The organism is Amycolatopsis bullii (assembly GCF_014654205.1).
GTDB classification, from domain to species: Bacteria; Actinomycetota; Actinomycetes; order Mycobacteriales; family Pseudonocardiaceae; genus Amycolatopsis; species Amycolatopsis plumensis.
In genome coordinates this window covers 1-55817 of record NZ_BNAW01000048.1, presented here as the reverse complement: position 1 = coordinate 55817, position 55817 = coordinate 1, and the positions used below count along the sequence as shown (strand labels likewise).

Below are 55817 nucleotides of genomic sequence, written 5' to 3'. Positions count from 1 at the left end.
GTCGACGGCGACCGCGATCTCCCACGGCCGGGTCGACCGGAACTCCCGCAGTCCCCACCGGTGGTCGGCGAGGCGTTCGCGGGGGAGCGCGGCGGGCACGACCGGCGGCGGCACGCGCTCGCGCAGCCGCCGCAGCGTCCGGCCGAAGACCTCGAGGGCGGCGCGCTGCCGCAGCCCGCGGCCGAAGTGCCCCGCGGTCGAGCACAGCACCAGCCCGGTAACACGTTCTGATTCGGCGCGCGCCACGAGCTGCGCGACGAGCCCGCCCATCGAGTACCCGGCGATCGCGAACCGGCCGACGCCGAGCGCGTCCGCGACGGCGGTGACGTCTTCCGCGCAGTCGGCGAGCCGGAACTCCGGCGAGCGGATGCCCCGGCCGTGCCAGCGCTGGTCGAACACGACGACGCGGTGGTGCCGCGCCAGCCGGGGAAGGGCGGGATACCAGGTCAGCAGGCCCGTGCAGGCCACCGAATGCAGCAGGAAGAGGGCGGGTGCGTCCCGCGGTCCGACGTCGGTGACCACGGTGCGGCCGCGGCCGGGCAGCTCCACCGGGACCGGCTCGGGCACGCCCGCGGTCGGCGGCACGGTGATCCGCCGCCGTGTCCCCGCCATTGCGCCACCCCCGGGGGTTGCCGTGCCCGCCCTTTCCGGTTAAGACTAGAACAGGTTTCAATATTGCGCCCGATCCGGAGGACAGGCGTGGACTTCGCCCTTGACGATACGCAGACCGAAATCGCCGCCCTCGCCGCGAAAGTACTGGGGTCGCAAGACGATCCCTGGCGCGCGCTCGCCTCGTCGGGCTTGCTCGCCCTGGCGCTGCCCCCGGAGCTGGAAGGCGACGGCCTGGGCGTCGCGGAGGTCGCGCAAATCCTGACCGAGGTCGGCCGGGCCGCCGCCCCGGCGCCTGCGTACGCCGCGCTCGCACTGGGCGTCCTGCCGATCGAGTCGCTCGGCACCCCCGCCCAGCGCGCGGAGCTGCTGCCGGCGGTCGCGGCCGGGGACGCGCTGCTCACCGCGGCCCTGCACGAGCCGTCCGCGCCGCTGGTCGCCGAGCCCGCCGTGACCGCGCGGGCCGGAGACGGGAAGTGGCTGATCAGCGGCGTGAAGACCGCTGTCCCGTACGCCGCCGAAGCCACCCGGATCCTCACGCCGGTGACCACCGCCCACGGCAGCGCCGTCTACCTCGTCGACCCGCGGGCCGACGGCGTCACGCTCGTCCCGACGCCCACCTCGGCCGGGACCCCCGAGTACACCGTCCGGCTCGACGACGTCGCCGTCGCGGAAACGGACCTCCTGTTCGACCGCGGCGCGGTCGCGGCGCTGCACCGGTTCGCGCTGGCCGGCGCCCTCGCGTTCGGCGACGGCCTCCTGGCCGGCGCGCTGGCGCTGACCGTCAAGCACGTCGGCGAGCGGACCCAGTTCGGCCGGCCTCTCTCCGCCTTCCAGGCCGTGGCGGGCCAGATCGCCGACGTCTACGTGGCCGCGCGGACCGTGCACCTCGCCGCGACCTCCGCGGTGTGGCGGCTGGCTTCGGGCCTCGACGCGGACGCCGAACTGGACGTCGCCGCCTACTGGTTCGCCGCGCAGGCACCGGTCGCGCTGGCGACCTGCCACCACCTGCACGGCGGGATCGGCGTCGACGAAACCTACCCGCTGCACCGGTATTCGTCGGCGGTCAAGGATCTCGGCCGGGCGCTCGGCGGGGCCGCGCACCGGCTCGGCAGGCTCGGCGAACGAGTGGCGGGGTGAGCGGGATGCACGTCGAACTGACCGCGGCGCAACGGCAGCTGCGCGCCGAACTGCGCGAATACTTCGCCGGGCTGATCAGCCCCGGGGAACGCCGGGCGATGCGGCGCGAGCGGCACGGGCCGGTGTTCCGCGAGATCGTCCGCCGGATGGGCCGCGACGGCCGGCTCGGCGTCGGCTGGCCGGTCGAATACGGCGGCCAGGGCTTCGGCGGGATCGAACAGCACCTGTTCGTCGACGAGGCCGCGCGGGCCGACGTCCAGTTGCCCTCGGTCACGCTGCAGACGGTCGGGCCGACGCTGCAGGAGTTCGGCACGGACGAGCAGAAGTCCTTCTTCCTGCCGAAGATCCTGGCGGGGGAGATCCACTTCGCGATCGGGTACAGCGAACCGGAAGCGGGCACCGACCTCGCGTCGCTGCGGACGACGGCGGTGCGCGACGGCGACTCCTACGTCGTCAACGGCCAGAAGATCTTCACCACCGGCGGCCACGACGCCGACTACGTCTGGCTGGCCGTGCGGACCGCGCCGGACGCGCCGAAGCACAAAGGCATCTCGATCCTCATCGTCGACACGAGCGACCCCGGCTACTCCTGGACACCGATCATCACCTGCGACGGCGCCCATCACGTCAACGCGACGTACTATTCGGACGTCCGCGTGCCGGCGAACCGCTTGGTGGGGCAGGAAAACGCGGGCTGGCGGCTGATCACGACCCAGCTCAACCACGAGCGCGTCATGCTCGGGCCCGCCGGCCGGATCGGCGGCCTGTACGACCGCGTTCGCGCCTGGGCGAGCGCGCACGGCCTGCTGGACCTGGCCGACGTGCGCGCCGTGCTTGCCGAGGCACTGGCCGTGACGCGGGTGAACGAACTGCTGAACTGGCAGGTCGCGGTGTCGTCGGCGAGCGCGCCGGTGGGCGTGGCCGACGCGTCGGCGACCAAGGTGTTCAGCTCCGAGGCCATCCAGCGGATCGGCCGGAACCTCGAAGAAGTTGTCGGGCGGCACGGTGACCTGTCCGATCCGGACACCGCCGAGCTCGCCGAATGGCTCGACCTCACCGCGAAACGCAACATCGTGCTGACGTTCGGCGGCGGCGTCAGCGAAATCCAACGGGAGCTGATCGCCTCGATCGGCCTGGGCCTGCCGAGGGTGCCACGATGAACATCGAAGAGGCCGCCGCGGCGATCGCGGCACGCGGGGAGTGCGCGCCGCGCCTGGCGCGCGATCCGGTCAACCAGGCCATGGTCAACAACTGGGTCGAGGCGATCGGGGACCGCAACCCCGTCTACACCGACCCCGAGTACGCCGCCACCAGCGTCCACAAGGGACTTGTCGCGCCGCCCGCGATGGCGCAGGTGTGGACGATGGGCGGCCTGAACGTCCCGCGCGGCTCCGACGACCCCCTGGGCCTGATGATGGAGCTCCTGGACGAAGCCGGGTTCACGTCCGTCGTCGCGACGAACTCCGAGCAGACCTACCACCGCTACCTGCGGCCGGGAGAACAGGTCGAGGCGCGGACGCGGCTGGAGAACGTCGTCGGGCCCAAGAAAACCGCCTTGGGCGAAGGCTGGTTCGTCACCACGCGGATGACCTGGTACGTCGGCGACGAGGCCGTCGCCGAAATGATGTTCCGGGTGCTCAAGTTCCGCCCGCCCGCCCCGAAGCCGCCGCCCGCGCCGGTGCTGCGGCCGGTGATCAGCCGGGACACGGAATTCTTCTGGGACGGCCTGCGCGAAGGCGAGCTGAGGATCCAGCGCTGGGGCGAGACGCTGCGGCACCCGCCCGGGCCGATGCCGCCCGACGGCTCGCTGGACACCAAACCCGACTACGTCGTCGCCAGTGGCCGCGGGACCGTGTACTCCTACGTCGTGCACCACCACCCGGCGGTGCCGGGCAAGCAGCTGCCGTTCGTGGTGGCCCTGGTGGAACTCGAAGAAGGGGTCCGCGTGATGGCCGAGCTCCTGGACGCCTCGCCGGAGGAAGTCCACATCGGACTGCCGGTGGTCGCGGCGTTCGTCGAGGTGGACGCCGAGCTGACCCTGCCCGCGTGGAAGGTGGCCCGATGACCGTCGCCGAAGGGACCGAACTGCCGCCGCTGACGATCGAGGCGACGCCGACGTTCGTGGTCAGCACGGCGCTGGCCACCCGGGACTTCCAGGACGTCCACCACGACCGCGACTCGGCGGTGGCCCGCGGCTCGAAGGACATCTTCCTCAACATCCTCACCGACACCGGCCTGGTCCAGCGGTTCGTCTCCGAGTGGGCCGGGCCCGAGGCGCTGATCCGGTCGATCAAGATCCGGCTCGGCGTGCCGTGCTACGCCTACGACACGCTGACGTTCACCGGCCGCGTGGTTTCCTGTTCCGGGCGGGACGTCGTGGTTTCGGTGTCCGGTGTGGACAGTCTCGGCGAGCACGTCGCCGGGACCGTGGAGGTGACCCTGCCGTGACGCTCTCGGGCAAGGCGGCGATCGCCGGGATCGGCGCGACGGAGTTCTCGAAGGACTCCGGGCGCAGTGAACTGCGGCTGGCGGCCGAATGCATCTCCCACGCACTCGCCGATGCCGGGCTTCGCCCGTCCGATGTGGACGGGCTCGTGTCGTTCACCATGGACGGCAACGCGGAGATCGCGGTCGCGCGCGAACTGGGCATCCCCGAGCTGAAGTTCTTCAGCCGGATCCACTACGGCGGCGGGGCCGCGGCGGCGACCGTGCAGCAGGCGGCGATGGCGGTGGCGACCGGCGTCGCGGACGTCGTCGTCGCGTACCGGGCGTTCAACGAGCGCTCCGGCCACCGCTTCGGCCAGGTGTCCTCCGCGGCGGCCGGTCAGGTCAACTCCTCGGGCGTGGACAACGCGTTCCACTACCCGATGGGCATCGCGACCCCGGCGGCGACGGTGGCCATGGTGGCGCAGCGTTACCTGCACGACTACGGGGCGACGAGCGAGGACTTCGGGCGCGTCGCGGTGGTCGACCGCAAGCACGCGGCGACCAACCCGAACGCGTGGTTCCACGGGCGGCCCATCACCCTGGCGGAGCACCAGGCGTCGCGCTGGGTGGCCGAACCGCTGCACCTGCTCGACTGCTGCCAGGAGAGCGACGGCGGAGTGGCGCTGGTCGTCACCAGCGCGGCGCGGGCGCGCGACCTGGCGCGGCCGCCGGCGGTGATCGCCGCGGCGGCGCAGGGGAGCGGGCCGGACCAGTACGTGATGACCAGCTACTACCGCGACGACCTGGCCGCGCTGCCGGAGATGGGCGTCGTGGGCAGGCAGCTGTGGGCGCAGTCCGGGCTCGGTCCGTCCGATGTGGACGTTGCCGTGCTGTACGACCACTTCACGCCGTATGTGCTGATGCAGCTGGAGGAACTGGGTTTCTGCGGGCGCGGCGAGGCGAAGGACTTCATCGCCGACGGGGCGCTGGAGCTCGACGGCGCGCTGCCGCTCAACCCGCACGGCGGCCAGCTCGGCGAGGCCTACATCCACGGCATGAACGGCATCGCGGAGGGCGTCCGCCAGATCCGTGGCACGGCGGCCAACCAGGTCGCGAGCGCGTCGCGGGTGCTGGTCACGGCGGGGACGGGCGTGCCGACCAGCGGACTCATCCTGACGGGTGACTGAGTGTCACCTCAATGACGGCTGGTGCCCGGCCGGCGTGGGTGTCACGGTGGAGACACCACCCACGACGGAGAGTGAGGCCGATGGCGGTCGACTGGGCTTTGACGGCGCTGTTCGCGGCGCTGGTGCTGCCCTGCGTGCTGCGCCTGGTCCGACTCGACTACGGGCGGCTGGGTGCTGGGGTGCGCCACGGCGACCTGGCGGAGCTGCTGCTGGTGGTGGCCATGGTGGCGATGGTGTCGCCGGTCGGCGGCCCGATCCCGGCGGCGGGCTGGCAGGCGGTGCTGGTCCTGACGACGGGCTGGTTCGCGGTGGCCTGGTGGCGCCGCCGGACGTGCGCGCACCACGCCCTCTCGGCGGCGGCGATGCTGTACATGGTGACGGCGATGCCGCACGGAGGGATGGACCACGGGCCATGGCTGACGATGCCGGGAATGGACGCCCGGCTGGCGTTGCCGCTGATCGCAGTGCTGGCGGCGGGCTATTTCGTGGCCGACGCGGCTTGGTCGGGGGTGCTGGTGGTGCGCGGCTCGGCGGGAGTGGGGGCGGACTCGGGCCACGCGTCGCGGGCGGTGTGCCGGGCGGCGATGGGGGCCGGGATGGGGTACATGCTGCTGGCCTCGGCTTTGTGAGCACGCAGACCTCAGCCCGTGACCCGCCGCACCTCGCCCAGCCCGCTTTCCCCGGGCTCAGGCAGCGAAGCCGCCGGGTTCTCCGCCGTCCACTGGGCCGCCGCCGCGATGTCCTTCTTGAGCGCCGTGATCAGATCCTCCGCCGAGGCGTACTTCTCCTGGTTGCGCAGGTGGGACCCCAGCCACACCACCAGCGTCTCGCCGTACAGGTCACCCGAGAAGTCCAGGACATGGGCCTCCAGCAGCCGGTAGCCGTCCGCGCCGTAGTACGTCGGGCGGCGGCCGACCGAAATCGCCGCCGGCAGGCGGGAACCGTCCGCCCGGCCGATCCAGCCCGCCCACACCCCGTCGCCCAGCGAGCCGGCCTGGTCGCTCAAGGCGATGTTCGCCGTGGGAAAGCCCAGCTCACGGCCGCGCTTGTCGCCTGGCTCGACCGTTCCCCGCACCACGAAGTATTCCGAAGTCACCCCTCCACGGTAGCGGGCGGAAGACCGGCGTTCAGGGAGTGGACACCAGCACCGTGTCCGCCAGCACCGGCGCGTCGTCCCGCTCGACCGCCGACGTGGTCACCAGGAGCTCGCTGCCGGACCGCCACACCCGGATCCGCAGCGTCTCGCCCGGGAACACCACGCCGGCGAACTTCGTCGCGAACGACGCCACCCGGGCCGGGTCGCCGTCCAGTAACTCGTTCACCAGCACCCGCGCGACGATCCCGTACGTGCACAGCCCGTGCAGGATCGGCCGGTCGAACCCCGCCGCCCGGGCGAACGCCGGGTCCGCGTGCAGCGGGTTCCGGTCGCCGCACAGCCGGTACAGCAGCGCCTGCTGCGGCAACGTCGGCGTCTCGAAGACGAAGTCCGGCTCCCGCGGAGGACAGGAAACCCGATCCGAAGGCCCGCGCGAGCCACCGAACCCGCCCTCGCCACGGGCGAAGATGCTCGACCGGGCCGTCCACAGTGGATCACCCGACGAGGACGTGACCGAGACCTCCTGGACGACCACCGCCGCCTTGCCCTTGTCGTACACGTCCGCGACCCGCGACCGCGCCACCGCCTTGCCGGACGTCGGGATCGGCTGGTGCAGCGTGATCTCCTGCTTGCCGTGCAGCACCTTCGCCAGGTCGATCTCCACCCCGGGGAACGACACCGCGGGCGGGTCGAAGACACGCAGGTTCGCCGCGACCGTCGCGAACGTCGGCAGCACCACGAGGTCCTGCTCGTAGGTGTACCGCAGCTCGTCCGGGCCCGCGCCGAGCGCGAGGTGGTACAGCAGCACGTCCGACGACGTCCAGGCGAAGGTCACTTCGCCGATCTCGGCACCGATGGCGACCGCGGGGTCGATGGGCACGGAAGCTCCCTATTCGTAGCTGATCGAGACCTCGTCGGTGACCGGCAGCGACTGGCAGGCCAGCACGATGCCGTCCGCCATGTCCTCGGCGTCGAGGACCTCGTTGTGCAGCATCTTCACCTCGCCGGACACCACCCGGCAAGCGCACGCGCTGCACTGCCCCTCCCGGCACGAATAGGGCGCGTCCATGCCCGCGCCCAGCAGGTGGTCGAGGAGCTTCCGCTGGCGCGGCCACCCCATCGACCGCGTCTCCCCGTCGAGGGTCACCGTCAGCGACGCCGGTGCTTCGTCCGAAGGCTCCTCGACGACCTCGACGGTCTCTTCGAACGGGTTCCCGGTCAGCGACGTGAACTTCTCGATGTGCACCCGCTCCCGCGGCACCCCGAGCTGCCCGAGCGCCTCCCGCACGGCCGCCATGAACGGCGCCGGCCCGCACAGGAAAGCCTCGTGCGAGGTGTACGCCGAAGCCAGCCCGCGCAGCTGCGAGACGTCCGGCAGCCCCTGCACGCTCTCCAGCCAGTGCACGACCACCAGCCGGTCGCCGTACCGCTTGGCCAGCGCCGACAGCTCGCCCGCGAAGATCACCGAGCGTTCGTCGCGGTTGGCGTAGACCAGCACGACCCGGCCGGAACCGGTCTCCAGTGCCGTCTTGAGGATCGCCATCACCGGCGTGATGCCACTGCCGCCGGCGAAGAGTAGGAAGTCCTCGTCCACCGAAGCCGGGCAGAACACCCCGGCCGGCGCCAGCACGTCGACCTGCATCCCCGGCCGCAACGACGAGCAGATCCAGCTCGACCCGTACCCGCCGTCGGTCCGCTTGACCGTCACCTGCACGCGGTTCTCGTGCGGCGCGCTCGACAGCGAGTAGCACCGTGCCACCGAGCCGGTCTGCTCGCTGGGGATCTTCAAGGTCAGGAACTGTCCCGCCGAATAAGCAAAAGCAGAGGCGTGCTCGGGCGGGATCTCGAAGACCACCGAGCGCGCGTCCGGCGTTTCGACGACGACGTCGGCGACGGTCAGCGTGTAGACCCGCTCAGCCATCGGCCACCGCCAGCGTGCCTTCGCGCACGGCGTCGGCGATGCTGTCGGACAGCTTCGGGCACGTGTCGAGCAACGCCGACGGGCCGTCGGCGTCCGCGAACACCGGGCAGGAGTCGGCGGGCCGGCTGGTCCACTGGATGCTCGTGTGCTGGATGCTGTTCTTCTTCACCAGCACGCACGTCCCGCAGCTGCGGCACTCGTGCGGCCGCAGGCCGCCCGAGAGGAACTCGGTCTGCTCGGCGGTGGTCACACTTCCGCCTCGGTCTTCTGCCGCGCCAGGTTCTCCGCGACCTCCGCCGCCCACGCCTCGTTCGCCTTCGAAGTGTCCACTTCGAACTCGAAGCGCCGGGTCATGTCCTCGGTGACGTCGGCGGCGTCGACGTAGAACTGCTGGTACCACCGGCGCAGCTGGTAGACCGGACCGTCCTCTTCGCACAGCAGCGGGTTGTCGATCTGGGTCTTGTGCTTCCAGATCTCGACGTCCTGCAGGAACCCCGCGCCGATCCCGCGGGCCAGCTTCGCGGCGATCTTGTCCGCGTGCTCGTCGGAGATGCCCGGCGGCTTCCGCACCTTCATGCCGTACTGCAGCACGAACGACGTCGGCGTGACGGGGTAGTGGCAGTTGATGAGCACGCTCTCGATTTCGTAGCCCTGGAACGAGTTCACCAGCTTGTTGATCATGTACGACGGCCCGAAGTACGACGCCTCCGACCGCAGCAGGTTCTCCTCGCCGCCGTAGTTCGACGCCATGCCCATGTCCGGGCGGCCCTTGGTGTTGAGGTACTGCGTGGCGATGTGGCCTTCGAACACGTTCTTGAAGTAAGTCGGGTAGGCGTAGTGGATGTAGAAGAAGTGGGCCATGTCCACGACGTTGTCGATGATCTCGCGGCAGTTGGAGCCGTCGATGAAGATCTCGTCCCAGGTCCAGTTGCTCCACTCGTCGCTGTAGGCGGCCTCGATCCGCGGGATCGCCAGCTCCGCGGGGGGCGGGTTGCCTTCCGGGTCGTGCCAGACGAGCAGCTGCCCGTTCTGCACCTCCGACGTCCACGACCGCGTCCGCGCGCGCAGCGGAACCCGCTTGGCGTAGGGGATCGACACGCACTTGCCCTTGCCGTTCCAGCGCCAGTCGTGGAACGGGCAGGCGACCTCGTCGCCCTTCACCGTGCCCTGGGTGAGGTCGCCGCCCATGTGCCGGCAGTAGCCGTCGAGCACGTGCAGCTCGCCCGCCGAGTCCGCCCACACCACGAGCTTCGTGCCGAACGCGGTGATCGCGTGCGGTTTCCCGTCGCGGAAGTTCTCCGCCAGGCCGAGGCAGTGCCAGCCGCGGGCGAACCGGGTCGGCGGCTCACCGGCGTAGATGGTGCGTACCGATTCCTGCGTCATCGCTGCCCTCCCGTGGTCCCCTGATCTTCGTTCGCCAGCCGCGTCGCCGCAAGGTAGCCGAACACCATGGCGGGTCCGATGGTCGCGCCGGGCCCGGCGTACGTCCGGCCCATGACGGCCGCGCTGGTGTTGCCCGCGGCGAACAGCCCCGGCACGGCCGAGCCGTCCTCGCGCAGGACTTGCGCGTGCTCGTCGGTGCGCAGCCCGCCCTTGGTACCCAGGTCGCCCGGCACGATCTTCACCGCGTAGAACGGCGCCTTGTCGAGCGGGCCGAGGCTCGGGTTCGGTTTGTTGCGCGGGTCGCCGTAGTAGTGGTCGTACTTGCTGACTCCGCGGTGGAAGTCCTCGTCGACGCCTCGCCGCGCGAAGCCGTTGAAGCGCTCCACCGTGGTTTCCAGCGCGGACGCCGGGACGTCGATCTTCGCCGCCAGCCCGGCCAGGGTCGACGACTTCGCCGCGATCCCGGCCTTGAACCAGCGGCCGGGCAGCGGCTGGCGCGGCCCGATGCCGGTGAACATGTACCGGTCCTTGTAGCGCTGGTCGAACACGAGCCAGGTCGGGATGTGCTGTCCCGGCCCGTCGCCGGGGCCGTACATCGCGTGCACGGCCTCGACGTACGGCGCCGACTCGTTGACGAACCGCTCGCCGCGCGCGTCGACCATGATGCTGCGCGGCCGCGACCGCTCGGCCAGCGCGAACCACGGCCCGCCGGTGAGCGGCAGCGACGGCCCCCACCAGGCGTCGTCCATCAGGTCGAGGGCCGCGCCGAGCTTGAGGCCGGCGGTGATGCCGTCGCCGGTGTTGGCCTCCGCGCCGACGGTCCAGTCGACGCCGATCGGCGCGCGCTGGTACTTCTCGCGCATCTCCAGGTTCCGCTCGAAGCCGCCGCTGCCGAGGATCACGCCCCGCCGGGCACCGATGACCCCCTGCGAAGTGACGACGCCGGTCACCCGGTCGTCGTCGACCTGGAGGTCGACCAGGGGCGTGTTCAGCCGGACCTCGACACCGGCCTGGGCGAGCCCGACCCGAAGGCCGGCCGCAAGCGCTTGCCCCATGCTCAGCAGCCGCTGCCCGCGGAGTCTGCCGACGAGCCACTGCCTGCCCAGCGACAGCAGGCGGACGGCCCCGCGCGGGTGCCTCGCGAGCAGGCTCAGCCAGCGGTAGTCGGCCTGGGTGATCGGCACGCCGAGCGGGGGAGCGCTGTACGGCGGTTCGAGGTGGGCCAGCTCGGCGCCGAGCAGCTTGCCGTCGAGGGCGACGGGCTCGACCGACCGGCCGCCGGGCCGCCCGCCGGGCGCTTCGGGGTGGTAGTCGCTGTAGTCGCGGACCCACCGGAACTTCAGTGGCGTGTGGTCGCAGACGAACTTCAGCACCTCGGGGCCGTGCGCGAGGAACGTGTCGCGCCGGACGGCCGGGACGACGTCGCCGACGATCGAGGCGAGGTACTCGCGCGCCCGTTCGGGGGGTTCGTCGATCCCGGCGGCCCGCAGCGCGTGGTTGCCCGGAATCCAGACGCCGCCGCCGGACCGCGCCGTCGAGCCGCCGAAGCAGGCCGCCTTCTCCAGGACGACGACGCTCAAGCCGTGGTGGGCCGCAGCCAGCGCGGCGGTCATCCCGGCGGCGCCGCTGCCGACCACGACGACGTCGAACTGCTCGCTCATACCACCTCACCTGTAACGTGTTCCATGACAGAAGTATCCAGTTGGGAGCGCCTTTCGGCCACGATAGGCGAGAACGTGTTTCAGTTCTAGGGTAGCCACCATGGACGCACTCGTCGCGGACGTGGTCATCGTGGGATTCGGGGCGGCCGGCGCCTGTGCCGCCCTCGAGGCGGCCGACGCGGGCGCCGACGTCGTGATCGTCGAGCGCTTCGCCGGCGGAGGGGCCAGCGCGGTCAGCGGTGGCGTCGTCTACGCCGGTGGCGGCACCGGCCAGCAGCTCGACGCGGGTGTCGACGATTCCGTCGACGCGATGTACGCCTACCTGCGGCTGGAAACCGGGGACGTCGTCTCGGAGCGGACGCTGCGGCGGTTCTGCGAGGGCAGCCGCGAGATGATCACCTGGCTGGAGGGCAACGGCGTGCCGTTCGAAGGCAGCCTCTGCCCCTACAAGACGTCGTACCCGAGCGACCGGCACTACCTCTACTACTCCGGCAGCGAGGCCGCCGGCGGGTTCCGTGACGCGGCGAAACCGGCGCCCCGCGGCCACCGTGTCAAAGGGCCCGGAACCTCGGGGAAGATGCTGATGGCGCGGCTCAAGGCGGCCGTGCGCGCCCGCGGCATCCGGGTGCTGACCCAGACGACCGCCCGGACGCTGATCCGCGACGGCGCGGGCCGCGTCACCGGGCTCGTCGCCGACACCCTGAGCGACGCGCCCGCGTCGGTGCGGGCGCGGCACCAGCGCCTCGCGCAGTACGCGGCGAAACCCGGGATCTACGTGCCGTCGCTGCGCAAGTCGCTGCACCGCCGGGTCGAGCGCTTCGAGCGGTCCCACGGTCGTGAGCTGCGGATTTCCGCCCGGCGCGGGGTGGTGCTCGCCGCCGGCGGCTTCATCGCCGACCGCGAGATGGTGCGCGAGCACGCCCCGGCCTACCGCGGCGGGCTCGCGCTCGGCACGTCCGCCGACAACGGGTCGGGCATCCGGATGGGGGTCGAGGCCGGCGGGGCGACCGGGGAACTGGGCCGGATCTCCGCGTGGCGGTTCGTCACCCCGCCGAGCGCGTTCCTCGGCGGGATCATCGTCGACGCCGCGGGCCGGCGGGTCATCGACGAATCCCGCTACGGCGCCGCGGTCGGCGAAAAGCTCATCGAGGACCACGGGAGCAAGGGCTGGCTGCTGGTCGACGCGCCGATCGTGGCCGAGGCGCGCCGGGACGGCCGCAAGCAGAGCCAGTGGTTCCAGTGGCTCCAGCTGCGGTACCTGCTGCGCCGGGGCCGGGTCGTGGGCCAGACGGTCGAAGAGGTGGCGCGCAAGGCCGGCGTCGACCCGCAGGGGCTGCGCGCGAGCGTCGAGGCCTACCACGGCGACCGGGATCCGGTGGGCAAGCCGACCGAGTTCGTGCGGCGGCTGGACAACCCGCCGTACTCGCTGATCGACATCTCGGTGCGGCCCAACCTCGGGTACCCCACGCCGATGCTGACCCTCGGCGGGCTGGTCGTCGACGAGGACACCGGCGCGGTGCGGAGCACGACCGGGCAGCCGATCCCGGGGCTGTACGCCGCCGGCCGCACCGCCGTGGGAATCTGTTCCAGGTCCTACGTGAGTGGCCTGTCCCTGGCCGACTGCGTGTTTTCCGGCCGCAGAGCAGGGATCAACAGTGCCCTGGCGCAGGGCGTTCTCGACAAAAACGAGAACGTGTTCTAGTCTTGGCTCAGTGAGACTAGAGAGGAACTGCGCATGAGCGAGCAGGTGATCGCCGGGGTCCGGGACCTCCTGCCGGTCCTGCGGGAACGGGCCCAGGACGCCGAGGACGCGCGCCGCGTCCCCGAGGAGTCCGTCAAGGCCCTGCAGGAGACCGGGTTCTTCAAGCTGCTGCAGCCGAAGCTCCACGGGGGCCTCGAAGCCGACCCGGTGAGCTTCTACACCGCGGTCAAGCTGATCGCGAGCGCGTGCGGGTCCACCGGCTGGGTCGCCTCCATCCTCGGTGTCCACCCGTGGCACGTGGCCCTGTTCGACGCCCAGGCGCAGCAGGAGGTCTGGGGCGAAGACCAGGACGTGCGGATCTCCTCGTCGTACGCGCCGATGGGCAAGGCCGAGGTCGTCGAGGGCGGCTACCGCCTCTCGGGCCGGTGGAGCTTCTCCTCCGGCAGCGACCACTGCACGTGGGTGCTGCTCGGGGGGCCCGCGTTCAAGGATGGCAAGCCGGTCGACTTCTGCACTTATCTGCTGCCGATCGCCGACTACACGGTCGTGGACGTCTGGGACACGATCGGCCTGCGCGGCACCGGCTCGAACGACATCGTCGTCGAGGACGTTTTCGTGCCGCAGCACCGGGCGCTGAGCTTCATCGCGACGTCGAAGTGCAAGGTGCCGGGCCAGGCCGTCAACCCCGGGCCGCTGTACCGGCTCCCGTACGGCTCGGTGCACCCGACCACGATCACCGCGCCGATCATCGGCATGGCGCAGGGTGCCTACGACGCGCACGTCGAGCACCAGCGCAAGCGCGTCCGGGCCGCGTACGCCGGTGAGCAGTCCAAAGAGGACCCGTTCGCCAAGGTGCGGATCGCCGAGGCGGCCAGCGAAATCGACGCCGCCTGGCTGCAGCTGACCCGCAACATCGAGGAGCTGTACGAACTGGCCAAGCGCGAGGAGCGGCTGCCGAGCGACCTGCGGCTGCGCGTCCGGCGCGACCAGGTGCGCGGCACCGAACGCGCGATCGCGGCGATCGACCGGCTCTTCGAAAACTCCGGCGGCCGCGCGATCCAGCGCGGCACGCCGATCCAGCGCTTCTGGCGCGACGCGCACGCGGGCCGCGTCCACGCGGCCAACGACGCCGAGCGCGCGTACGTCATGTACGGCACCGGCGCCTTCGGGCTCCCCGTCGAGAACGCGATGTACTGATGGCTCCTGAAGGAAAGTACGTCCAGGCCGGGTCGCTCAAGCTGCACTACCACGAAGCCGGTGCGGAGCACGCCGAGACGGTGATCCTGCTGCACGGCGGCGGGCCGGGCGCGTCGGCGTGGAGCAACTTCGGGCGCAACCTGCCGGAGTTCGCCAAGCACTACCGGACGATCGCCGTCGACCAGCCCGGTTTCGGGCGGTCGGACAAGCCGACCGAGCACCCGCAGTACTTCCGGCACAGCGCGGATGCCGTCGCCGGGCTGATGGACGCGCTCGGCATCGAGCGCGCCCACTTCGTCGGCAACTCGCTCGGCGGAGGTGCGGCCGTTCGGTTCGCGCTGAACCACGGCAAGCGCGCCGGGCGGCTGGTGCTGATGGGACCGGGTGGGCTGAGCGTCAACCTGTTCGCGCCCGACCCGACCGAAGGCGTCAAGAACCTCGGGCGGTTCGCTGCGAAGCCTTCTCGTGAGCGCATGGAAGCCTTCCTGCGCATCATGGTCCACGACCAGGCGCTGATCACCGACGAGCTGATCGACGAACGCTTCGCCGCCGCGAACACCCCGGAGTCGCTCGCCGCGATGCGGGCGATGGGGATGTCGTTCGCAAAGCCCGACACGTACGAAGAAGGCATGCTCTGGCGCGAAGCCCACCGGCTGCGCCAGCGCGTGCTCCTCATCTGGGGCCGCGAGGACCGCGTCAACCCCCTCGACGGCGCGCTGGTGGCACTCAAGACGATTCCGCGCGCGCAGCTGCACGTGTTCGGCGGCTGCGGGCACTGGGCCCAGCTGGAGAAGTTCGACGAGTTCAACCGGCTGGCCCTCGATTTCCTCGGGAGTTCCTGATGGGCATCCGGTCACTGGGCTACCTCCGCATCGAAGCCACCGACATGGCGGCCTGGCGCGAGTACGGCCTCAAGGTGCTCGGCATGGTGGAAGGCAGCGGTACCAACCCGGACGCGCTTTACCTGCGCATGGACGACTTCCCGGCGCGGCTGGTGATCTCGCCGGGCTCCGCGGATCGCCTCGCGGTCACCGGCTGGGAGGTCGCGCACGCGGCGGAACTGGCCGAGCTGCGGTCGCGGCTGGACGCGGCGTCGGTGCCGTACAAGGAAGGCACGCCCGACGAGCTGGCCGACCGGCGCGTCGACGAGCTGATCAGCTTCGACGACCCGTCCGGCAACACCCAGGAGGTGTTCCACGGCGTCGCGCTGCAGCACCGGCGGGTGGTGAGCCCGTACGGCCACAAGTTCGTCACCGGCGAGCAGGGCCTCGGCCACGTCGTCTTGTCCACCAAGGACGATGAGGCGTCGCTGCGGTTCTACCGGGACGTCCTCGGCTTCCGGCTGCGCGACTCGATGCGCCTGCCGCCGCAGCTGGTCGGCAGGGCCGCCGACGGCCCGCCCGCGTGGCTGCGGTTCTTCGGCTGCAACCCGCGCCACCACAGCCTGGCGTTCCTGCCGATGCCGACGCCGTCCGGGATCGTGCACCTGATGGTCGAGGTGGAGAACACCGACGACGTCGGCCTCTGCCTCGACCGCGCGATCCGGCGGAAGGTGCCGATGTCGGCCACGCTCGGCCGGCACGTCAACGACCTGATGCTGTCGTTCTACATGAAGACCCCGGGCGGCTTCGACGTCGAGTTCGGCTGCGAAGGCCGTCAGGTCGACGACGACAGCTGGATCGCCCGCGAGAGCACCGCGGTGTCGCTGTGGGGCCACGACTTCTCGGTCGGCGCGCGGCCCCCGGGCGCATGACCTCCGTGGCGGTCGACCAGACCGAGTTCCGCAGCGTGCTCGGGCACTTCTGCACGGGCGTCACGGTCGTCACCGGCCGCGACGGCGACACCCTCGCCGGGTTCGCCTGCCAGTCGTTCGCGGCGCTGTCGCTCGACCCGCCGCTGGTGCTGTTCTGCCCGGCTCGCACGTCACGCACCTGGCCGGTGCTGGCGGCGGCGGGCCGGTTCGCGGTCAACGTGCTGGCCGAGGACCAGCAGGAGGTCAGCGCGGTGTTCGGCGCCCGCGGCGAGGACAAGTTCGCCCGGTTCGGCTGGACCCCCGCGCCGTCCGGCGCACCCCTGCTCGACGGCGCGCTGACCTGGATCGACTGTGCGCTCGAAGCCGTGCACGAAGCGGGTGACCACTACGTCGTGATCGGCCGGGTGACGGCGCTGGGGGCGCCGTCGGACGCCCGCCCGCTGCTGTTCCACCGCGGCCGGTACGCGGTCACCGAGCCGGCCCGCGACGCGCTCGCGGCCATGCTGCCCTGGCCGCGTCCGGACGACTGGCTGTAACCGCGATCGCTCCACCGGGTGGTTGTGCACGGTTTCACAGGTGGGCCGCATCCCATTCACAAGAGAAAGCCGAGCCCGGCGCGCACACTGTTACCGAGAAGACACCTTCCCGGGAGGAGTGAGTCGCGCATGCGTGGGCCCAGCGGACGAATCGCCCGGTTCGGGCGGCGGCTGCGTCCCGGCCGCAACCCCGTGGCCCGGGTGGGCGACCGCGTCGAAGCCTTCCTCCTGCTCTTGGCCGTTGTCGGCGCGTTCCTCGCGATCCCGTTCGCGGCGGCGTTCGGTTCGGAGACGTACGCGGCGCAGAACGCCCGCGCGGCCCAGGAGCGCACCACGCGCCACCCGGCAACGGCGGTTTCCCTCGCGGCGGCGTCCGGCCAGCCGTACAGCACCGACGGCGCCGGCGCCCCGGCCGCCCAGACGACGGTCCCGGCGGCCTGGTTCGACGCCCGCGGCACCCGCCACACCGGCGACGTCCTCACCGATCCGGGCAGCCCGGCGGGCACCCGCGTGCCGGTCTGGCTGGACCAGCGCGGCGAGCTGGCCGGCGAGCCGCTGTCGGCCGCGACCTCGGCGGCGGACGGCGTGTTCGCGGCGATCCTGCTGTGGGTCGCGATCACCGGCGCCCTGGCGGCGTTGTACGGCATCGCGCGGTTCGTCCTGACCCGCTTCCACGCGGCGGCCTGGGACCGGGCGTGGGCCCAGGCCCGCCACGACAGCCGGTTCTGAGTCACTTCCAGCGGAAGTGCACGAACACCCTGCCGAAGTTGTCCTTGTCCTTCTCGACCCGGTGGTAGAGCGCCTTGACGTCCTTGCGCTCGAGGAAGCGCAGGACGTGCTTCTTCAGCTGCCCTGACCCCTTGCCGGGGATGATCTCGACCAGCGGCGCCTTCTTGGCGACGGCCTCGTCGATGATCGCCTTGAGCGCGCGGTCGATCTCCCCGCCCCGGTTGTAGACGTCGTGCAGGTCCAGCTTGAGCTTCACAGTGCTTGTCACCAGCCGTCCACCGGTGGCGGCTCGGCCACGTCGATGCGCTCGCCCGGGCGGGGGATCGCCAGCGGGAGGTCGGCTTCCTTCGCCTCGCTCCACACGCGGTCGGCCGGCTCGCCCCACGGGTGCATCGCCAGCTGGAACGTCGCCCAGTGCACCGGGACCAGCAGCTTCGCCCGGACGTCGAGACCCGCCGCCACGCCTTCCTCCGGGGTCATGTGGATGTCCGGCCACTGCGGGGCGTACGCGCCGATCTGGATCAGGGCCGCGTCGAACGGGCCGTGCTCGGCGCCGATGGCCGCGAAACCGTCGAAATAGCCCGTGTCGCCGCTGTAGAACACCCGGTGCCGCGGGCCCAGCAGCGCCCACGACGTCCACAGCGTGTCGTCGTTCGTGATGCCGCGGCCGGAGAAGTGCTGGGCCGGCGTCGCCACGAAGCGGACGCCCGCCACCGTCGCCTCTTCGTGCCAGTCGAGCTCGATGATCCGGGCGGCCGGGACGTGCCAGCGTTCCAGGTGCGCGCCGACGCCGAGGGGCACGAGGAAGGGTGCGTCGGAGGCGCCGACCAGCGCACGGACCGTCGCCAGGTCCAGGTGGTCGTAGTGGTCGTGCGAGATCACCACGGCGTCGATCCGGCCGAGCCCGGACAGCGGCACCGGCGGCTCGTGCAGCCGCCGCGGGCCGGCGAACGTCGCGGGGGAGACCCGGTCGCTCCACACCGGGTCGAGCAGCACGCGGGCGCCGTCGAGTTCGACCAGCGCCGAGGCGTGGCCGTACCAGGTCAGGTGCAGGCCGTCCGCCGATTCGACCGGCGCCGCCGCGACCAGCGGCACCGCGCCGGCCGGTTTGCGCAGCTCACGGTGCTCGCCGAAGAACATCTCACGGAAGATCGTGCGCATCGAGGCCGCGGTCATCGGGTGCCGCGGCGCCGCGTTGCGGAACACCTTGCCGTCGAACTGCGGCGACGAGCGGACCCGCTCGGCCCGGGCGCCGGTGGCCTTCGCGCCGAACGCCGCGGGCAGGTCCCGGATGGCCGCGATCGTCTTCCTCATGCCCCGAGTCTACGAACGCTTCCTGAGAGGGGCCCCAGCTTCATGCAGGTGGGTGAGGGCCTGCCGGTAGGACTCGACCAGGCTCGTCTGCAGGTAGGGAAGGCCCAGCTCGGCGCAGTAGGCCTGGACGATCGGCTGCGCCCGCCGCAGGTGCGGCGACGGCATGCTCGGGAACAGGTGGTGCTCGATCTGGTAGTTGAGGCCGCCGAGAGCGACGTCGGTGACGACGCCGCCGCGGACGTTGCGGGAGGTGAGGACCTGCTTGCGGAGGAAGTCGAGCTCGGTGCGCCCGGTGAGGGTCGGCATGCCCTTGTGGTTGGGCGCGAAGATCGATCCCATGTAGACACCCCACAGTCCCTGGTGGACGGCGAAGAACAGCAGCGCCATGCCGGGGCTGAGCACCGTGAACAGCGCGCTGAAGTAGAGGACGAAGTGCCCGGCGAGCAACGCGGCTTCGGCCTTCCGGTGGCGCAGCCCCGGCTTGCGGACCGCGCGGATGCCGGACCAGTGCAGGTTCAGGCCTTCGAGGGTGAGCAGCGGGAAGAACAGGAAGGCCTGGTACCGCCCGATGAACCGGGGGACACCACGGCTGGCGCGGGCCTGGTCCTTCGACCAGACGAGGATGTCCGGGTCGACGTCGGGGTCGAGCTCCTCGTGGTTCGGGTTGGCGTGGTGGCGGGTGTGCTTGTCCATCCACCAGCCGTAGCTCATCCCGATGCCGAGGTTCCCGGCGACCATCCCGGCGACCTCGGTCGCCCGCCGTCGCCGGAACACCTGCTTGTGCGCGAGATCGTGGGAGAGCAGGGCGATCTGCCCGAACATCACGGCCATGAAGGCCGCGACGGCGAGCTGCCACCAGGAGTTCCCCAGCAGCGCGAAGGCCACCCACCCGGCGGCGAACAACCCGGTGACGACGGCGATCCGTGCGGTGTAGTAGCCGGGACGGCGGTTCATCAGGCCGGCGGCGGAGATGCGGTGGCTCAGCCGGGCGAAGTCGCTTCCGACGCTGTTCTCGGTGGTGGTCACCCACCGAAGTCTTCGCGTTCCGGGACCGCGTCGGAATGCGGTGTGCTCGAAGGAGTTTCCGGGGGCCAGCCCTACCGCCCACGCTGGTATGGGGGCCCGCCCGATGCAGTGAATGACTCATTCCTGGCGTCCGGCGCCAGGAATGAGTCATTCACTGCGGTTCGGGAGTCAGCCCACGTACTCCGCGAGGTGTTTCCCGGTCAGTGTCTTCTTCCGCGCCTTCACCAGCTGTGCCGGGGTTCCCTCGAACACGATCCGGCCGCCGTCGTGACCCGCGCCCGGGCCGAGGTCGATGATCCAGTCCGCGTGGGCCATCACCGCCTGGTGGTGCTCGATGACGATCACCGACTTGCCCGCGTCCACCAGGCGGTCCAGCAGGCCCAGCAGCTGCTCGACGTCCGCCAGGTGCAGGCCGGCCGTCGGCTCGTCGAGGACGTACACCCCGCCCTGCTCCGCCATGTGCGTCGCCAGCTTGATCCGCTGCCGCTCACCGCCCGAGAGCGTGGTCAGGGGCTGCCCCAGCGTCAGGTAGCCGAGGCCGACGTCGGACAGGTGCGTGAGGATCTTGTGCGCCGCCGGGAGTGCGGCGTCACCGGAAGCGAAGAACTCGAGCGCCTCGGACACCGGCATCCCGAGCACCTCGCTGATGTCGCGGCCGCCGAAGGTGTACTCCAGGACGTCGGCGTTGAACCGCTTGCCCTCGCACACCTCGCACGGCGTCGCGGTGCCCGCCATGATCCCCAGGTCCATGTAGACCACGCCGGCGCCGTTGCAGTTCGGGCAGGCGCCTTCGGAGTTCGCGCTGAACAACGCCGGCTTGACGCCGTTGGCCTTGGCGAACGCCTTGCGGATCGGCTCCAGCAGGCCCGTGTAGGTCGCCGGGTTGCTGCGGCGCGAGCCGCGGATCCCGGTCTGGTCGACCGTCACCACCCCTTCGCCGCCGGACACCGAGCCGTGGATCAGCGAGCTCTTGCCCGAGCCCGCCACCCCGGTCACCACGACCAGCACGCCGAGCGGGATGTCGACGTCGACGTCCTGCAGGTTGTGCGTCGAGGCCCCGCGCACCTCCAGGAAGCCCGACGGCTCACGCACCGACGGCTTCAGCGACGCCCGGTCGTCCAGGTGCCGCCCGGTCAGCGTCTTGCTCTTCCGCAGACCGTCCACAGTGCCCTCGAAGACGATCTCGCCGCCTTCGGTGCCGGCGCGCGGGCCGAGGTCGACGACGTGGTCGGCGATCGCGATCGCCTCCGGCTTGTGCTCGACGACCAGCACCGTGTTGCCCTTGTCGCGCAGCTGCAGCAGCAGGTCGTTCATGCGCCGGATGTCGTGCGGGTGCAGGCCGATCGTCGGCTCGTCGAAGACGTAGGTGACGTCGGTCAGCGACGACCCGAGGTGGCGGATCATCTTGGTGCGCTGGGCTTCCCCGCCGGAGAGCGTCCCTGATGGACGGTCCAGCGAGAGGTAGCCGAGCCCGATCTCGACGAACGAGTCGAGCGTGTGCTTCAGCGCGTCCAGCAGCGGCGCGACCGACGGCTCGGACAGCTTCCCCACCCACGCGGCGAGGTCGCTGATCTGCATCGCGCACGCGTCGGCGATGCTGATCCCGTCGATCTTCGACGACCGCGCCTCCTCCGACAGTCGCGTGCCGTCGCAGTCCGGGCAGGTCTGGAACGTCACCGCCCGCTCGACGAACGCGCGGATGTGCGGCTGCATCGCGTCGACGTCCTTGGACAGGAAGGACTTCTGGATCGCCGGGACCAGCCCCGAGTAGGTCAGGTTGATGCCCTCGACCTTGATCTTCGTCGGTTCCTTGTAGACCAGGTCGTTGAACTGCTTCTTGGTGTACTTCTTGATCGGCTTGTCCGGGTCGAAGAAGCCGGAGCCGCGGAAGATGCGGCCGTACCAGCCCTCCATGCTGTAGCCCGGGATGGTGATCGCGCCTTCGTTGAGGGACTTGTTCTCGTCGAACAGCGCGGTGAGGTCGATGTCGTTGACCTTGCCGCGGCCCTCGCAGCGCGGGCACATGCCGCCGGTGATGCTGAAGCTGCGCCGCTCCTTGATCTGCCGGCCGCCCTTTTCGATGGTGACCGCGCCGGCGCCGCTGATCGAGGCGACGTTGAACGAAAACGCCTGCGGGGAGCCGATGTGCGGCGTCCCGAGCCTGCTGAACAGGATGCGCAGCATCGCGTTCGCGTCGGTGGCGGTGCCGACGGTGGAGTGCGGGTTGGCGCCCATCCGCTCCTGGTCGACGATGATCGCGGTGGTGATGCCGTCGAGCACGTCGACGTCGGGGCGGGCCAGCGTCGGCATGAACCCCTGCACGAAGGTGCTGTAGGTCTCGTTGATCAGCCGCTGCGACTCGGCGGCGATCGTGCTGAACACCAGCGAGCTCTTGCCCGAGCCGGAGACCCCGGTGAACACCGTCAGCCGCCGCTTCGGCAGCTCGACGCTGATGTCCTTGAGGTTGTTCACGCGCGCGCCGTGGACGCGGATGAGGTCGTGGCTGTCGGCGGCGTGCTTGCTCATCGAGTACTCCAGTTTTCGATCCGGGCTTCGGCGGCTTGCCGGTATTCCTGCGGGGAAAGGCCGTAGGCGTCGCGGAAACGGCGGACGAATTGCGCGACGGGCAGGCCCGCTGTTCCCGCGAGTGTTTCGATGTCGAGGGGAGCCGCGCATTCACGGTCGATGCGGTCGCGGACCCGGCGCAACACCACCAATTCACGCAAGTGATTGTGCGCGGCGGCTTTCAGGCTGAGGCACATGCCGGGTTCCCTTCGGTTTTGCGGCCGAGCACCGCCCGGGCCGCGATCGGGAGCAGCAGGAGGGTCAGCACGCCGGACAGCACCAGCCCGCCGGTGCTGCCGGTCAGTTCGATCAGGGGGCCGCCGAGGGCGAGCCCGAGCGGCGCGGCCACCGTGGCGCCGGTCGTCCACAGCGTGACGACCTGCTGCTGCTCCCCGGGCGCGAGCCCGGACTGCAGGAAGCTGTACGCGACCGGGGTGAACGGCGCGTACACCAGGCCGCCCAGGCCGAAGACGAGCAGGGCCACGGTGAGGTCGCCGGTGACGGCGAGCGCGATCGGGCATAGCGCCCACAGGCCGATGATCGCGACCAGCAGCGGTCGCTGCGGCAGGTTCCGCAGCCGGCTGACGAGCGCGGCGCCGAGGAACGCGCCGACCCCGAGCGCACCCCACAGCACCCCCAGCCCGGACGCGCCGGCGTGCAGCGTCCCGCTCACGTACAGCGGGAGCGCGACTTCGACCGGCATGTACAGGAAGTTGAAGAAGAACTCGACCACCAGCAGCCGCGCGGCGACCGGACGGCGGCGCAGGATCCGCCAGCCCGATTCGGGGGTGCCTTCCTCGCGCAGCGCGTCCCGGTCCCCGGCCTCGCGGGGAACGCAGGCCAGCAGGATCAGCGCTCCGGCGGCGTCGACGAAGAGCGCGAAACCCGCACCGGCGGTCGCCACGACGACCCCGCCCAGCACCGGCCCGGCGATGTAGAGGGCGAACGTCGTGTTGAGGCCCAGCAGGCCGTTGACCGAGAACCGGCCGGCCTCTCCGGCGGCGGACGTCGCCAGCAGGCGGCGGCTGCTCGAGCCGGCCAGCCGGAACGTCGCGCCGAAGAGGAGCCCGGCGACCAGCACCGGCAGGGTGAGCAGGCCGGTGACGGCCAGGACGCCGAGGGCGGCGAAGGTGGCCGACCGCAGCACGCAGTCGGCGACGAGCAGCGTGCGCGGCGGCACCCGCACCCGGCCGAGGCCGACAGCCAGGGCCAGCACGGTGGACAGGACGAACGGCGCGGCCTCGACGAGCCCGATGGCGATGGCCTTCGGGACGCTGCCGTGCAGGGAGAGCGTCTGCACGGGCATGGCGACCAGAAGCATGCCGGTGCCGACGTTGGCCAGGAGGTCCCCCAGCAGGAGCCCGGCGATCCGCCGGTCGCGCAGCACCTCGCGGTAGCCGTGCGCGGGGGCGGTCGTGGTCAGCGCAGCTCCTGGATGCGCAGCAGGTTGCCGGCCGGGTCGCGGAACGAGCAGTCGCGGATGCCGTAGGGCTGCTCGACCGGCTCCTGGACGACTTCGGCGTTGCCGGCCTCGAGCTTCGCGAACAGGGCGTCGAGGTCCTTGGTGGCGAGGTTGACCCCGGCGTAGGTGCCCTTGGCCATCATCTCGTTGATCATGCGGCGCTCGTCGTCGGTCAGGCCGGGCGTCGCGGCCACCGGCGTCAGCACGATCGCGGTGTCCGGCTGGTTCGGCGGGCCGACGGTGATCCACTGCATGTCGCCGTACTTGACGTTCTGGCGGACCTCGAAGCCGAGGAGGTCGCGGTAGAAGGCGAGCGAGGCTTCCGGATCGGTGTGGGGGAGGAAGCTCGAGTGAATGGTGACGTCCATGGTGGTCACCCTAGGTGGCCGCCGAGGGCCGCGCTTCTCGATTCCTGATCGGTCTGGTGACCTGTTTGGCGACGCACGGCGGCATCCCGACGGTGGCCTCGGCCTGCTGCTCGCGGTACACGCTCGGAGGCATCCCGACCAGCTCGGCGAACCGGGTGCTGAAGGTGCCCAGCGACGAGAAGCCGACGGTGAAGCAGACCTCGGTGACGCTCAGCTCGCCCTTCCGCAGCAGGGCCATCGCCCGTTCGATCCGCCGCGTCATCAGGTACGAATACGGTGACTCTCCGTAGGCTCGCCGGAACTGCCGGCTGAGGTGCCCGGCGGACATGTTCACGCCACGGGCCAGCGCCTCGACGTCCAGCGGCTGCGCGTACTCCCGGTCGATCCGGTCCCGCACGCGCCGCAGCAACGCGAGGTCACGCAGGTACTGCGCCGTGGCGGCCGAGCTGGTCACCCCTGAATCCTGCCATATGAGACGAGCCGGGCGGAGACGTTTCGTGCCGACCCTCCGGGTACGCAAGCCGACCGTCCGGGTACGCAAGCCGACCGTCCAGGTACGCAAGCCGACCGTCCAGGTACGCGAGTCGCCGGACGGGTCAGGGGAGGGCGTCGCGCAGGGTGGTGCGGAGCCATTGCTGGGCCGGGTCCGCGTCCAGGCGGGCGTGCCAGGACAAGCGCACGTCGAGCTCCGGCAGGTCCGCCGGGACCCGGAACCAGCGCAGGCCGAGCGCGCCGGCGTACTGCTCGGCGAGGCGCTGCGGCAGCAGTCCCACGTACGGGCTCGACGCGATCACGAGGGCGGCCACCGCGGCCGTCGGCACGACCGCGGCGACGTGCCGGTGCAGGCCGGCCGCGGAAAGCACGTCGTCCAGCGGCCCGCGGGCGAGGCCGCGGCGGGAGGCCGAGACGTGCGGGTGGTGGCACAGCTGCGCCAGGGTCGGCCGTCGGTGCCGGCCCAGCGGGCTGTCCGCGCGCACCGCGGCCACCAGGCGTTCGCGGTACAGCACCGTGCTGCGGATGTCGGGCGCCGGGTGCGTGCCCACGCCGATGTCCAGGTCGATCGAACCGTCGCGGAGGGCCTCGGCGCTCTCGCTGCCTTCGGCCACGAACCGCAGGGTGACGCCCGGGGCGGCGGCCGCCGTGGCTTCGGCCGCCGCCGTCGCCAGCGTCGCGGCCACGCCGTCGTTGATGCGGATCGTGAACGTCCGGTCGAGGGCGGCGAGCGAAAACTCCGTGTTGACCAGCGACGCCGCTTCCTCCAGCAGCGAGCGCACCCGGGGCGCGGCGCGCAGCGCGAACGGCGTCGGCGCCAGCCCGCGGCCGGCGCGGACCAGGATCGGATCGCCCATCGCCCGCCGCAGCCGGCCCAGCGCCCGGCTGGTCGCCGGGATGGACAGGTGGAGGCGCTCGGCCGCCGCCGTCACGCTCCCGTCCCGCAGGAGCGCGTCGAACACGCGCAGGAGGTTCAGGTCGAGCTGCTCGGACACAGTTGCAGCATACGCAAAGCACTCTTGACGAAGTTGCGTCGCGCGCAGTGGTCGATCGTCCCTAGCGTCGGGTTCATGTCCACTTCCCTTTCCCTGCGCGCCCCGGTTTCCCACCGCGGGCTGCTCACGCTCATGTGCGCCGCCGTGGTGCTCGTCGTCGGGATGGTCGCCGCGATCAACCTCGCCGTCCCGCCGCTCGCCGCGAGCGGGCTGCACCCGTCCGCGCCGGCGCTGGTCTGGATCGTCGACACCTACGTGATCGTGTTCGCCTGCCTGGTGATCCCCGCCGGTGCCGCCGGCGACCGGTTCGGCCGCAAGGGCGTCCTGCTGACCGGCCTCGGGCTGTTCGCCGCGGGCACGCTGCTGTCGGCCCTCGCACCGGACGTCGCCGTGCTGCTCGCGGGCCGCGCGCTCACCGGGGTCGGCGCGGCCGCGGTGCTGCCCAACTCGCTCGCCGTCCTGCTGCACGCCGTGCCCGCCGGCCGCCGGGCGGGCACGATCGCCACCTGGGCGTCGATGACCGGCATCGGCGGTGTCGCCGGCAACGTCGGCGGCGGCCTGGTCCTGACGGCCGGCTCGTGGCGCTGGCTGTTCGCTGCCGCCGCGGGGGTCTCGCTGGGGCTGGCCGCGCTGGCCGCCCGGTACGCGCCGGTGTCGTCGCGCCACGACCGGCGGCTCGGCGCCGGGTCCGCGACGCTGCTGACCGGCGCGTCGGTCGCGCTGCTGCTCGCGATCGTCCAGGGCCCGGAGGCGGGCTGGGGCAGCGTGGTCGTCGTGGGCGGCTTCGCCACGGCCGCCGTGCTGTTCACGGCCTGGGTGTTCGCCGGGCTGCGGTCCGTGCACCCGCTGCTGGACCCCCGGCTGTTCCGGGACCCGCGCCTGCGCAGCGCGTGCCTCGGGCTGACCGCGATCTTCTTCGGCATGTTCGCGCTGTTCTACGTCAACGCGTCGTTCCTGCAGTACGCCAAGGGATTCGGCGTGCTGGCGACCGGGCTCGGGATCGTCCCGCTGACCGTGCCGGTCATCCTCGGCGGGCCGCACGTGGGCCGGCTGACCTCGCGGATCGGGCTCGACGCGACCGTCGCGTGCGCGTTAGCGTTCGTCGGCGGTGGCCTGCTCGGATTGTCCACAAGCGACGCCCACACGCCGTACGGCGTCTATGCCGCTTGGCTCGTGGTCGCCGGGATCGGGGTGACGCTGGCGTTGCCGACCCTGTCGGGCGTGATCGCGGGTGCCCTGCCGCCGGCCCAGGCGGGCGTCGGCACCGGGCTGCAGGCCACGACCCGGGAGTTCGGCAGCGCGCTCGGCGTCGCCGTGATCGGCACGGTGTCCACCGCGCGGTTCGCCGCGGCGCTGCCGCCGGACGCCCGCGGGGCGCACACCGTGGCCGAAGCCCTGACCCGGACGTCCCGCCCGGCCGACGTCGTCACGGCGTTCGTTTCGGGGGCGGACGCCGGGCTGCGCTTCACCGGGGTGGCGGTGCTCGTCCTCGGCGCGCTCGTCGTGGGGGAGTCGTGGTGGTCACGCCGCGCGTGACGGGGAAGGCATCACGCGTGATTGGAGGGGCATCACGCGTGATTGGAGGGGCATCTCGCGTGATCAGAAGGTCGACTTGCGTACCCGGAGGGTCGGCTTGCGTACCTGGAGGGTCGGCTTGCGTGCCTGGACGGTCGGGTTGCGTGCCTGGGGGGTCGGGTGGTGGGGCCGTCCCGGGAGTTCCCGTGCTCCCGGGACGGCCGTGCACCGGTGCTGCCTGACCGTGGCGTTCCTTCCGGCGGCATACCCTTCCGCCGGAACGACCGCCACGGCCCGTGCGCCCCGGCGGAGTGACCCGCCGCGGCGCCTCGACCCCGGGCCCCCGCCCGGTGCGCCGGAAGAAGGCCACCCCGGGGGCGTCGGGTTCCCTCGGGATGGCCCTCTCCTGGCCCGCCGGGCGCTTCGCTCGGCAACCAGCGCGAGGCAGGCACGGGGACGCTGGGGCCGGCCACCACACCACCCAGCCGCGGAGGGAGTGTGGTGGCCGGCAAGGGACGGAGACCGCCGCGCGCAGTCCCGTCCCGGCTTTTCTCTACCTCCCCATCGGGATGGCCATGGTCGGCAGCGCCGCCCCCGGCTGCGCGGCGAACGCCGTGGTCGGCGGGGCCGGCAGCGACTGCGCGGGGAACGCCGTCGTGGGGATGTCGTTGGCGAACTCGCTTTCGAACTCGCGCTCGAAGGCCTGGTGGTCGAAGCCGCTGTCGAACTCCGGCGGCACGTCGGCCGCCAGCGCGGCGAGCGACGGTTCGACGGTCGGGACCTCGGGGACCTCCGCGACGGGCGCGGGCTCCGGCTCGGGCACGTAGTCGGGCGCGGGCAGCCGGCGGTCGAGCTCGGCCATCCAGTCGAGCATCGCCCGCGGCTTGTCCCACGCGGAGATGCCGACGAGCCGCCCGTCGCGGATGAAGCCGGTGATGCCGTCGGCCAGCGACACGGTGTCCTCGGCCAGCGACGGCATCCCGCACATCTGCAGGCGCGTGTCGTACAGCGTCGACCACGCGCGGGGGAGCGGGGTGAACGGGATGGCGCTGGAGTGGCCCATCAGCAGGTTGTCCGCCGCGTGCCGGGCCGACTCGACGGCGTTGATCCAGTGCTCGACCCGCCGCGGGGTCTCGTCGAAGCGCAGGTTCGGCCAGCGCGCGATGTCGCCGGCGATGACGACGTCGGAGGCACCCTCGGCGAACAGCTTCGAGTCGCAGAGGACGCCGTCGCTGATGTCGAGGCCGGAGCCGCGCATCCAGTCCACCGACGGGACACTGCCGATGGCGAGCACGACGACGCTGGCCACCAGCAGCTGGTTGTTCGTCAGGTGCAGCCCGACGGTGTCCTTCGTGCTGATCCAGTGCCGGACTTCGCTGCGCATGGCCAGGTTCGCGCGGTGCTCGTGGTGTGCCTCGACGATGCCGCTGGAGACGCGGTCGCCGAAGCGGTGCAGCGGCGCCTTCGCGTGCCCGATCAGGGTGACGTCCCGGCCGATGTGCCGCATGCTCGCGGCGAACTCGTTGCCGATCAGGCCGGCGCCGATCACGACGGCCGGCTTCTTGCTGGCGTTGAGGCAGCGCCGCACGGCCATCGAGTCCTCGACCGTGCGCAGGATCCGCACCCGCGGGTCGTGCCGCGGCGCCCCGGGCAGGTGCCGCGGGTAGACGCCGGTCGCGGCGATCAGGCCGTCGTACCAGAGGGATTCGCCGCCGGGCAGGTGCACGACCCGCTCGGTGGTGTCCAGGTGGGTGACCCGCGCGCCGAGCCGCCAGTGCACGTCGAGATCGGGCAGGTAGTGCGAAAGGCCGACGTCGCTGGGCCGCTCGGTCCCCATCACCAGCGCCTTGGAGACCATCGGCCGGTGGTAGGGCCGCCGCGCCTCGTCGCCGATCAGGACGATCTCGCCGTCGAACTTCTGTTCCCGCAGGCGTTCCGCGGCGCGCAGCCCGGCGACGCCCGCACCGACGATGACGATCCGGTCGCCGTCAGCCATCGAGGTCCCCTCTCATCACGACCGCCTGCATCGGGCAGCAGCGGGCGGCCATCTTCGCCTGTTCGATAGTGGTTTCGTCCAGCAGTCGCGTGTGGAAGCGCAGGCGGCCGTCCTGGCCGAGGTCGAACACGTCCGGGGCCTCCATGGCGCAGATGCCGTAGAGCTCGCACCGGTCGTTGTCGACGCTGATCCGGGGCCCGCCGCCGGGCAAACGGAAGGGCATGTCAGGCCACCTGCTCTTCCACGAGGCCGATGCGCTCGAGCGTGCGGGCCGGCATGAACCGCAGCATCGACACCGTCACGGCCGGGACGAGCAGCGTGATGCCGCCCAGCCAGGTGACCGAGAGGTGGCCGTTGGCGATGGCGCCGAACCAGGAGTGGATCGCGATCAGGCCCACCGCCGGGTACGCGCAGCGGTGCAGCCACAGCCACCGCCGGTAGGAGGTGAAGCGCTGCAGGCCCGCGGTCAGGAAGATGGCGAACATGACCTCGAAGCCGACGATGCCGGCGATGTGGCGCGTCTCCTGGCCGGAGCCGAACGGGATGAACATGTAGCCGAAGCTGTACGGCTGGACGGTCAGGTAGGTGAAGCCCAGCGCGTGGACCAAGCCGAAGATGATCGTCGCGGTGGCCAGCACCATGTGCGTGCTGCGCAGGCCCTTCCGGCCGGTGACCGAGCGGATCCAGCCCGTCGCGGTGAGCACGCCCCAGGTGAGCGTCAGCATCGTCGCCGCGTAGGACGTCCGGGCGGCGAAGGCGGCGAGGCCGCGGGCCGCCGGGTCGGTCTTCGGCTGGAACTGCTGGGTGAGGAAGATCGTCGCGTCGTGCCAGGTCTCAACCATGGCTACCCCCGGTTCTCGCGGCGGCCGGCCGGGACGTCCTGGCGCGGCCACGGTTGCTCTTGATCTGGCGCAGCACGTAGAACAGACCGCCGCCGACCAGCAGGAACAGCGCTCCCACCACGGCCATCTGGGACGTGTCGAGGCCGAGCTGGATGCCGGTGGGCGCGGCGGTCGTGGAGACGACCGGGGCCGGCAGCGCCGTGTAGTCGACCATCCCCGTGCTCTCGAGCATCGTCATGTGCCGCATCACGGCCTGGTTGCCGACGGTCGCGAAGGCCCGCACGTCGTCGTTGCGGGTACCGGCCCGCAGCTGCGCGAGGACGGCGAACACCTGGCCGTGCGCGGCGCGCAGCCGGTTGGCGAAGACGCGGTCGAACTCCGGGCCGGGGGAGGCGGCCATCTCTTCGGCGAGCCAGCCGCGCTGTTCCTCGGAGGGCTGGTCGGGGACCGGCGAGTTCAGCTTCTGCGAAAGCGCGCGGGTCGCGACGTCGAGGCGGCCGTGGTCCATCATGATCGCGAAGCCGACCTTCTGGACGATCGGGCTGCCCTTCTCCATCGCCATCATGCCCGACGGCATCTCCCACAGACCGGCCTGGCGGACCTTGGTCAACAGCACTGCGTCGGTGTCGGAGACCGAGTTCACGGCGCCGGTCTGGGCGAGCGAAGCCGAGCCCGGCGCGAGCAGCGCCAGCACCAGTGCCACGACGAAGAGGATCCGGACCAGCGGGCGGGAACGCTCGAGAACCGACGCGGGTTCGCAGTCGAACCCGGCGAGCTCAGACGCCGAACGCATTTTGCCTCCACTCGTCCTGGGTCAGCGTGATCTTCTTGCCGTCCGGCGCGATCGGGTACCACGCCTGGTCGAGGCCCTGGCCGGAGGTGTCGGCCGGTTCCTCGTCGCCGGTGAAGTGGTAGAGGGGCCACCCGGCGAGGGTGAGCTGCTGGGAACCGTCGTCGCGGGTGATCTCGCCGATCAGCGACTGGTCGACGTCGATCGGGGGCAGGTTGCCGCCGGCCTTGACCGGGATCCACTTGGTCGCGCAGGCACCGGTGCAGTTCGACCGCGAGGGATTGGGGGTGTCCCGGTCGTACCGGTAGATCGTGTACCCGGTGCCGTCGACGAGCAGGAGACCGAGGTCGAACGTCTTCGCCGCCCTGAGCTGGCTCTTCGCCGGGTTGTTCGGGTCGGCGGTGATGCCCTGCGGCATCGGCAGGACGACCTGCCCCTGCTGTTGCATGCCGGGCATCTGCATCCCGGCGGCACCGCCGGCGGCGTACCCGCCACCCGAGGTGGTGGCGGCACCGGCGGTACAGGCAGTGAGCAAGGCGAGTGCGGTGAGGCACACGGCGGCGGGGACCACCGGGCGGGGAATGCGGATCACTGCTCCTCCGTGGGGCATGACTACGCGCTGTTGCCGGTAGTGCAACGGAAAAGGGCGCGAAAGATCCACAGTGGACATTCGGTCCGGAGTGGATGCGGAGCGTTGCGGGGGACAACGCCTGGTCGGGGTCTTCGGTAGGGGATACGGACACGGTCCGGAAACGGTTCAAAAAAGTTTTGGGCCGGTTTGCGGCCCGGAAGTACTGGACGTAGGCCGTCCGGCCCACCAGGATGTCCCGCGTGGGACGGCACACCCGAGCGCTCAGATCCATCGGAGATCAGGAGGTCGTCGTCGAGCCCGGCGACGGCCACGACGATCTGGCGAAGGCGCTCTACCAGGAGTTCGGCGGGTCCCTCATGGCGTTCGCCCTGCGGCTGACCGGCCACGACCGGCAGTGGGCCGAAGACGTCGTGCAGGAGACCCTGATCAAGGCGTGGCGGAACGCCGACAAGCTCGACCGCCAGCCCGAGATGCTGCGTGCCTGGTTGTTCACGGTGGCCCGGCGGACCGTCATCGACGGCTGGCGCAGCCGCAGCGTCCGGCCCCAGGAGCTCGAGGAGATCGAGTCCGACGCGATCGCGGTGTCCGACGAATCGGACCGGACGCTCGCCGCGATGATCGTTTACGAGGCGCTGCAGGGTCTTTCGCCCGAGCAGCGGGAGGCCATCCAGCAGACCTACCTGCGCGATCGCACGGTGAACGAGGTCGCGGCCACCCTCGGCGTCCCCCCGGGCACCGTCAAGTCCCGCATCCACCACGCCGTGCGCGCGCTGCGCCGGGCTTTGCGCGAGCGGGGGTGAACTGAGCGTGGCCGGATCACCGCACACCGACGTCGCCGCCTACGTCCTCGGCGTCCTCAGCGAGGCCGAGAACTCCCAGTTCGAAGCCCACCTGATGAACTGCCCGCACTGCCAGCTCGACCTGATCGAGCTCTACCAGCTGCCGGACGTGCTCGACCTGGTGAAGCGCAGCTGGCCGGAGCCGCCGATGCCGGCGCCCAGCCCGCGCACCCTGTCGCCCGGCCCGCGGGTGCTGCGCGGCCTCATGGAAGAGGCCGCCGTCAAGCGCCGCCGCCGTCGCCGGATCGGCATCCTCGCCGGGGCCGCGGCCGCGGCGGCCGTGATCGCCGGTCCGCTGGTGACCCTCGCGGTCCGGCCGGCCGATGCCGTCCCGCCCGCCTCGCTCGCCGCTCCGAGCACCAAGCAGCCACCGCCGGCCACGAGTGTCCCGGCGACGTCCACCGCGCCGCCCGGGGGTGCCCAGGGGCAGCCCGGCGGCGGGCAGACCTACGGCCGCGGCAGCGGCGGGTCGGCCGTCAGCGCCCTGGTCACCGTTTCGCCGGTGGAGTGGGGCAGCCGCGTCGAGCTCGAGCTGCGCGGGATCGTCGGACCGGTGAAGTGCCAGCTGGTCGCCGTGCCGACGACCGGCGCCGAGCGGGTCGTCTCCAGCTGGTCGGTGCCGCCCAAGGGGTTCGGCATCCCCGGCTCGCCAGAACCGTTGCGGCTGCAGGGTTCGGTCTCCCTGGCGATGGACCAGATCAACCGGTTCGAGGTCCGCGGCGAAGACGGCACCGTTCTCGTCGTCGTCCAGCGCTGAATCTCTTTCTCTTCGTGAACCCTCGTGACCTGGGTCGATGCTGTCCGGTTGCGTTCTCGCAGATAACGAACAGATAACGGGCCGGTCGCTTTTGAACCTCGGGGCACTCGGGTCCGTATCCCCCAATGCATCCCCCGATGCATCCCGACAGCCGGAACCGCAAGCATCCCCGACGGGTTCCGTGAGATCTCGAGCTCCATCAACGGTAGTTCTTGCCCGGGCCGCCGCGCTGCTGGCGCGCGCCCGGAAAAACGAACGAGGTGAACTAGTCTATGGCCCGGAATTCTCGGCCCCCCGTGACCGGCAAACACCGCGTCGCCCGCCGAACCAAGATCGCGATGGGCGCGATCGGCCTGGCGATCGCCGTCGGCGGCCTCGCCGTCGCGGTCACCGCGGGGCGCACGGGCGAGGCCAGCGCGGACCCCGCGGACCCGTCGTTCTTCATCGACATCACCAAGGTTCCCGCGGGCAGCAACGTCAACGCGGCCTTGAAGAAGAAGGGCGCCAAGGGTTCCTTCACCGTCGACTGTGGAACGAACGCGGACGGTGCGCACCACAACCCGGACAACTTCATCGCCCAGCCCGGGATCAAGAACGGCGCCCAGCACCTGCACGACTACGTCGGCAACGTGACGACGGACGCCGACTCGAGCCTCAAGAGCCTGCTCGCCGGCGGCACCACCTGCAAGAACGGTGACAAGTCCGCCTACTTCTGGCCCGTCATCCGGATCGACCGCGAAGACAAGGCCCAGGACCAGCAGAAGAACCAGAAGGCCAAGCAGGAGCAGCAGGGCAAGACGGGCGACGTCCAAGAGGACAAGAGCGCCCAGGACGCCAAGGACGCGCAGGATCAGCGCGCCGGCCAGGGCGGCGGTCAGTCGGGCAGGAGCGCGCGGCAGCAGCAGGGCGACCAGAACGACGGTCAGCAGCAGGACGGCCAGCGCCGCCAGCGCAACCAGCAGCAGGACCAGAACGGCCAGCAGCAGGACCAGAACAAGAACCAGCAGAACCAGCAGAACAAGAACCAGCAGCAGGGCCAGAACAAGGACCAGCAGAACCAGCAGGGCAAGAACCAGGACCAGAACAAGGACCAGGGGCAGCAGGAAGAGCTCGGCGGCCCGCAGGGCGCGAACGAAGAGGTCGGCGACAACGACGGCGAGATCATCGAGCCCGAGTCCGCGACGCTGAAGTTCATCGGCGGCGGCGCGCAGAACGTCGTCGCGATGCCGCTCGGCCTGAAGATCCTCTACGGTGACGCCAAGCAGAGCACCAACGGCCCGGCCAACGCGCGGCCGAGCTGGACCTGCACCGGGTTCGAGGACCGGCTGACCGACAAGTACCCGATCTGCCCGCAGGGCAGCAAGGTCGAGCGCATCCACGCGTTCCCCAACTGCTGGGACGGCAAGAACACCGACAGCGCGAACCACCGCACCCACATCGTGTTCGCCGACAAGCAGGGCAAGTGCCCGCAGGGGTTCAAGAACGTGCCCCAGCTCGAGGTCACCCTGGTGTACAACGTTCCGCAGGACGTCCAGCAGAACAAGGAGTACAAGGTGGACGCCTTCGCCCAGGAAGAGCACAACCCGAAGTCCGACCACGACGACTTCGCGAACGTGATGAACAAGCAGATCATGGGCCGCCTGGTCAACTGCATCAACTCCGGCAAGGTCTGCGCCGAATAGCGCCCTTCGCAAGCGGGAAGGAGAACTTCCGATGAACCGTGCTCGCCCGGCTGCCGCCGCACCGATCGCCTTCGCCGGACTCGCGCTGGTCGCGGCCTGCGGGACCAACCCGTACGCCACGTCCGGTGCCGGCCGTCCGGTGGTGCTCGGGGCGCAGCAGCAGCCGGCGAGCGCGGTTCCGGCCGGCTCCGGCGTCCAGCTGATCTCGTCCACGGTGGACGGTCTGGGCACGGTGCTGGCCGATGCCGAAGGGCACACGCTCTACCGCTACGCGAAGGACGCGGCCAAGCCGTCGAAGGCGACTTGTGCCGGTCCGTGCGCGATGACGTGGCCGCCGCTGGTCTCCGACGTCCCGGTGCCCGGCGCCGGGGTCGGCCTGGTCACCCGGCCCGACGGCCGCAAGCAGGTGACGGTCGGCGGCTGGCCGGTCTACCGGTACGCGAAGGACACCGGCCCGGGCGTCGCGCTCGGCCGGGAAGCCGGCGCGGACTGGGCGGCGATCACCCCGACGGGGGAGAAGGCGGGCAGCGAGCCGGCCACCCTCGGTACCACGGAGGTCGACGGCCTCGGCCCGGTCCTCACCGACTCCGGCGGCCGCACGCTCTACCTCTTCACCCAGGACGGCAAGGGATCCGGAAAGTCCACTTGCGACGCAGCCTGCGCGCGGAAGTGGCCGCCGCTGCCGGCCGACGGCCGCATCACCGTCGCCGACGGGATCGACGCCGGACTGGTCGGCCGCATCCGCCGAGCGGACGGCACCAGCCAGGTGACGGTCGGCGGCTGGCCGGTGTACACCTACGCCCAGGACGGCGCGCCCGGAGAGGCGAGCGGCCACGGCGCGGGCGGCACCTGGTACGCACTGGAACCCAACGGCTGCAAGGCGGACCCGGCCCGACGGCCCGCGGTCCGGCAGGCAGTGGCGACATCCCCCGGCGGGTACTGACCCGCCCCTCGATCCCCGGCCCGGCGGACACTTCCCTCCACCTCACCCCCCTTGAGTCCGCCGGGCCGGTTGCTTCACCCCGTAAGTCGCGGGAGGTTTCTCCCGCACCCCGAGCCCCGGTCCGGTGGACGCTTCCCTCCACCTCACCCCCCTAGTCCGCCGGGCGGGTTGTTTCACCCCGAAGATCGCGGGACGTTTGTCTCGCACCCCGAGCCCCGGTCCGGTGGACGCTTCCCTCCACCTCACCCCCCTTGAGTCCGCCGGGCCGGGATTCTTCACCCCACCGATCCGGCTCTGCCGGATCAGCGAAGGAGGAGAAGGCGGGAGTCGCTCCCGCCCGCGAGTTCCGGCCCGGTGGACGCTTCCCTCCACCTCACCCCCGTCCACCGCGCCGGAACCCTTCCCCCACCCACCCGACCCTCCAGCCACGCAACCCGACCCTCCAGGTACGCCAGCCGACGCGCCAGCGCGCGAGATGCCCGCCCAATCACGCGTGATGCCCTTCCGATCACGCGAGATGCCCCTCCAATCACGCGAGATGCCCCTCCCGGCCCGCGAGATCCGCCCCCAACCACGCGACTTCCGTCGCCAAGCACGCGAGATTCCGCCCCCAATCACGCGACTTCCGTCCCCAAGCCCGCGAGATCCGCCCCTGATCACGCGACTTCCGTCCCGAGCCACGCGAGTCCCGCCCGAAAGCCCCGCGAAGACCGCGAACCCCGCCCCGAAGCCCCGGCCGGTGGCCGCCCCTCGGTCACCGGGCCGGACTCTCGGCGGAGGCGTTGCCCACGAACCCCGGTCCCGGGGGATGCTTCCCTCCACCTCACCCCCTCATCCCCCGGGCCGGTGAACGCTGCGGTCCCCGTGCTCCGGCACGGGGACCGCGGCCCAGAAGTCCAGCGGCACCCGCCCCGTCCCGCGGCCCGCGGCGTCGAGCACCCGGCCCATCAGCTTGACGCTCCGCAGCGTCACCGCCCGGCCGGTGATCTCCAGCCACGGCAGCTTCGCCGCCAGCTGGGCCTCCACGGGAACCACCTCGTGCGACGAAGCCAGCCACAGCACCAGCATCAGGTTCGCCGCGCCGGTCAGGGCCGCGCACATGCGGACCTCCGGCACCATCGCCAGCGAGCGGGCCGTCGTCTCCAGCTTGTCCGGGGGCACGCGCAGCCACAGCGTCACCGTGACCGGCGCCGGCGACACCGACCGCGCGATCTCGCAGCGGACGCGGATCGCGCCGCGGCCCAGCAGTCCGTCCAGCCGGCGGCGGACCGTCGTCGCCCCGATGCCGAGTGACTCCGCCAGCGCCGCCGCCGACGCACGGGGGTCCGTGCCCAGCGCCAGGATCAGGGCCCGGTCCGCCGCGTCGAACCGCAGCGGGGCGCGGTGGCGGGCCGGCTTCGCCGACAAGGCCTCCCGCTGGCCCGGCGAGATCGCCCGCACCCGCCAGCGGCTGCCCTCGGTGAACATCCGCGGGGACAACGTCGTCCGCAGCCGCGTCACGCCGGGGACCGCCAGGGCCGCCACGTGCGCCCCCAGCTCTCGCAACGACGGCGCCACCACATGCGCGAGCAGGTCGCACGGCCCCGCCACCTGCTCGACCGTCGCCACGTGCACGTCCGAGGCCAGCTCGTAGGCGACCGACACCGCCGCGCCCGGCTCACAGTCGATCGAGACGAACGCCAGCACCAGCTGCTCGATCAGCTCCCCGCCGGCGTAGGCGGTGAGCCAAGCCTCCCCACGCTCCACGAGCGCGTCCCAGCGGCGGGACACGGTCACCGCGCCGAGGCCGAGCGCGTCCCCGAGCGTCGACCACGACGCCCGCGGCGCCGCCTGGAGCGCGTCGGCCAGTTTGAGGTCCTGCTCGGACAACATGGCGGATTCTTCGCTCATCAGCCCTCGGATCGGTGGTTTCGTCGATTTTCTCCGGCCATTGTGCTCGACTCTCGCATGATCGGCGGATGACCCTGCGTTCCGATGCCGCCGCCCTGCTCGACGACCTGGTCACCCTCCGCCGCGACCTGCACCGCATCCCCGAGATCGGCCTGCACCTGCCGCGCACCCAGGAACGGGTCCTCGCCGCCCTGGACGGCCTGCCCCTCGAAATCACCCTCGGCAAGAACCTGTCGTCGATCACCGCCGTCCTCCGCGGTGGCGGCAACGGCGGCACCGTCCTGCTCCGCGGCGACATGGACGCGCTGCCGGTCACCGAGGCCAGCGGCGAGGAGTTCACCTCGACCCTCGACGGCGCCATGCACGCCTGCGGCCACGACCTGCACACCGCGGGCCTGGTCGGCGCGGCCCGGCTGCTCGCCGCCCGGAAAGACGACCTCCCCGGCGACGTCGTCTTCATGTTCCAGCCCGGCGAAGAAGGCTGGGACGGCGCCGGCCGCATGATCGACGAAGGCGTGCTGACCGCCTCCGGCAGGCCCGTCGACGCCGCCTACGGCCTGCACGTTTCGGCCGCCAGCTACGCCAAGGGCCAGTTCACCGCCCGGCCGGGCACGCTGATGGCGGCCTCGGGCGCGCTCGAAGTCCGGGTGATGGGCGACGGCGGCCACGGCTCCTCCCCGCACGACGCCCGCGACCCCATCCCGGCGGCCTGCGAGATGGTGACCGCCCTGCAGACGATGGTCACGCGCACCTTCGACGTCTTCGACCCGGTCGTCATCACCGTCGGCTCGTTCCACGCCGGCACCCGGCGCAACATCATCCCGGACGACGCCGTCTTCGAGGCCACGCTGCGGTCGTTCTCCCCGGAGGTCGCGGCCCGGGTCGGCGAGCGCGCGGTGCAGGTCTGCCGCGGCATCGCCCAGGCGCACGGCCTCGACATCGACGTCACCTACGAACCCGAATACCCCGCGACGATCAACGACGCCGGTGCCTACGACTTCGTGGCCGACACGATCCGCGACGTCTTCGGCGAGGAACGCTTCACCGAGATGGCCGATCCGATCACCGGTTCGGAGGACTTTTCCCGCGTCCTGGAACGGGTTCCGGGCGCGTACCTCTTCCTCGGCGCGTGCCCGACGGACCCGGCGACCGCCCCGGACAACCATTCGCCCCGCGCCCGCTTCGACGACAGCGTGCTCGGCGACGGCGCCGCGCTGCTGGCCGAGCTCGCCGTCCGCCGGCTCGCGCTCCTGGCCCGGTGAGTCCGTGCGCAGCTACCACTGGCCCCCGCTGCTGCCCGTCGTCGCGCTGGTCCTGATGCCGTTCCTGCCGTTCGTCAACACCACCGGGCTGTGGCTCGGCCTGCCGCGGATGATCGTGTGGGGCGCGTTCTGGTGCCTCATGTTCACCCCGGCGCTGCTGCTGTCCGAACACCTCATGCGCGCGGGGGAGGACGACGGATGATCCTCGCCTTCACCCTCGCCGGCATCGTGCTGATCGGCGTCCTCGGGTTCATCGGGCGGCGCAAGCCCGTCGCGGACCTCGCCGAGTGGACCGTCGGCGGCCGCCGCTTCGGCGCCGTGACGATGTGGTTCCTGCAGGCCGGGGAGGTGTTCACCACCTTCACCTTCCTCGGCATGGCCGGCTTGGCGTTCTCCGGCGGCGTCGCCGCGATGTACGCGCTGCCGTACGTCCCGATCGCCTACGTCGTGCTGTTCTTCCTCGCGAAACGCCTGTGGACGATGGGGAAGGAGCGCGGCTACCTCACCCAGGGCGACTTCCTCGAGGACCGCTACCGCAGCCGGGCGCTCGGGACGCTGTCCGCGGTGCTCGGCGTCGTGTTCGTGCTGCCCTACCTGCAGCTGCAGATCACCGGGCTCGGGCTGATCGTCCGGCTGGTCACCGGCGACACCGCGTCCGGGACGCTGAGCATGGTGACCGGCAGCGTGCTGGTGGTCGCGTTCGTGCTGTGGGCCGGGTTGCGCGGCGTCGCGGCGACGTCGTACTTCAAGGACGGCATCATGCTGGTCGCGCTGGTGGTGCTGATCATCGCGGTGCCGACGCACTTCGCCGGCGGCATCCCGGCGGTGTTCCACCGGATCGAACAGCTGCACCCCGAGAAGCTCGTCGTCCACAGTGGAGCGAACGATCACGTCTGGTTCGTGACGAGCATGCTGGTCAGCGCGATCGGCGTCGGGCTGATGACGCTGCCGCACTCGTGGCCGGCGCTGATGTCGGCGCGCGACCCGAAGGTGCTGCGCCGCAACTACGCCTGGATGCCGGTGTACGAGCTGAGCCTGCTGCTGCCGATGGTGATCGGCTTCGCGGCGATCCTGGTGGTGCCCAAGGGGAGTGACCCGAACGGCGTATTACTGACGCTGTCGAAGGACGCCTTGCCCGGGTGGGTGACCGGGATCGTCGTGGTCGCCGCGACCGCCACCGCGATGGTCCCGGCGGCCGGGATCCTGATCGGCATTTCGTCGCTGGTGGCGCGGAACATCGTCCGCGTCCGCAGCGGACGGCGGCAGTTCTGGATCAACCACGGCACGGTTGTCCTCGCGTGTACGCTGGCCCTCGTGCTCGGGATCTTCCGGCCGGACCTGCTGGCCAACCTGCTGCTGCTGACCTATTCGGGGTCGGTCCAGCTGGCCCCGGCCAACCTGCTGGGGTTCCTGCGGCGGGTGCCGGTCGGCAAGGGCCCGGTGCTGGCCGGGCTGGTCGCCGGCGAGCTCGTGGTGATCTGGCTGACCTTTGTGGACACTCAGCTGGCGGGCACGGTCAACGTCGGCCTGGTCGGGCTCGGCGTCAACGTCGTCGTGCTCGCACTGGCCGCGGTGGTGGCGCCGCGCCGGACGGCTCTCGTGGAGGCGGCGTGACGCGCACGGTGTTCACCGGCGGCTCGGTCTTCGACGGCACCGGCGCGGACCCGGCGCCGGCCGACGTCGTCGTCGAGCACGGCCGGATCGTCGACGTCGGGACCGGCCTCGACGGCGACGAGGGTGTCGACTGCACCGGCACGGTGCTGCTGCCGGGGCTCTTCGACTGCCACGTGCACGTCACGGTCTCGGACATCGGGCTGCTGTCCCGGGTGCAGAAGCCGTTCTCCTACCAGTTCTACGAGGCCGCGCGGAACCTGTGGGCCACGCTGGGCCTGGGCATCACGACGGTCCGCGACGCGGCGGGCGCGGATCTCGGCATCAAGCAGGCGGTGGACGACGGCCTGATCCCGGGCCCGCGGCTGCAGATCTCCATCGGCCTGATCAGTCCCACCGGCGGCCACGGCGACGCCTGGCACCCGTCCGGGTTGTGCGTCCCGCTGATGGTGCCGCACCCGGGCCGTCCGGAGACCACGGTCGACGGCCCCGACGAGATGCGCCGGGTGGCCCGGACGCTGCTGCGCGCGGGCGCCGACGTGCTCAAGGTGTGCACGACCGGCGGCGTGCTGTCCCCGCGCGACGACCCGCGGCACTCCCAGTTCACCCCGGAGGAACTGGACGTCCTGGTGACGGAGGCGGCGATGCAGGGCCGCCCGGTGATGGCGCACGCCCAGGGCGCGGCGGGCATCAAGAACGCGGTCCGCGCCGGCGCGCGGTCGATCGAGCACGGCATCTACCTGGATGACGAAGCGATCGAGCTGATGCTCGGTCACGGAACCTGGCTGGTCCCGACCCTGATCGCCCCGGTCAACGTGGTCCGCGCGGCCGACGCGGGCGTCGACCTCCCGGCGGCGGTGGTGGCGAAGGCGCGCGAAGTGGTGGAGGCGCACCGGGATTCCGTCCGCCGCGCGTATGCGGCGGGGGTCCGGATCGCGATGGGCACGGACAGCGGAGTCGGGCCGCACGGGACGAACCTCGAGGAACTGGCCCTGATGGCGGCGTGCGGGATGACACCGGGAGACGTCCTGGAGGCGACGACCTCCTCGGCGGCCCGCCTGATGGGCCTGGACGGCGAGCTCGGCCGGCTGGAGCCGGGCCTGCGCGCGGACGTCGTGGTGGTGGCGGGGGATCCGTACGACTTCCCGGCGCTGGCGTCGAACGTCCGGGAGGTCTGGAAGGACGGCATCCGGGTCGTCTGACGCCTGTCGTGCGTCAGGACTCCGGGTTCAGCAGGTCCTTCAGCGCCGCCGCGAACTTCGCCGGGTTCCGCTGCGGTGCCAGGTGCGCCCCCGGCAGCTCCGTGAACGGCAACCCCAGCTCCAGCGCCAGGATCTTCGCCGGCTGGTAGTGGTAGCGGCCCCGGCTGCCCTCGCCCGCCACCGGGAAGATCTCCGTGCTCGCCTTCCGCAGCGCCCGCAGGTCGGGCAGGTAGTCGAAGAACTCCGTCAGCTCGCGGTCGAACAGCCGGAGCCAGTCGGCTTCGTGGGGGAGGCGGAGGTTCGGCAGGTCCGGCAGCGCCGCGCCGGCGATCGCGTCCGCGAAGCGCGTCACCGCGGTCATCAGCTCACCCGAACGGGCCAGCCGGACCTGTTCGGCCGCCGCTTCGAGCCAGCCGCCCGCGTCCGGCATCAGGTGGACCGCCGGGGGTTCGTGCGCGACCAGCGTCGTGACGCGGTCCGGGTACCGGGCGACGAGGTCGAGGCCGATCAGCGCGCCCGCGCTCGAGCCGAACACCTGCGCCGGGCCGTCGGCCGCGTGGTCGAGGACCGCCAGTGCGTCGTCCGCCTGCAGGGCAACCGGGACCGGGCCGGTGGTGGTGTCCGTGCTGCCGAAGTGGCCACGGCGGTCGTAGGTGATCACGGTGTAGTCCGCGTACAGCTGCTTCGCCAGCGCGCGGTAGGCGTCGCCCGATCCGGTGCCGCCCGAGATCAGCAGCAGTGCCGGGCCCTCACCGCCGCGGCGGACGAGGAGCTCGCCGTCCTCCACCGGGCAACGGCTTTCCGAGATCATGCCTCGAAGTGAAGCACAACCCGTTGACCCGACGGCGTGGTGGTCGATCCCCGGCTAGAGCCGTTCGATGATCGACGCCGTGGCCAGCGCGCCGCCCGCGCACATCGTCACCAGTGCCGTCGACGCGTCCCGCCGTTCCAGCTCGTGCAACGCCGTCGTCAGCAGCCGCGCGCCCGTGCTGCCCACCGGGTGACCGAGGGCGATCGCGCCGCCGTTGACGTTGACCCGGGACGGGTCCGGCGAGACCACCTGCTGCCACGACAGCGCCACCGAAGCGAACGCCTCGTTGACCTCGAACAGGTCCACGTCACCCACGGTCATCCCGGTCCGGGCGAGCACGCGTTCGGTCGCGCGGATCGGGCCGTCCAGGTGGTAGTACGGCTCCGCGCCGACCAGCGCCTGCGCGAGGATCCGCGCGCGCGGGCGCAGGCCCAGCGCCGCCGCCCGGTCCGCGTCCATCAGGAGCAATGCCGCCGCGCCGTCGGAAATCTGCGACGACGTGCCCGCCGTGTGGACGCCGTCCTCGACCACCGGCTTGAGCCGGGCCAGGCCTTCGACCGTTGTCTCGCGCAGGCCCTGGTCTCGGGTGACCAAGCGCGTTTCGCCGGTCAAAGCCCCGTCAGCCGCGAGGACGGGGGCCTTCACCGGCACCACCTCGCGGTCGAAGTGGCCCGCCTCCCACGCGGCCGCCGCCTTCTGCTGGGACGCCGCGCCGAACCGGTCGACGTCCTCGCGGGTCAGCCCGCGGCGAACCGCGATCCGCTCGGCCGCGCCGTACTGGTTGGGCAGGTCGATCGACCACGACGACGGCCGCGGTGACGTGCCGGCCCGATTCGTGCCCAGCGGCACCCGGCTCATCGCCTCGACCCCGCAGGAGACGCCGACGTCGATGGCGTCCGCCGCGATCAAACCGGCGATGAGGTGGGTGGCCTGCTGCGCCGAGCCGCACTGGGCGTCGATCGTCGTCGCGCCCGCCGTTTCCGGGAGGCCCGCGTGCAGCCACGCCGTGCGCGCGACGTTGTTCGACTGCTCACCGGCCTGCGTGACGCAGCCGCCGATGAGCTGTTCGACGAGGGCCGGGTCGATCCCGGCGCGGTCGAGCAGGGCGAGCTGCGCGGCACCCAGCAGCTCGGCCGCGTGCAGGCCGGCCAGCAGCCCGTTCCGCTTGCCGATCGGGGTTCGCACGGCTTCGACGATGACCGGCACGCCCATGTCGTCCCTTTCGTCGGGAAATACTGTTCACTGACTCAGAAACTAGAACAGGTTATTATTTTGTGCAAGTCTGCGCAGGCTCCACCACTTCTTGATCTTCCTGGGGTGAGCGCACGCTCACCTGGCATCATCGGTTAAGTAAACGGGTTTCACTTACGGTCTTCCCTTGGTTAACACCGTATGCTTCAATCCAACTTAGAACGTGTTCCAAGCCGAACCGTGGGAGGCAACGTGGCCGCTCCGCTCATCCCCGCCGGGTTCGACTTCACCGATCCCGATCTCTTGGCAGAGCGACTTCCCGTCGCCGAGTTCGCCGAACTGCGGCGGACCGCCCCGGTGTGGTGGAACCCCCAGAAGCACAACACCGCCGGCTACCGCGACGACGGCTACTGGGTCGTCTCGCGCCACGCGGACGTCAAGGAGGTCTCCCGCGACAGCACGCTGTATTCGTCCCGGGAAAAGACCGCCATCATCCGCTTCGACGAGAACATGACCGAGGACAACCTCGAGGCGAACCGCCTGGTGCTGCTCAACATGGACGCCCCGCAGCACACGAAGCTGCGGCGGATCGTGTCGAAGGGCTTCACCCCGCGGTCCATCGCCAAGCTGGAGGACACGCTGCGCGACCGCGCCGAGCGGATCGTGCACGAGGCGCGGAAGAAGGGGTCCGGCGACTTCGTCACCGACGTCGCCTGCGAACTGCCGCTGCAGGCGATCGCCGAGCTCATCGGCATCCCGCAGGACGACCGGCTCAAGATCTTCGACTGGTCCAACCAGATGGTCGCCTACGACGACCCCGAGTACGAGGTCGCGCCGCTGGAGGCGTCCGCCCAGCTCGTCGGGTACGCCTGGAACATGGCCGAGGACCGGCGCAAGTGCCCGATGGACGACATCGCCACCAAGCTCATCCAGGCCGACGTCGACGGCGAGTCGCTCGGCTCCGACGAGTTCGGGTTCTTCGTCATCCTGCTCGCCGTCGCCGGCAACGAGACGACGCGCAACGCCATCACCCACGGCATGAAGGCGTTCCTGGACCACCCGGACGAATGGGCGCTGTTCAAGGAACAGCGGCCCAAGACCGCGCCGGACGAGATCGTCCGCTGGGCCACCCCGATCGTCGCGTTCCAACGCACCGCCACCCGCGACACCGAGCTCGGCGGCGCACAGATCAAAAAGGGCGACCGCGTCGGCATGTTCTACAGCTCGGCCAACTTCGACCACGAAGTCTTCGAGGACCCGGAGAAGTTCGACATCCTCCGCGAGGACAACCCGCACGTCGGATTCGGCGGGACGGGGTCGCACTATTGCATCGGCGCGAACCTGGCCCGGCTGGAGATCGACCTGATCTTCAACGCCATCGCCGACGTGATGCCGAACATCACCGAAGCCGCGCCGCCGGTGCGGCTGCGGTCGAGCTGGATCAACGGCATCAAGCACTACCCGGTGCACTACGGCTGAGGAACTCCTCGACGCGTTGCCAGGTGAGTCCGGCCGCCGCGGCGTCGTATTCGGGGCCGTCCGCGTCGGTGTAGAAGTGGCCGACGCCCGGGTAGGTGTACACCCGGGCGTCGGCGCCCGACCGCGCCGTGGCCTCGCGCCAGGCCGCGACCTGCGCCGGGGGTGCGATCGGATCGGGGTCGGCGACGTGGACCTGCACCGGCAGGCCCGCGCGGACCCCGGCCGGGAGCGCCCCCAGTGCGTGCAGCAGCAGGACGCCGGTGGTGCCGGGCCGGTGCGGGAGCACGGTCTCGACCACACCGGCCCCCATCGACACGCCCACCAGCACGGTGTCCGCCGGGAGGTCGCGCACGGCAGCGAGGGCTCGCCGGGTGATGGTCTCCCAGCCGACGGCGTCCTTCAGCGCGAAGCCTTCGTCCAGGGTCGACACCGTCCGGCCGGCGTACAGGTCGGGGGTGGTGACTCGGTACCCCGCCGCTCGCAGCCGATCGGCGAAGCCGAGTTCGACGGGCCGCAGTCCCAGGACGGAGTGGAACACCACGAGGTCGGTCACCCGGCGATTCTGCCAGGGGGTGGCATCATGGGGCGATGGCCCCGCGAGCGACCGTGGACGTCGAGTTCGCCATCCGCGTCACCGAAACCGGGCCCGCGGCGATCTCGATCGCCGCGGCGCACGCCGACACCGAAGAACTCCGCGTGTCCTGGCACGGGGACAGCCGGCCCGTCGAGTTCGAGCACGGCACCCGGGCCGAAGTGTTCGACCTCCCGGCCGGCGAACACCGCGTGACCTACCACGCCGAACGCGTCCTGGGCGAAGCGGAACCCGAGCCCGTCACGCTCGCCGACGTCGCCGTCTTCACCCGGCCGAGCCGGTACTGCCCGTCCGACCGCGTCGCCGGGCTCGTGCCGCCGGAGCTCGTCGAGCTCAAGAACCCGCGCAGGCAAATCGAAGCGATCGTGCGGCACGTCCACGATCGACTGTCCTATGTGGTCGGTGCCAGCCGTCCCACCGACGACGCGGTCGACACCCTCCTGGCCGGCGAAGGCGTCTGCCGGGACTTCGCGCACGTCTGCATCACCCTGTGCCGGTTCCTCGACATCCCCGCGCGGTACGTCGGCGTGTACGCGCCCGGGCTCGCGCCGATGGACTTCCACGCCGTCTTCGAGGCCGCGGTCGAGGGCCACTGGTACGTCTTCGACGCCACCCGGCTCGCGCCACGCCAGACCATGCTGCGGATCTCCACCGGCCGCGACGCCGCCGACACCGCGTTCCTCGCCACGCTCGGCGGCGAACTCGACTTCCTGGGCAGCACCGTCTTCGCCACGACGGACGCCGCCCTGCCCGTCGACGACGGCACGGGATTGGTCGTTCTGGGGTGACCCGCGTGTTGCCTGCGCAAAGAGCGCCCCGGCTGGGTAGACAGTCTTCGTGAAGAGTTCCCCCAAGGCGCCGAGCCCCTGGGCCCGGGCGCGCGCCCGGTACCGGTGGCTGGACCACCTCGCCCGCGCGACCAACCGCTACATCGACTCCGGCGGCTACCACTACGTCGCTTCGATCACCTACTTCAGCCTGCTGTCGCTGGTGCCGCTGCTGATGGTCGCCTCGTCGGTCGCCGGGTTCGTGCTGGCCACCCAGCCGCACCTGCTCGACACGCTGGTGCACGCGATCGTGTCCACGCTGCCCGGCGGGCTCGGCGACAAGGCCACGGAACTGCTCACCGGCTTCGTCGAGCAGCGGACCAGCGTCGGCGTGCTCGGCCTGGCCATCGGCCTCTACTCCGGCTGGAACTGGATGAACGCCCTGCGGGACTCGCTGACGGCGCTGTGGGGGCAGAACCGGTCGGACCAGTCGCTGCTGCGGCTCATCCTGGTCGACCTGCTCGCCCTGCTCGGCCTGACCGCGGCGTTGCTCGTGTCGTTCACGCTCACCATCTCCGGCACCGCGCTCGGCAGCTACCTGCTCCGGCTGGCCGGCCTCGACGACACGAGCTGGGGGCACCAGCTCGTCTCGGCGTCCTCGGTGCCGCTCTCCCTGGCCGCGGACTGGCTGGTGTTCCTCTGGGTGCTCACGCGGCTGCCGCGCCAGAAGGTCGGGGTGCGCAGCGCGGTCCGCGGCGCCGTCGCCCTGGCCGTCGGGTTCGAGGTGCTCAAGCTGGCCGGCGGGTTCTACCTCAGGCTGATCGGCGACTCGCCGACCGGGATCGCCTTCGGCTCGATCATCGGTCTCATCTTCTTCATCTCGCTGGTGGCGCGGCTGCTCGTCTACGTCACGGCGTGGACGGCGACCGGCTCCGACGCGCCCCCGAAGCCGGTCCAGCCGCCGGCGCCGGTGGTGCTGGAGCCGGTGGTCGTGGTGGACCCGCCGATCGCGGTGCCCGCCACGGTCGGCGTGGTCACCGGCGTCCTCGGGACGCTGCTCGCACTGCGGTGGCGCCGCTCCCGGCGGTGATCAGCTCGGCTTCTCGGAGCCGACCAGCCACATCGAGAAGTACTGGGAGCCGCCGCCGTAGGCGTGGCCGAGCGCGCGGCGGGCGCCGTCCACCTGGTAGTCCCCGGCCCGGCCCATGACCTGCTTCGCCGCCTCGGAGAACCGCAGCATGCCGGACGCGCCGATCGGGTTGGAGGACAGCACCCCGCCCGACGGATTGCACGGCAGCCGTCCGCCGATCGCCGTCTCGCCCTTCTCGGTGACCTTCCAGCCCTCGCCTTCCGGCGCGAAACCCAGGTTCTCCAGCCACATCGGCTCGAACCACGAGAACGGCACGTAGATCTCCGCGACGTCCACTTCGGACATCGGATCGGTGATGCCCGCCTCGGCCCACAACGCGGCCGCGGCCTCGCGCCCGGCCCGCGGGTTCACCTGGTCCCGGCCGGCGAACGTGGTCGGCTCGGTGCGCATCGCCGTCGCGTGGATCCACGCCGCGCCGCCCTCGACCGCGTCCCCGGCGGCCTCGTCGCCGAGCACCATCGCGCACGCGCCGTCCGACGACGGGCACGTCTCGTCGTAGCGGATCGGGTCCCACAGCATCTGCGACGCCCGCACCGACTCCACGGTGATGTCCGGCTGCCGCAGGTGCGCATAGGGGTTCAACGCCCCGTTCCGCCGGTCCTTCGCCGCGACGATGGCCCCGACGTGCTCGGGCGCGCCCGAGCGGCGGATGTAGGAGCGCACGTGCGGCGCGAAGTAGCCGCCCGCGCCGGCCCCGACCGGCATCTGGAACGGCGGCAGGATCGACAGGCCCCACATCGCGTTCGACTCGGACTGCTTTTCGTAGGCCACCGTGAGCACCCGCCGGTGCACGCCCGCCTGGATGAGCGACGCCGCCACCAGCGCGGTCGAGCCGCCCACCGACCCGGCCGTGTGCACGCGCAGCAGCGGTTTCCCGGTCGCGCCGAGCGAGTCGGCGAGGAACAGCTCGGGCATCATCACGCCCTCGAACAGGTCCGGGGCCTTGCCGAGCACGACGGCGTCGATGTCGGCCCACTCCACCTGGGCGTCGAGCATGGCGCGGTCGATCGCCTCGCGCAGCAGGCCCGGCATCGAGACGTCCTGCCGCTTGGCGCGGTGGTGCGTCTGGCCGGTGCCGAGCACGGCGGTGAGCTGCTTGGTCATCGGGCCTCCAGCACGGTCACCAGGTTCTGTTGCAGGGCCGGGCCGCTCGTCGCGTGCGCCACGGCCTTGCGGGATTCGCCGCGGTGGATCCGGACCGCCGCTTCGCCGATCCGGGCGAGCCCGGCGGAGAACATCGGGTTCGCGGCCAGCGCCCCACCGGAGGGGTTGACCTGCACGCCGTCGCCGAGACCCAGCGCGGTGCGCAGGATGAGCTCCTGGTGCGTGAAGGGCGCGTGCAGCTCGGCGAGGTCGACGCCGTCGAGGTCGAGCGCCTTCGCCGCCGCCTCGGTGGACGGCGAGCGCGTCAGGTCGCGGGCGCCGAGCACGGGGGAGTCGACGCGGTGCTCGATCCCGGTGATCACCGCCGGGCGCTCGACGATCTCCCGTGCCCGTTCCACAGTGGACAGGATGATCACGGCGGCGCCGTCGGTGATCGGAGCGATGTCGTGCTTGCGCAACGGGTCGGCGTAGTACGGCGTGTCGAGCAGTTCCGCGACGTCCTTGCCGGTGCCGCGGGCGGCGACCTCGGCGAGGTCCTTTTCGGACCAGAGCCCGGCCTCCAGGCCCAGCCGCGCCTGGATCCCGGCGATCGAGACCGAGTCCGGCCACAGCGGCGTGACGACGTACGGGTCGAGCTGCAGGGCGAGCACCCGGCGCAGCTGCCCGGCGCTGGACTTGCCGAAGCCGTAGACGAGCGCGGTCTCGACCTCGCCCATCTTGATCTTCAGCCACGCCTCGTAGAGCGCCCAGGCGGCGTCCATCTCGACGTGCGACTCGTGGATCGGCGGGAACGCGCCGATCGCGTCGACGGCGGCGATGAAGGAGAACGCGCGGCCGGCCAGGTAGTCCGAGGAGCCGGAGCACCAGAACCCGATGTCCTGTTTGGACAATCCGGTCTGCGCGAAGACCTCGGCGAAGATCGGGACGAGCATCTCCACGCCGTTGGTGGTACCCGGTGTTTCGCGGACGTTGGGGGCCTTCGCGAAGCCCGCGATCGCGACGTCTGGCATCAGGACCTCACAGGTGGTGGGCGAAGGTTTCGTAAGCCGCGTCCGGCTCGCCGGTCGGCTCGAAGTGGCTGATGTTCTCCAGCGACGTCCACCACTCTTCGCGCGGCTTCCACGCGGCGCGCACCCGCATGCCCATCTTGACGTCTTCGGCGGCGCAGCCGAGGACGAGGTGCAGGAAGGCGATGTCGGCACCGTCGAGCAGGATGTACGCGGCGACGTACGGCGGCTTGATCCGCTGCCCGAGGAACGGGACGTTGACGATGCAGAACGTGGTGACGATGCCGGTGTCGGGCAGCTCGACCTCTTCGGTGGTCGGCACGCCGTCGGTCGGGCAGGCGCCGCGCGGCGGGATGTAGACCTTGCCGCAGGCGGGACACCGCTGGCCGATCATCTTCCCCTCGGCGAGCCCGCGCAGGTACGTGCTTTCCTCGGGGGAGGCGGAGTGCATGTACTTCAGGTGCACCGGCGTGATGACGACGCTGATCGGCGCGCCGTCGGAGCGCTCGGCGACGGGGGGAGCGGGCTCGGTGGGCGTGGTGTCCTCGGCGTCCACGGGCAGGAAGTAGGCGATGTCGCGGATGTGCCCGACGACCTCGTCGGCCCACCGCACGCGCACCCGCTGTCCACTGTGGATGTTCGACGGCGACCCGGCGTCCACGGCGTGCAGCATCGGGGTGTCGGCGCCGTCGAGCTGCACCAGCGCCCAGGCGAACGGCCGGCTCAGCGGCTGCCCGTCCAGCGGCTCCGGGCACCACGACCAGGAGACGACCGTGCCCTCTTCGCGCACGGGAACGAATTCGCTGAGCTGTTCGGCGGTCACCGGGTCGTATTCGACCGGCGGGACGTGCACCCGGCCGTCGCTGCCGCGGATGCCTTCGATGCGGTGGTCGCGCAGCGCGGTGACGAACCGGCCCAGGACGGGCCCGGTCGAGCGGGTGTAGTCGAAGCCGACGTTCAGCGGTGCCGCAAGCGGTGTCTCGGTCACGTCCTTGAGTGAAACACGTTCTCGTTCTGCCGACAAGGTTCCTCCGCGGGCTGGTCCGGTGGGAAAAGAACGCGTTCTCGTTCAGCGGCCTGTGAAGTCCGGCTTCCGCTTCTCCGAGAACGCCCGCGGCCCCTCCTTGGCGTCCTCGGACGCGAACACCTCGATGCCGTACTGCGAGTCCAGCTTGAAGGCCTCTTCCTCGTGAAGCCCCTCGGTGTCCCGGATCGTCCGCAGGATGGCCCGCACGGCCAGCGGGCCGTTCGCGTTGACCAACGCGGCCAGCTCGAGGGCCTTCGTCAACGCGGAGCCGTCCGGGACGACGTGCCCGATCAAGCCGATGGCCAGCGCTTCCGCCGCGGTCAGGTGGCGGCCGGTCAGCAGGATGTCCGCGGCCACCGTGTACGGGATCTGGCGGGGCAGCCGCACCGCCGACCCGCCCATCGGGAACAGGCCCCACCGCGCCTCCGACACCCCGAAGCGGGCCGACTCGCCGGCCACCCGGATGTCCGTGCCCTGCAGGATCTCGGTCCCGCCCGCGATCGCCGGCCCCTCGACCGCCGCGATCAGGGGCTTCGTCAGCCGGCGCCCCTTCAAGAGGCCCGGGATGCGCGAAGGGTCGAACTTGCCCGACGCGAACGACTCCGACGGCGAGTTGCGGGACATCGATTTCAGGTCCGCGCCCGCGCAGAACGCGCCGCCCGCGCCGGTGAGGACGCAGCTGCGGATCGAGTCGTCGGAATCGACGCGGTCCCAGGCGTCGACCATGATCGACATCATCTCGCCGGTGATCGCGTTGCGCGCCTCGGGCCGGTTCATCGTGACGACGAGGGTCTGCCCCTCCTGCGTCACCAGCGCGTGCGGTTCACCCACGGAAGACCTCCTGAAGGAGCAGTGCCATTGCCCGGAACGATAACATGTTCTACTTTGAGGGCGTGGCACTCAACATCGCGGATCTTCTGGAGCACGCCGTCGACGCCGTGCCGGAGCGCGTCGCGGTCGTGTGCGGCGACCGGCAGGTCACCTTCGCCGAACTGGAGGCGCGGGCCAACCGGCTCGCCCACCACCTCGCCGCGCACGGCGTGGGACGCGGATCCCACATCGGGGTCTACTCCCGCAACTCGATCGAGGCCTTGGAGGCGATGATCGCGGCGTACAAGCTGCGCGCGATCGCCGTCAACGTCAACTACCGCTACGTGCACGGCGAACTCGTCTACCTCTTCAACGACGCCGAGATCGTCGCCCTCGTGCACGAACGCAGCTACGCCGACCGGGTCGCCGCGGTGCTGCCGGAGGCGCCGAAACTGAAACACGTTGTCGTGATCGACGACGGCAGCGACGGCGACTACGAGAGCTACGGCGGCGTCGAGTACGAAGCCGCCCTCGCAGCGCAGAGCCCCGAGCGGGACTTCGGGGAGCGAAGCGGCGACGACCTCTACATCCTCTACACCGGCGGCACCACGGGCTACCCGAAGGGCGTCCTCTGGCGGCAGGAGGACGTCTGGCGCGCGCTCGGCGGCGGGATCAACTTCGTCACCGGCGAGTACGTCCCGGACGAATGGACGCTCGCCGAGCAGGGCAAGCTGGGCAGCCTGAGCCGGCTGCCCGCCGCGCCGCTGATCCACGGCGCCGCGCAGTGGGCCGCGTTCGGCGCGCTGTTCACCGGCAGCCCGGTGATCTTCGTGCCCCGCTTCGACCCCCACGAGATCTGGAAGGCCGTGCAGAAGCACAAGGTCCAGGTCCTCACGATCGTCGGCGACGCGATGGCGCGGCCGCTCATCGAGGCCTACTACGAGGGTGGCTACGACGCTTCGTCCATCGTTGCGGTGTCGAGCCACGCCGCGCTGTTCTCGCAGTCGGTGAAGCAGCAGTTCGTCGAGCTCGTGCCGCCCCACGCGCTGGTCACCGACGCGATCGGCGCGTCGGAGAGCGGCTTCACCGGCATCGGCGCGGTGGCCAAGGGGTCCGACCACAGCGCCGGACCGCGGGTGAACTTCGGCCAGGACGCCGTCCTGCTGGACGAAGACGGCACCATCGTCGAGAAGAAGCCCGGCGCGACCGGGCTGATCGGCCGCCGCGGGCACGTCCCGCTCGGCTACTACAACGATCCCGAGAAGAGCAAGAAGATCTTCGTCGAGGTCGACGGCGTCCGGTACGTCGTCCCGGGCGACTACGCCCGCTACGAAGAGGACGGCACCGTCACGCTGCTCGGCCGCGGCTCGCAGTGCGTCAACACCGGCGGCGAGAAGGTCTACCCCGAAGAGGTCGAAGGGGCGCTCAAGTCGCACCCCGACGTCTTCGACGCGCTCGTCATCGGGGTTCCGGACGAGCGGCTCGGCCAGCGCGTGGCCGCCGTCGTCCAGCTCCGCGAGGGCGCTTCGCCGGACCTGGAGGCGCTCGAAGAGCACGTCCGCGGCGAGATCGCCGGGTACAAGGTGCCGCGCACGATCTGGCTGGCCGGCGAGATCGGCCGGTCGCCCAGCGGCAAGCCGGACTACCCGTGGGCCCAGCGCTACGCCGCCGAGCACGAACCGGCCACGGCCCAGCCCGCCTGAGCCTGCTGACTACTGATCCGGAGGGGCACTTTCACGTGAAAGTGCCCTTCCGGGAGGAGGACAAGAGTGCGGACACCCCTGTGCGACCGGCTCGGCATCGACCTGCCGATCATCGGGTTCACCCCGTCGGAGCACGTCGCCGCGGCGCTCAGCCGCGCCGGCGGGCTCGGCGTGCTCGGCTGCGTGCGGTTCAACGACGCCGCCGAGCTCGACCGGGTGCTCACCTGGATGGACGAGAACACCGGCGGGAAACCGTACGGCGTCGACATCGTCATGCCGGCGAAGGTGCCCGCCGAGGGCACGCAGGTCGATCTGGCGAAGCTCATCCCGGACGGGCACCGCGCGTTCGTCGACCGCGTCCTGAAGGAGCTTTCGGTCCCGCCGCTGCCGGACGACACCGACGAGCGCGCGGGGGTGCTCGGCTGGCTGCACTCGGTCGCCCGGTCGCACGTCGAGGTCGCGCTCAACCACCCGATCAAGCTGATCGCCAACGCGCTCGGCTCGCCGCCGGTCGATGTGATCGGGCAGTGCCACGATCGCGGTGTGCCCGTGGCCGCGCTCGCCGGGAAGGCCGAGCACGCGGTGCGGCACGTCGAAAACGGCGTCGACTTCGTGGTGGCGCAGGGCTACGAAGCCGGCGGGCACACCGGCGAGATCGCGTCCATGGTGCTGGTGCCGGAGATCGTCGACGCGGTCGACGTGCCGGTGCTCGCCGCGGGCGGAATCGGTTCCGGCCGCCAGATGGCCGCGGCGCTCGCGCTCGGCGCGTCCGGCGTCTGGATGGGCTCGATGTGGCTGGCCACCGAGGAGTACCTGCAGACGATGGGCGAATCGGTCGCGATGCAGCAGGCGCTCGTCGCGGCTTCGTCGTCGGACACCGTGCGGACGCGGATCTACACCGGCAAACCGGCCCGGCTGCTCAAGACCCGCTGGACCGAGGCGTGGGCCGCGCCGGACGCGCCCGAGCCGCTGCCGATGCCGCTGCAGAACCTGCTGGTTTCCCCGGCCCACAACCGGATCCACGCGGCGAACGACCCGAGCGTGGTGTCGATGCCGGTCGGGCAGATCGTCGGCCGGATGAACCGGGTGCGGCCGGTCGCCGACGTCGTCGCGGAACTGGTGTCCGGCTACGAAGAAGCGTTGTCCCGCCTGGACAAGACGCGCTGAAGCCGCGAGAAGGGCCCCCGCCGCGGCGGGGGCCCTTCTGCGTGTGGAAGCGGTTACAGCGTGGCGGCGGCCGCGGCGATCTTCGACGCGAACGTGCTCACCTCGGTGTAGACGCCGGGAGCGTGCGCCCGGGCGCAGCCGTCACCCCAGCTGACGATGCCGACCTGGATCCAGGCGCCTGCGTTGTCGCGGCGGAACATCGGGCCGCCGGAGTCGCCCTGGCAGGTGTCGACGCCGCCGGAGGCGAGGTTGCCCGCGCAGATCTCGGCGCTCGGGATCAGGTCGGGGTAGCTGCCGCCCTGGGCAGCGCAGGTGGCGTCGTCGACGAACGGGACCGTCGCCTTGAGCAGGTACCGCTGCTGCGCGCCGCCTTCGCGGGCCGCGCCCCACCCGGCCACGGTGAAGGTGCCGGTGTTGTACGCGCTGGTCGTCGCGATCGGCATGGTGGCCAGGCCGCTCACCGGGCTGGCGAGCTTGATCAGCGCCCAGTCGCCGCCGGTCGAGGTGCCGTAGGTGGGGGACTGGTAGACGTAGGTCGAGCGGATCTTCTGCGCGCTGGAGCTCTGGAGGTCGACGACGCCGACGGTCGCCGTGATCGAGGTGTTGGCCCCGGTCCGGCTGACGCAGTGCGCCGCGGTCAGGACGATCTGCTTGGTGTACAGCGCGCCGCCGCAGCCCATGGAAAGCCGGACCATGAACGGGAATTCGCCCTGGGCGGCCCGGGTGCCGCCGACGACGTCGGTGGACGGCGGCTGGGCGGTGGAGGCGATCGCGGGGGTGGCGAACGAGGCCGCGGCGGCGACCGCGGCGAGTGCGGTGGTGGCGTTTCTGAGCAGGGTGAACCAGCGCTTGGGGGCCAAGGGGATCAGTCCTTCCAGTGTCCACAGTGGAAGCGATTGCCGTGAGCGGCCCCACGACTACACCAGGTGCGCGCAGACCGGGACAACCGACTTTCTTCGGATCTTTCGGGCGGTTGGGTGATTTCTCACCGGCGGACCCGGCGAACGCCGTAGGCCAGACCGCCCAGTGACACCACCGCGCACCCGGCGAGCACCGACGGCAGCGGCAGGCTGAACGCCAGCACCACGCACCCGGTCAGCCCCAGGACGGCTCGCATCTTCCCCTTCAGCGTGAGCGCGGCCGCGTTGGCGATCGCGTAGTAGGTCAGAACGGCGAAAGACGAGAAGCCGATGGCCGCGCGCAGGTCGATCGTCGCGGCGAGCACGGCGACGACGAGCCCGACGGCGAGCTCGGCCCGGTGCGGCACCCGGTAGCGCGGGTGCACGGCGGCGAGGAAGCGAGGCAGGTGGCCGTCGCGGCTCATCGCCAGCGTCGTGCGCGAGACGCCGAGGATGAGCGCGAGCAGCGAGCCGAGCGCGGCGACCGCCGCGCCGGCCCGGACCACCGGGGCGAGCCACGCCGGGACGGCCGCGGCGATCGGGTCCGGGCTCGCGGCGAGCGCGGCCGGGCCGAGCCGGACGAGCAGCAGCACCGCCAGCGCGGCGTAGACGACGAGGGTGATGCC

The 55817-nt window shown here is 71.3% G+C and carries 57 protein-coding genes (1 of these 57 running past the window's edge); 26 read left to right on the top strand and 31 right to left on the bottom strand.

Annotated elements, in window-relative coordinates; all coding sequences use genetic code 11:
* Positions 1-612 carry the 5' portion of an alpha/beta fold hydrolase gene (locus tag IE317_RS35805; RefSeq protein WP_191315802.1) on the bottom strand. 240 nt of this gene lie to the left of the window's left edge, so the window shows 612 of its 852 coding nt (coding positions 1-612); its start codon is at positions 610-612; the stop codon falls past the left edge of the window.
* An 87-nt stretch (positions 613-699) separates the two neighbouring features.
* On the opposite strand from IE317_RS35805, the gene IE317_RS35800 reads away from it, so the two are divergent.
* The 6 genes from IE317_RS35800 (at position 700) to IE317_RS35775 (ending at position 5992) form a co-directional block, all read left to right on the top strand.
* Complete coding sequence (locus tag IE317_RS35800; protein WP_191315801.1) at positions 700-1749, top strand: acyl-CoA dehydrogenase family protein; 1050 nt, start codon at positions 700-702, stop codon at positions 1747-1749.
* Between the two features lie 5 nt (positions 1750-1754).
* Complete coding sequence (locus IE317_RS35795; RefSeq protein WP_191315800.1) at positions 1755-2909, top strand: acyl-CoA dehydrogenase family protein; 1155 nt, start codon at positions 1755-1757, stop codon at positions 2907-2909.
* A complete protein-coding gene (locus tag IE317_RS35790) occupies positions 2906-3814 on the top strand; it encodes a bifunctional MaoC family dehydratase N-terminal/OB-fold nucleic acid binding domain-containing protein (RefSeq protein ID WP_191315799.1) in 909 nt (302 codons plus the stop codon). Before IE317_RS35795 ends, IE317_RS35790 begins: the two co-directional genes overlap by 4 nt.
* A complete protein-coding gene (locus IE317_RS35785; RefSeq protein WP_191315798.1) occupies positions 3811-4197 on the top strand; it encodes a MaoC family dehydratase in 387 nt (128 codons plus the stop codon). The genes IE317_RS35790 and IE317_RS35785 overlap by 4 nt, the downstream gene beginning before the upstream one ends.
* A complete protein-coding gene (locus IE317_RS35780; RefSeq protein WP_191315797.1) occupies positions 4194-5363 on the top strand; it encodes a lipid-transfer protein in 1170 nt (389 codons plus the stop codon). Before IE317_RS35785 ends, IE317_RS35780 begins: the two co-directional genes overlap by 4 nt.
* 80 nt (positions 5364-5443) lie before the next feature.
* Positions 5444-5992, top strand: a complete 549-nt coding sequence (locus tag IE317_RS35775; protein ID WP_191315796.1) for a DUF5134 domain-containing protein — start codon at positions 5444-5446, stop codon at positions 5990-5992.
* An 11-nt stretch (positions 5993-6003) separates the two neighbouring features.
* On the opposite strand, the gene IE317_RS35770 is transcribed toward IE317_RS35775, so the two are convergent.
* Genes IE317_RS35770 through kstD form a run of 6 tightly spaced genes read right to left on the bottom strand, consistent with a single transcriptional unit; the run spans position 6004 to position 11424 of the window.
* A complete protein-coding gene (locus IE317_RS35770; protein WP_191315795.1) occupies positions 6004-6459 on the bottom strand; it encodes a riboflavin kinase in 456 nt (151 codons plus the stop codon).
* A 31-nt stretch (positions 6460-6490) separates the two neighbouring features.
* Complete coding sequence (locus tag IE317_RS35765) at positions 6491-7339, bottom strand: MaoC/PaaZ C-terminal domain-containing protein (RefSeq protein WP_191315794.1); 849 nt, start codon at positions 7337-7339, stop codon at positions 6491-6493.
* A 9-nt stretch (positions 7340-7348) separates the two neighbouring features.
* Positions 7349-8380, bottom strand: a complete 1032-nt coding sequence (locus tag IE317_RS35760; RefSeq protein ID WP_191315793.1) for a ferredoxin--NADP reductase — start codon at positions 8378-8380, stop codon at positions 7349-7351.
* On the bottom strand, positions 8373-8630 hold the full coding sequence (locus IE317_RS35755) for a hypothetical protein (protein ID WP_191315792.1): 258 nt from the start codon (positions 8628-8630) through the stop codon (positions 8373-8375). The genes IE317_RS35760 and IE317_RS35755 overlap by 8 nt, the downstream gene beginning before the upstream one ends.
* Positions 8627-9763 (bottom strand): Rieske 2Fe-2S domain-containing protein, encoded by a 1137-nt coding sequence (locus tag IE317_RS35750; RefSeq protein ID WP_191315791.1) that lies wholly within the window; start codon positions 9761-9763, stop codon positions 8627-8629. Before IE317_RS35750 ends, IE317_RS35755 begins: the two co-directional genes overlap by 4 nt.
* The gene (gene kstD / locus IE317_RS35745; RefSeq protein ID WP_191315790.1) at positions 9760-11424 is read right to left on the bottom strand and encodes a 3-oxosteroid 1-dehydrogenase; all 1665 of its coding nucleotides are present in this window, start codon (positions 11422-11424) and stop codon (positions 9760-9762) included. Before kstD ends, IE317_RS35750 begins: the two co-directional genes overlap by 4 nt.
* A 100-nt stretch (positions 11425-11524) precedes the next feature.
* On the opposite strand from kstD, the gene IE317_RS35740 reads away from it, so the two are divergent.
* The 6 genes from IE317_RS35740 (at position 11525) to IE317_RS35715 (ending at position 17341) form a co-directional block, all read left to right on the top strand.
* Positions 11525-13126: an FAD-binding protein gene (locus IE317_RS35740; RefSeq protein WP_191315789.1), complete on the top strand. Its 1602-nt coding sequence runs from the start codon at positions 11525-11527 to the stop codon at positions 13124-13126.
* Positions 13127-13159: 33 nt separating this feature from the next.
* Positions 13160-14323 carry a 3-hydroxy-9,10-secoandrosta-1,3,5(10)-triene-9,17-dione monooxygenase oxygenase subunit gene (gene hsaA / locus IE317_RS35735; RefSeq protein ID WP_191315788.1) on the top strand — a complete coding sequence of 388 codons (1164 nt, stop codon included), beginning with the start codon at positions 13160-13162 and terminating at the stop codon, positions 14321-14323.
* Positions 14323-15165 (top strand): 4,5:9,10-diseco-3-hydroxy-5,9,17-trioxoandrosta-1(10),2-diene-4-oate hydrolase, encoded by an 843-nt coding sequence (gene hsaD / locus IE317_RS35730; RefSeq protein ID WP_191315787.1) that lies wholly within the window; start codon positions 14323-14325, stop codon positions 15163-15165. The genes hsaA and hsaD overlap by 1 nt, the downstream gene beginning before the upstream one ends.
* A complete protein-coding gene (hsaC, locus tag IE317_RS35725; RefSeq protein WP_191315786.1) occupies positions 15165-16076 on the top strand; it encodes an iron-dependent extradiol dioxygenase HsaC in 912 nt (303 codons plus the stop codon). The genes hsaD and hsaC overlap by 1 nt, the downstream gene beginning before the upstream one ends.
* Positions 16073-16612: a 3-hydroxy-9,10-secoandrosta-1,3,5(10)-triene-9,17-dione monooxygenase reductase subunit gene (gene hsaB / locus IE317_RS35720; RefSeq protein WP_191315785.1), complete on the top strand. Its 540-nt coding sequence runs from the start codon at positions 16073-16075 to the stop codon at positions 16610-16612. Before hsaC ends, hsaB begins: the two co-directional genes overlap by 4 nt.
* Positions 16613-16741: 129 nt before the next feature.
* Positions 16742-17341, top strand: coding sequence for an Rv1733c family protein (locus IE317_RS35715; protein WP_191315784.1), 600 nt, complete (start codon positions 16742-16744; stop codon positions 17339-17341).
* Position 17342: 1 nt separating this feature from the next.
* Here IE317_RS35715 and IE317_RS35710 read toward each other — a convergent pair whose 3' ends face one another.
* The 9 genes from IE317_RS35710 to IE317_RS35670 all read right to left on the bottom strand — a co-directional run bounded on the left by IE317_RS35710 (position 17343) and on the right by IE317_RS35670 (position 25563).
* Positions 17343-17609 carry a Smr/MutS family protein gene (locus IE317_RS35710; RefSeq protein WP_229903072.1) on the bottom strand — a complete coding sequence of 89 codons (267 nt, stop codon included), beginning with the start codon at positions 17607-17609 and terminating at the stop codon, positions 17343-17345.
* Positions 17606-18655: an MBL fold metallo-hydrolase gene (locus tag IE317_RS35705; RefSeq protein WP_191315783.1), complete on the bottom strand. Its 1050-nt coding sequence runs from the start codon at positions 18653-18655 to the stop codon at positions 17606-17608. Before IE317_RS35705 ends, IE317_RS35710 begins: the two co-directional genes overlap by 4 nt.
* Positions 18656-18664: 9 nt before the next feature.
* Positions 18665-19681 carry a fatty acid desaturase family protein gene (locus IE317_RS35700; protein WP_191315782.1) on the bottom strand — a complete coding sequence of 339 codons (1017 nt, stop codon included), beginning with the start codon at positions 19679-19681 and terminating at the stop codon, positions 18665-18667.
* A 168-nt stretch (positions 19682-19849) separates the two neighbouring features.
* Positions 19850-22207: an ATP-binding cassette domain-containing protein gene (locus IE317_RS35695; RefSeq protein WP_191315781.1), complete on the bottom strand. Its 2358-nt coding sequence runs from the start codon at positions 22205-22207 to the stop codon at positions 19850-19852.
* Complete coding sequence (locus IE317_RS35690; protein ID WP_191315780.1) at positions 22204-22443, bottom strand: helix-turn-helix transcriptional regulator; 240 nt, start codon at positions 22441-22443, stop codon at positions 22204-22206. Before IE317_RS35690 ends, IE317_RS35695 begins: the two co-directional genes overlap by 4 nt.
* A complete protein-coding gene (locus IE317_RS35685; RefSeq protein ID WP_191315779.1) occupies positions 22428-23633 on the bottom strand; it encodes an MFS transporter in 1206 nt (401 codons plus the stop codon). Before IE317_RS35685 ends, IE317_RS35690 begins: the two co-directional genes overlap by 16 nt.
* A 32-nt stretch (positions 23634-23665) precedes the next feature.
* Entirely contained in the window at positions 23666-24076 is a 411-nt protein-coding gene (locus IE317_RS35680; protein ID WP_191315778.1) for a VOC family protein, read from the bottom strand.
* Between the two features lie 10 nt (positions 24077-24086).
* The gene (locus IE317_RS35675; RefSeq protein WP_086844191.1) at positions 24087-24530 is read right to left on the bottom strand and encodes a helix-turn-helix transcriptional regulator; all 444 of its coding nucleotides are present in this window, start codon (positions 24528-24530) and stop codon (positions 24087-24089) included.
* 142 nt (positions 24531-24672) lie between these two features.
* Complete coding sequence (locus tag IE317_RS35670; RefSeq protein ID WP_191315777.1) at positions 24673-25563, bottom strand: LysR family transcriptional regulator; 891 nt, start codon at positions 25561-25563, stop codon at positions 24673-24675.
* A gap of 132 nt (positions 25564-25695) precedes the next feature.
* Between IE317_RS35670 and IE317_RS35665 the strand changes: the two genes are divergently transcribed.
* Positions 25696-27099: an MFS transporter gene (locus tag IE317_RS35665; protein ID WP_191315816.1), complete on the top strand. Its 1404-nt coding sequence runs from the start codon at positions 25696-25698 to the stop codon at positions 27097-27099.
* A gap of 532 nt (positions 27100-27631) precedes the next feature.
* Here IE317_RS35665 and IE317_RS35660 read toward each other — a convergent pair.
* From IE317_RS35660 to IE317_RS35640, 5 genes are read right to left on the bottom strand one after another with little or no spacing between them, the layout of a single operon-like run.
* Positions 27632-29074 (bottom strand): NAD(P)/FAD-dependent oxidoreductase, encoded by a 1443-nt coding sequence (locus IE317_RS35660; protein WP_191315776.1) that lies wholly within the window; start codon positions 29072-29074, stop codon positions 27632-27634.
* Positions 29067-29297, bottom strand: a complete 231-nt coding sequence (locus IE317_RS35655) for a ferredoxin (RefSeq protein WP_013224408.1) — start codon at positions 29295-29297, stop codon at positions 29067-29069. The genes IE317_RS35660 and IE317_RS35655 overlap by 8 nt, the downstream gene beginning before the upstream one ends.
* 1 nt (position 29298) lies before the next feature.
* On the bottom strand, positions 29299-29916 hold the full coding sequence (locus IE317_RS35650) for a ferric reductase-like transmembrane domain-containing protein (protein ID WP_191315775.1): 618 nt from the start codon (positions 29914-29916) through the stop codon (positions 29299-29301).
* Positions 29909-30709: a DUF4142 domain-containing protein gene (locus tag IE317_RS35645; RefSeq protein WP_191315774.1), complete on the bottom strand. Its 801-nt coding sequence runs from the start codon at positions 30707-30709 to the stop codon at positions 29909-29911. The genes IE317_RS35650 and IE317_RS35645 overlap by 8 nt, the downstream gene beginning before the upstream one ends.
* Entirely contained in the window at positions 30693-31298 is a 606-nt protein-coding gene (locus tag IE317_RS35640) for a hypothetical protein (RefSeq protein WP_191315773.1), read from the bottom strand. Before IE317_RS35640 ends, IE317_RS35645 begins: the two co-directional genes overlap by 17 nt.
* Before the next feature lie 239 nt (positions 31299-31537).
* Here IE317_RS35640 and IE317_RS35635 point away from each other — a divergent pair, with 239 nt between their 5' ends.
* The 4 genes from IE317_RS35635 (at position 31538) to IE317_RS35620 (ending at position 35519) form a co-directional block, all read left to right on the top strand.
* Entirely contained in the window at positions 31538-32098 is a 561-nt protein-coding gene (locus IE317_RS35635) for a sigma-70 family RNA polymerase sigma factor (RefSeq protein WP_191315772.1), read from the top strand.
* A 7-nt stretch (positions 32099-32105) separates the two neighbouring features.
* Entirely contained in the window at positions 32106-32894 is a 789-nt protein-coding gene (locus IE317_RS35630) for a zf-HC2 domain-containing protein (RefSeq protein WP_191315771.1), read from the top strand.
* 272 nt (positions 32895-33166) lie between these two features.
* Positions 33167-34576 carry a DUF1996 domain-containing protein gene (locus tag IE317_RS35625; protein ID WP_191315770.1) on the top strand — a complete coding sequence of 470 codons (1410 nt, stop codon included), beginning with the start codon at positions 33167-33169 and terminating at the stop codon, positions 34574-34576.
* Between the two features lie 31 nt (positions 34577-34607).
* A complete protein-coding gene (locus IE317_RS35620; RefSeq protein WP_191315769.1) occupies positions 34608-35519 on the top strand; it encodes a hypothetical protein in 912 nt (303 codons plus the stop codon).
* 831 nt (positions 35520-36350) lie between these two features.
* On the opposite strand, the gene IE317_RS35615 is transcribed toward IE317_RS35620, so the two are convergent.
* Positions 36351-37409 carry an Lrp/AsnC family transcriptional regulator gene (locus IE317_RS35615; RefSeq protein ID WP_229903071.1) on the bottom strand — a complete coding sequence of 353 codons (1059 nt, stop codon included), beginning with the start codon at positions 37407-37409 and terminating at the stop codon, positions 36351-36353.
* Positions 37410-37477: 68 nt separating this feature from the next.
* Here IE317_RS35615 and IE317_RS35610 point away from each other — a divergent pair, with 68 nt between their 5' ends.
* The 4 genes from IE317_RS35610 to IE317_RS35595 are packed head-to-tail and all read left to right on the top strand — an operon-like array spanning position 37478 to position 41484.
* A complete protein-coding gene (locus IE317_RS35610; RefSeq protein WP_191315768.1) occupies positions 37478-38671 on the top strand; it encodes a M20 metallopeptidase family protein in 1194 nt (397 codons plus the stop codon).
* A 4-nt stretch (positions 38672-38675) separates the two neighbouring features.
* On the top strand, positions 38676-38873 hold the full coding sequence (locus tag IE317_RS35605) for a hypothetical protein (RefSeq protein ID WP_191315767.1): 198 nt from the start codon (positions 38676-38678) through the stop codon (positions 38871-38873).
* A complete protein-coding gene (locus tag IE317_RS35600; RefSeq protein ID WP_191315766.1) occupies positions 38870-40285 on the top strand; it encodes a sodium:solute symporter family protein in 1416 nt (471 codons plus the stop codon). Before IE317_RS35605 ends, IE317_RS35600 begins: the two co-directional genes overlap by 4 nt.
* On the top strand, positions 40282-41484 hold the full coding sequence (locus tag IE317_RS35595; protein ID WP_191315765.1) for a metal-dependent hydrolase family protein: 1203 nt from the start codon (positions 40282-40284) through the stop codon (positions 41482-41484). Before IE317_RS35600 ends, IE317_RS35595 begins: the two co-directional genes overlap by 4 nt.
* 13 nt (positions 41485-41497) lie before the next feature.
* Here IE317_RS35595 and IE317_RS35590 read toward each other — a convergent pair whose 3' ends face one another.
* Positions 41498-42295 carry an alpha/beta fold hydrolase gene (locus IE317_RS35590; RefSeq protein WP_191315764.1) on the bottom strand — a complete coding sequence of 266 codons (798 nt, stop codon included), beginning with the start codon at positions 42293-42295 and terminating at the stop codon, positions 41498-41500.
* Positions 42296-42349: 54 nt separating this feature from the next.
* Positions 42350-43507: a steroid 3-ketoacyl-CoA thiolase gene (locus IE317_RS35585; protein ID WP_191315763.1), complete on the bottom strand. Its 1158-nt coding sequence runs from the start codon at positions 43505-43507 to the stop codon at positions 42350-42352.
* Between the two features lie 231 nt (positions 43508-43738).
* On the opposite strand from IE317_RS35585, the gene IE317_RS35580 reads away from it, so the two are divergent.
* A complete protein-coding gene (locus tag IE317_RS35580; RefSeq protein ID WP_191315762.1) occupies positions 43739-44965 on the top strand; it encodes a cytochrome P450 in 1227 nt (408 codons plus the stop codon).
* Here IE317_RS35580 and IE317_RS35575 read toward each other — a convergent pair.
* Positions 44937-45518: a dienelactone hydrolase family protein gene (locus IE317_RS35575; protein ID WP_191315761.1), complete on the bottom strand. Its 582-nt coding sequence runs from the start codon at positions 45516-45518 to the stop codon at positions 44937-44939. The two genes, IE317_RS35580 and IE317_RS35575, sit on opposite strands and share 29 nt — an antisense overlap.
* A 35-nt stretch (positions 45519-45553) precedes the next feature.
* Here IE317_RS35575 and IE317_RS35570 point away from each other — a divergent pair, with 35 nt between their 5' ends.
* A complete protein-coding gene (locus tag IE317_RS35570; RefSeq protein ID WP_191315760.1) occupies positions 45554-46345 on the top strand; it encodes a transglutaminase-like domain-containing protein in 792 nt (263 codons plus the stop codon).
* A 49-nt stretch (positions 46346-46394) separates the two neighbouring features.
* Complete coding sequence (locus IE317_RS35565; protein ID WP_191315759.1) at positions 46395-47414, top strand: YhjD/YihY/BrkB family envelope integrity protein; 1020 nt, start codon at positions 46395-46397, stop codon at positions 47412-47414.
* Here IE317_RS35565 and IE317_RS35560 read toward each other — a convergent pair whose 3' ends face one another.
* The 4 genes from IE317_RS35560 to IE317_RS35545 all read right to left on the bottom strand — a co-directional run bounded on the left by IE317_RS35560 (position 47415) and on the right by IE317_RS35545 (position 51443).
* The gene (locus IE317_RS35560; RefSeq protein WP_191315758.1) at positions 47415-48578 is read right to left on the bottom strand and encodes a thiolase domain-containing protein; all 1164 of its coding nucleotides are present in this window, start codon (positions 48576-48578) and stop codon (positions 47415-47417) included.
* Positions 48575-49588 carry a thiolase domain-containing protein gene (locus IE317_RS35555; RefSeq protein WP_191315757.1) on the bottom strand — a complete coding sequence of 338 codons (1014 nt, stop codon included), beginning with the start codon at positions 49586-49588 and terminating at the stop codon, positions 48575-48577. Before IE317_RS35555 ends, IE317_RS35560 begins: the two co-directional genes overlap by 4 nt.
* Positions 49589-49595: 7 nt before the next feature.
* The gene (locus tag IE317_RS35550; RefSeq protein WP_191315756.1) at positions 49596-50573 is read right to left on the bottom strand and encodes a Zn-ribbon domain-containing OB-fold protein; all 978 of its coding nucleotides are present in this window, start codon (positions 50571-50573) and stop codon (positions 49596-49598) included.
* 81 nt (positions 50574-50654) lie between these two features.
* Positions 50655-51443 carry a crotonase/enoyl-CoA hydratase family protein gene (locus IE317_RS35545; RefSeq protein ID WP_191315755.1) on the bottom strand — a complete coding sequence of 263 codons (789 nt, stop codon included), beginning with the start codon at positions 51441-51443 and terminating at the stop codon, positions 50655-50657.
* A gap of 62 nt (positions 51444-51505) precedes the next feature.
* Here IE317_RS35545 and IE317_RS35540 point away from each other — a divergent pair, with 62 nt between their 5' ends.
* On the top strand, positions 51506-53125 hold the full coding sequence (locus tag IE317_RS35540) for an acyl-CoA synthetase (protein ID WP_191315754.1): 1620 nt from the start codon (positions 51506-51508) through the stop codon (positions 53123-53125).
* Between the two features lie 66 nt (positions 53126-53191).
* Positions 53192-54292 (top strand): NAD(P)H-dependent flavin oxidoreductase, encoded by a 1101-nt coding sequence (locus IE317_RS35535; protein ID WP_191315753.1) that lies wholly within the window; start codon positions 53192-53194, stop codon positions 54290-54292.
* Positions 54293-54345: 53 nt separating this feature from the next.
* Here IE317_RS35535 and IE317_RS35530 read toward each other — a convergent pair whose 3' ends face one another.
* Together IE317_RS35530 and IE317_RS35525 are read right to left on the bottom strand one after the other, a co-directional pair.
* Positions 54346-55152, bottom strand: coding sequence for a S1 family peptidase (locus IE317_RS35530; protein ID WP_191315752.1), 807 nt, complete (start codon positions 55150-55152; stop codon positions 54346-54348).
* A 125-nt stretch (positions 55153-55277) separates the two neighbouring features.
* The coding region (locus IE317_RS35525) for an amino acid permease (RefSeq protein ID WP_191315751.1) at positions 55278-55817 on the bottom strand (540 nt) is incomplete at its 5' end.

Bases quoted from the DNA above. Each gene is read 5' to 3' on its own strand.
- IE317_RS35795 (WP_191315800.1), top strand. From the start codon at position 1,755: ATGCACGTCGAACTGACCGCGGCGCAACGGCAGCTGCGCGCCGAACTG.
- IE317_RS35790 (WP_191315799.1), top strand. From the start codon at position 2,906: ATGAACATCGAAGAGGCCGCCGCGGCGATCGCGGCACGCGGGGAGTGC.
- IE317_RS35785 (WP_191315798.1), top strand. From the start codon at position 3,811: ATGACCGTCGCCGAAGGGACCGAACTGCCGCCGCTGACGATCGAGGCG.
- IE317_RS35775 (WP_191315796.1), top strand. From the start codon at position 5,444: ATGGCGGTCGACTGGGCTTTGACGGCGCTGTTCGCGGCGCTGGTGCTG.
- IE317_RS35760 (WP_191315793.1), bottom strand. From the start codon at position 8,380: ATGGCTGAGCGGGTCTACACGCTGACCGTCGCCGACGTCGTCGTCGAA.
- IE317_RS35750 (WP_191315791.1), bottom strand. From the start codon at position 9,763: ATGACGCAGGAATCGGTACGCACCATCTACGCCGGTGAGCCGCCGACC.
- kstD (WP_191315790.1), bottom strand. From the start codon at position 11,424: ATGAGCGAGCAGTTCGACGTCGTCGTGGTCGGCAGCGGCGCCGCCGGG.
- IE317_RS35740 (WP_191315789.1), top strand. From the start codon at position 11,525: ATGGACGCACTCGTCGCGGACGTGGTCATCGTGGGATTCGGGGCGGCC.
- hsaA (WP_191315788.1), top strand. From the start codon at position 13,160: ATGAGCGAGCAGGTGATCGCCGGGGTCCGGGACCTCCTGCCGGTCCTG.
- hsaD (WP_191315787.1), top strand. From the start codon at position 14,323: ATGGCTCCTGAAGGAAAGTACGTCCAGGCCGGGTCGCTCAAGCTGCAC.
- hsaC (WP_191315786.1), top strand. From the start codon at position 15,165: ATGGGCATCCGGTCACTGGGCTACCTCCGCATCGAAGCCACCGACATG.
- hsaB (WP_191315785.1), top strand. From the start codon at position 16,073: ATGACCTCCGTGGCGGTCGACCAGACCGAGTTCCGCAGCGTGCTCGGG.
- IE317_RS35715 (WP_191315784.1), top strand. From the start codon at position 16,742: ATGCGTGGGCCCAGCGGACGAATCGCCCGGTTCGGGCGGCGGCTGCGT.
- IE317_RS35705 (WP_191315783.1), bottom strand. From the start codon at position 18,655: ATGAGGAAGACGATCGCGGCCATCCGGGACCTGCCCGCGGCGTTCGGC.
- IE317_RS35695 (WP_191315781.1), bottom strand. From the start codon at position 22,207: ATGAGCAAGCACGCCGCCGACAGCCACGACCTCATCCGCGTCCACGGC.
- IE317_RS35690 (WP_191315780.1), bottom strand. From the start codon at position 22,443: ATGTGCCTCAGCCTGAAAGCCGCCGCGCACAATCACTTGCGTGAATTG.
- IE317_RS35680 (WP_191315778.1), bottom strand. From the start codon at position 24,076: ATGGACGTCACCATTCACTCGAGCTTCCTCCCCCACACCGATCCGGAA.
- IE317_RS35665 (WP_191315816.1), top strand. From the start codon at position 25,696: ATGTGCGCCGCCGTGGTGCTCGTCGTCGGGATGGTCGCCGCGATCAAC.
- IE317_RS35660 (WP_191315776.1), bottom strand. From the start codon at position 29,074: ATGGCTGACGGCGACCGGATCGTCATCGTCGGTGCGGGCGTCGCCGGG.
- IE317_RS35655 (WP_013224408.1), bottom strand. From the start codon at position 29,297: ATGCCCTTCCGTTTGCCCGGCGGCGGGCCCCGGATCAGCGTCGACAAC.
- IE317_RS35650 (WP_191315775.1), bottom strand. From the start codon at position 29,916: ATGGTTGAGACCTGGCACGACGCGACGATCTTCCTCACCCAGCAGTTC.
- IE317_RS35645 (WP_191315774.1), bottom strand. From the start codon at position 30,709: ATGCGTTCGGCGTCTGAGCTCGCCGGGTTCGACTGCGAACCCGCGTCG.
- IE317_RS35625 (WP_191315770.1), top strand. From the start codon at position 33,167: ATGGCCCGGAATTCTCGGCCCCCCGTGACCGGCAAACACCGCGTCGCC.
- IE317_RS35620 (WP_191315769.1), top strand. From the start codon at position 34,608: ATGAACCGTGCTCGCCCGGCTGCCGCCGCACCGATCGCCTTCGCCGGA.
- IE317_RS35615 (WP_229903071.1), bottom strand. From the start codon at position 37,409: ATGAGCGAAGAATCCGCCATGTTGTCCGAGCAGGACCTCAAACTGGCC.
- IE317_RS35610 (WP_191315768.1), top strand. From the start codon at position 37,478: ATGACCCTGCGTTCCGATGCCGCCGCCCTGCTCGACGACCTGGTCACC.
- IE317_RS35600 (WP_191315766.1), top strand. From the start codon at position 38,870: ATGATCCTCGCCTTCACCCTCGCCGGCATCGTGCTGATCGGCGTCCTC.
- IE317_RS35590 (WP_191315764.1), bottom strand. From the start codon at position 42,295: ATGATCTCGGAAAGCCGTTGCCCGGTGGAGGACGGCGAGCTCCTCGTC.
- IE317_RS35585 (WP_191315763.1), bottom strand. From the start codon at position 43,507: ATGGGCGTGCCGGTCATCGTCGAAGCCGTGCGAACCCCGATCGGCAAG.
- IE317_RS35570 (WP_191315760.1), top strand. From the start codon at position 45,554: ATGGCCCCGCGAGCGACCGTGGACGTCGAGTTCGCCATCCGCGTCACC.
- IE317_RS35560 (WP_191315758.1), bottom strand. From the start codon at position 48,578: ATGACCAAGCAGCTCACCGCCGTGCTCGGCACCGGCCAGACGCACCAC.
- IE317_RS35555 (WP_191315757.1), bottom strand. From the start codon at position 49,588: ATGCCAGACGTCGCGATCGCGGGCTTCGCGAAGGCCCCCAACGTCCGC.